General features: G+C 53.2%; 56 protein-coding genes, 3 tRNA genes and 1 other annotated feature (2 of these 60 only partly in view). Of the genes, 36 read left to right on the top strand and 23 right to left on the bottom strand.

Annotated elements, in window-relative coordinates; all coding sequences use genetic code 11:
• Both HVZ39_RS21460 and HVZ39_RS21455 read left to right on the top strand, forming a co-directional pair.
• A protein-coding gene (locus HVZ39_RS21460) for a zinc-binding alcohol dehydrogenase family protein (protein ID WP_019078308.1) crosses the window boundary here: on the top strand, positions 1-167 show its end. The gene continues 856 nt to the left of window position 1, outside the view; only the last 167 of its 1,023 coding nucleotides appear in the window; its start codon lies beyond the left edge, outside the window; its stop codon occupies positions 165-167.
• Between the two features lie 13 nt (positions 168-180).
• The gene (locus tag HVZ39_RS21455) at positions 181-1,626 is read left to right on the top strand and encodes a tagaturonate reductase (protein ID WP_181632939.1); all 1,446 of its coding nucleotides are present in this window, start codon (positions 181-183) and stop codon (positions 1,624-1,626) included.
• A 105-nt stretch (positions 1,627-1,731) separates the two neighbouring features.
• On the opposite strand, the gene opgB is transcribed toward HVZ39_RS21455, so the two are convergent.
• The 6 genes from opgB to HVZ39_RS21425 all read right to left on the bottom strand — a co-directional run bounded on the left by opgB (position 1,732) and on the right by HVZ39_RS21425 (position 7,459).
• Positions 1,732-4,023: a phosphatidylglycerol--membrane-oligosaccharide glycerophosphotransferase gene (gene opgB / locus HVZ39_RS21450; protein ID WP_016155622.1), complete on the bottom strand. Its 2,292-nt coding sequence runs from the start codon at positions 4,021-4,023 to the stop codon at positions 1,732-1,734.
• A gap of 230 nt (positions 4,024-4,253) precedes the next feature.
• Positions 4,254-4,745, bottom strand: coding sequence for a DUF2501 domain-containing protein (locus HVZ39_RS21445; RefSeq protein WP_016151586.1), 492 nt, complete (start codon positions 4,743-4,745; stop codon positions 4,254-4,256).
• Positions 4,746-4,815: 70 nt separating this feature from the next.
• Complete coding sequence (gene dnaC, locus HVZ39_RS21440; protein WP_016155623.1) at positions 4,816-5,553, bottom strand: DNA replication protein DnaC; 738 nt, start codon at positions 5,551-5,553, stop codon at positions 4,816-4,818.
• Between the two features lie 2 nt (positions 5,554-5,555).
• Positions 5,556-6,095: a primosomal protein DnaT gene (gene dnaT, locus HVZ39_RS21435; RefSeq protein WP_181632938.1), complete on the bottom strand. Its 540-nt coding sequence runs from the start codon at positions 6,093-6,095 to the stop codon at positions 5,556-5,558.
• A gap of 123 nt (positions 6,096-6,218) precedes the next feature.
• Positions 6,219-6,692, bottom strand: coding sequence for a threonine/serine exporter (locus HVZ39_RS21430; RefSeq protein WP_016151589.1), 474 nt, complete (start codon positions 6,690-6,692; stop codon positions 6,219-6,221).
• Entirely contained in the window at positions 6,683-7,459 is a 777-nt protein-coding gene (locus HVZ39_RS21425; RefSeq protein ID WP_016155624.1) for a threonine/serine exporter ThrE family protein, read from the bottom strand. The genes HVZ39_RS21430 and HVZ39_RS21425 overlap by 10 nt, the downstream gene beginning before the upstream one ends.
• 458 nt (positions 7,460-7,917) lie before the next feature.
• On the opposite strand from HVZ39_RS21425, the gene HVZ39_RS21420 reads away from it, so the two are divergent.
• Complete coding sequence (locus tag HVZ39_RS21420) at positions 7,918-8,643, top strand: response regulator transcription factor (protein ID WP_181632937.1); 726 nt, start codon at positions 7,918-7,920, stop codon at positions 8,641-8,643.
• Positions 8,604-9,281: a DNA-binding transcriptional activator BglJ gene (gene bglJ / locus HVZ39_RS21415; RefSeq protein ID WP_029139757.1), complete on the top strand. Its 678-nt coding sequence runs from the start codon at positions 8,604-8,606 to the stop codon at positions 9,279-9,281. The genes HVZ39_RS21420 and bglJ overlap by 40 nt, the downstream gene beginning before the upstream one ends.
• A 57-nt stretch (positions 9,282-9,338) precedes the next feature.
• Here the strand turns inward: bglJ and HVZ39_RS21410 are convergent, their stop codons facing one another.
• A complete protein-coding gene (locus HVZ39_RS21410; RefSeq protein WP_101700350.1) occupies positions 9,339-9,797 on the bottom strand; it encodes a YbaK/EbsC family protein in 459 nt (152 codons plus the stop codon).
• A 365-nt stretch (positions 9,798-10,162) separates the two neighbouring features.
• Here HVZ39_RS21410 and HVZ39_RS21405 point away from each other — a divergent pair, with 365 nt between their 5' ends.
• Positions 10,163-11,506: a PTS sugar transporter subunit IIC gene (locus HVZ39_RS21405; protein ID WP_080859402.1), complete on the top strand. Its 1,344-nt coding sequence runs from the start codon at positions 10,163-10,165 to the stop codon at positions 11,504-11,506.
• 29 nt (positions 11,507-11,535) lie between these two features.
• Here HVZ39_RS21405 and fhuF read toward each other — a convergent pair whose 3' ends face one another.
• Both fhuF and HVZ39_RS21395 read right to left on the bottom strand, forming a co-directional pair.
• Positions 11,536-12,324, bottom strand: a complete 789-nt coding sequence (fhuF, locus tag HVZ39_RS21400; RefSeq protein WP_047500102.1) for a siderophore-iron reductase FhuF — start codon at positions 12,322-12,324, stop codon at positions 11,536-11,538.
• Between the two features lie 108 nt (positions 12,325-12,432).
• Positions 12,433-13,509 (bottom strand): GGDEF domain-containing protein, encoded by a 1,077-nt coding sequence (locus HVZ39_RS21395; protein ID WP_049282559.1) that lies wholly within the window; start codon positions 13,507-13,509, stop codon positions 12,433-12,435.
• 216 nt (positions 13,510-13,725) lie between these two features.
• On the opposite strand from HVZ39_RS21395, the gene HVZ39_RS21390 reads away from it, so the two are divergent.
• Positions 13,726-13,998: a DUF1435 domain-containing protein gene (locus HVZ39_RS21390; protein WP_181632936.1), complete on the top strand. Its 273-nt coding sequence runs from the start codon at positions 13,726-13,728 to the stop codon at positions 13,996-13,998.
• A gap of 42 nt (positions 13,999-14,040) precedes the next feature.
• Here HVZ39_RS21390 and HVZ39_RS21385 read toward each other — a convergent pair.
• From HVZ39_RS21385 to rsmC, 4 genes are all read right to left on the bottom strand, one after another.
• Positions 14,041-14,126, bottom strand: a tRNA-Leu gene (locus HVZ39_RS21385).
• 31 nt (positions 14,127-14,157) lie between these two features.
• Positions 14,158-14,243: transfer RNA gene (locus tag HVZ39_RS21380), tRNA-Leu, on the bottom strand.
• Positions 14,244-14,271: 28 nt separating this feature from the next.
• Positions 14,272-14,358, bottom strand: a tRNA-Leu gene (locus HVZ39_RS21375).
• A 209-nt stretch (positions 14,359-14,567) separates the two neighbouring features.
• Positions 14,568-15,596 carry a 16S rRNA (guanine(1207)-N(2))-methyltransferase RsmC gene (gene rsmC, locus HVZ39_RS21370; protein ID WP_016151599.1) on the bottom strand — a complete coding sequence of 343 codons (1,029 nt, stop codon included), beginning with the start codon at positions 15,594-15,596 and terminating at the stop codon, positions 14,568-14,570.
• 103 nt (positions 15,597-15,699) lie between these two features.
• Here rsmC and holD point away from each other — a divergent pair, with 103 nt between their 5' ends.
• From holD to HVZ39_RS21330, 8 genes are all read left to right on the top strand, one after another.
• Positions 15,700-16,113: a DNA polymerase III subunit psi gene (holD, locus tag HVZ39_RS21365; RefSeq protein ID WP_003837254.1), complete on the top strand. Its 414-nt coding sequence runs from the start codon at positions 15,700-15,702 to the stop codon at positions 16,111-16,113.
• Positions 16,082-16,528, top strand: a complete 447-nt coding sequence (gene rimI, locus HVZ39_RS21360; protein WP_005123887.1) for a ribosomal protein S18-alanine N-acetyltransferase — start codon at positions 16,082-16,084, stop codon at positions 16,526-16,528. The genes holD and rimI overlap by 32 nt, the downstream gene beginning before the upstream one ends.
• Before the next feature lie 14 nt (positions 16,529-16,542).
• Positions 16,543-17,223 (top strand): pyrimidine 5'-nucleotidase, encoded by a 681-nt coding sequence (yjjG, locus tag HVZ39_RS21355; protein ID WP_016151600.1) that lies wholly within the window; start codon positions 16,543-16,545, stop codon positions 17,221-17,223.
• A gap of 92 nt (positions 17,224-17,315) precedes the next feature.
• Positions 17,316-18,905 (top strand): peptide chain release factor 3, encoded by a 1,590-nt coding sequence (gene prfC / locus HVZ39_RS21350; protein ID WP_016151601.1) that lies wholly within the window; start codon positions 17,316-17,318, stop codon positions 18,903-18,905.
• Between the two features lie 305 nt (positions 18,906-19,210).
• Positions 19,211-19,828: a molecular chaperone OsmY gene (osmY, locus tag HVZ39_RS21345; protein ID WP_016151602.1), complete on the top strand. Its 618-nt coding sequence runs from the start codon at positions 19,211-19,213 to the stop codon at positions 19,826-19,828.
• 127 nt (positions 19,829-19,955) lie between these two features.
• Positions 19,956-20,117, top strand: coding sequence for a DUF1328 family protein (locus tag HVZ39_RS21340; RefSeq protein ID WP_003019081.1), 162 nt, complete (start codon positions 19,956-19,958; stop codon positions 20,115-20,117).
• A 245-nt stretch (positions 20,118-20,362) separates the two neighbouring features.
• Entirely contained in the window at positions 20,363-21,436 is a 1,074-nt protein-coding gene (locus tag HVZ39_RS21335; RefSeq protein ID WP_016151604.1) for a patatin family protein, read from the top strand.
• Positions 21,433-22,209, top strand: coding sequence for a metal-dependent hydrolase (locus HVZ39_RS21330; RefSeq protein ID WP_101700351.1), 777 nt, complete (start codon positions 21,433-21,435; stop codon positions 22,207-22,209). Before HVZ39_RS21335 ends, HVZ39_RS21330 begins: the two co-directional genes overlap by 4 nt.
• A 32-nt stretch (positions 22,210-22,241) precedes the next feature.
• Here the strand turns inward: HVZ39_RS21330 and HVZ39_RS21325 are convergent, their stop codons facing one another.
• Together HVZ39_RS21325 and HVZ39_RS21320 are read right to left on the bottom strand one after the other, a co-directional pair.
• Positions 22,242-23,105, bottom strand: coding sequence for a YjjW family glycine radical enzyme activase (locus tag HVZ39_RS21325; protein ID WP_181632935.1), 864 nt, complete (start codon positions 23,103-23,105; stop codon positions 22,242-22,244).
• Positions 23,077-24,627: a YjjI family glycine radical enzyme gene (locus tag HVZ39_RS21320; RefSeq protein WP_181632934.1), complete on the bottom strand. Its 1,551-nt coding sequence runs from the start codon at positions 24,625-24,627 to the stop codon at positions 23,077-23,079. The genes HVZ39_RS21325 and HVZ39_RS21320 overlap by 29 nt, the downstream gene beginning before the upstream one ends.
• Positions 24,628-24,888: 261 nt before the next feature.
• Between HVZ39_RS21320 and deoC the strand changes: the two genes are divergently transcribed.
• From deoC to deoD, 4 genes are all read left to right on the top strand, one after another.
• Positions 24,889-25,668: a deoxyribose-phosphate aldolase gene (gene deoC / locus HVZ39_RS21315; protein WP_016155634.1), complete on the top strand. Its 780-nt coding sequence runs from the start codon at positions 24,889-24,891 to the stop codon at positions 25,666-25,668.
• Between the two features lie 179 nt (positions 25,669-25,847).
• On the top strand, positions 25,848-27,170 hold the full coding sequence (gene deoA / locus HVZ39_RS21310) for a thymidine phosphorylase (protein WP_016151609.1): 1,323 nt from the start codon (positions 25,848-25,850) through the stop codon (positions 27,168-27,170).
• A gap of 50 nt (positions 27,171-27,220) precedes the next feature.
• The gene (deoB, locus tag HVZ39_RS21305) at positions 27,221-28,444 is read left to right on the top strand and encodes a phosphopentomutase (RefSeq protein ID WP_016151610.1); all 1,224 of its coding nucleotides are present in this window, start codon (positions 27,221-27,223) and stop codon (positions 28,442-28,444) included.
• 199 nt (positions 28,445-28,643) lie between these two features.
• Positions 28,644-29,363, top strand: coding sequence for a purine-nucleoside phosphorylase (gene deoD / locus HVZ39_RS21300; protein WP_000224864.1), 720 nt, complete (start codon positions 28,644-28,646; stop codon positions 29,361-29,363).
• 85 nt (positions 29,364-29,448) lie between these two features.
• Here the strand turns inward: deoD and lplA are convergent, their stop codons facing one another.
• Together lplA and HVZ39_RS21290 are read right to left on the bottom strand one after the other, a co-directional pair.
• Entirely contained in the window at positions 29,449-30,465 is a 1,017-nt protein-coding gene (lplA, locus tag HVZ39_RS21295; RefSeq protein ID WP_016155635.1) for a lipoate--protein ligase LplA, read from the bottom strand.
• Positions 30,466-30,485: 20 nt separating this feature from the next.
• The gene (locus HVZ39_RS21290; RefSeq protein ID WP_016151612.1) at positions 30,486-31,127 is read right to left on the bottom strand and encodes a YtjB family periplasmic protein; all 642 of its coding nucleotides are present in this window, start codon (positions 31,125-31,127) and stop codon (positions 30,486-30,488) included.
• Positions 31,128-31,242: 115 nt separating this feature from the next.
• Here HVZ39_RS21290 and serB point away from each other — a divergent pair, with 115 nt between their 5' ends.
• From serB to nadR, 3 genes are all read left to right on the top strand, one after another.
• Complete coding sequence (serB, locus tag HVZ39_RS21285) at positions 31,243-32,211, top strand: phosphoserine phosphatase (RefSeq protein ID WP_046275501.1); 969 nt, start codon at positions 31,243-31,245, stop codon at positions 32,209-32,211.
• Positions 32,212-32,294: 83 nt separating this feature from the next.
• Positions 32,295-33,677 (top strand): DNA repair protein RadA, encoded by a 1,383-nt coding sequence (radA, locus tag HVZ39_RS21280; protein WP_016151613.1) that lies wholly within the window; start codon positions 32,295-32,297, stop codon positions 33,675-33,677.
• A gap of 65 nt (positions 33,678-33,742) precedes the next feature.
• Positions 33,743-34,972, top strand: a complete 1,230-nt coding sequence (gene nadR, locus HVZ39_RS21275; protein WP_016151614.1) for a multifunctional transcriptional regulator/nicotinamide-nucleotide adenylyltransferase/ribosylnicotinamide kinase NadR — start codon at positions 33,743-33,745, stop codon at positions 34,970-34,972.
• Between the two features lie 99 nt (positions 34,973-35,071).
• Here nadR and ettA read toward each other — a convergent pair whose 3' ends face one another.
• On the bottom strand, positions 35,072-36,739 hold the full coding sequence (gene ettA / locus HVZ39_RS21270; protein ID WP_003019019.1) for an energy-dependent translational throttle protein EttA: 1,668 nt from the start codon (positions 36,737-36,739) through the stop codon (positions 35,072-35,074).
• A gap of 408 nt (positions 36,740-37,147) precedes the next feature.
• On the opposite strand from ettA, the gene sltY reads away from it, so the two are divergent.
• Entirely contained in the window at positions 37,148-39,085 is a 1,938-nt protein-coding gene (gene sltY, locus HVZ39_RS21265) for a murein transglycosylase (protein WP_181632933.1), read from the top strand.
• Between the two features lie 89 nt (positions 39,086-39,174).
• Entirely contained in the window at positions 39,175-39,501 is a 327-nt protein-coding gene (gene trpR, locus HVZ39_RS21260) for a trp operon repressor (protein WP_019078321.1), read from the top strand.
• A gap of 75 nt (positions 39,502-39,576) precedes the next feature.
• On the opposite strand, the gene yjjX is transcribed toward trpR, so the two are convergent.
• Entirely contained in the window at positions 39,577-40,092 is a 516-nt protein-coding gene (yjjX, locus tag HVZ39_RS21255; RefSeq protein WP_016151618.1) for an inosine/xanthosine triphosphatase, read from the bottom strand.
• A gap of 52 nt (positions 40,093-40,144) precedes the next feature.
• Between yjjX and gpmB the strand changes: the two genes are divergently transcribed.
• Entirely contained in the window at positions 40,145-40,792 is a 648-nt protein-coding gene (gene gpmB / locus HVZ39_RS21250; RefSeq protein WP_016151619.1) for a 2,3-diphosphoglycerate-dependent phosphoglycerate mutase GpmB, read from the top strand.
• Here gpmB and robA read toward each other — a convergent pair.
• The gene (gene robA, locus HVZ39_RS21245) at positions 40,789-41,658 is read right to left on the bottom strand and encodes an MDR efflux pump AcrAB transcriptional activator RobA (protein WP_003837295.1); all 870 of its coding nucleotides are present in this window, start codon (positions 41,656-41,658) and stop codon (positions 40,789-40,791) included. The genes gpmB and robA overlap by 4 nt on opposite strands.
• A 211-nt stretch (positions 41,659-41,869) precedes the next feature.
• Between robA and creA the strand changes: the two genes are divergently transcribed.
• Genes creA through creD form a run of 4 tightly spaced genes read left to right on the top strand, consistent with a single transcriptional unit; the run spans position 41,870 to position 45,894 of the window.
• Entirely contained in the window at positions 41,870-42,343 is a 474-nt protein-coding gene (creA, locus tag HVZ39_RS21240) for a protein CreA (protein ID WP_016151621.1), read from the top strand.
• Between the two features lie 12 nt (positions 42,344-42,355).
• Positions 42,356-43,045 (top strand): two-component system response regulator CreB, encoded by a 690-nt coding sequence (gene creB / locus HVZ39_RS21235; protein WP_047500122.1) that lies wholly within the window; start codon positions 42,356-42,358, stop codon positions 43,043-43,045.
• Positions 43,045-44,469 carry a two-component system sensor histidine kinase CreC gene (creC, locus tag HVZ39_RS21230; protein WP_049268612.1) on the top strand — a complete coding sequence of 475 codons (1,425 nt, stop codon included), beginning with the start codon at positions 43,045-43,047 and terminating at the stop codon, positions 44,467-44,469. Before creB ends, creC begins: the two co-directional genes overlap by 1 nt.
• A 57-nt stretch (positions 44,470-44,526) precedes the next feature.
• The gene (gene creD / locus HVZ39_RS21225; RefSeq protein WP_181632932.1) at positions 44,527-45,894 is read left to right on the top strand and encodes a cell envelope integrity protein CreD; all 1,368 of its coding nucleotides are present in this window, start codon (positions 44,527-44,529) and stop codon (positions 45,892-45,894) included.
• Between the two features lie 60 nt (positions 45,895-45,954).
• On the opposite strand, the gene arcA is transcribed toward creD, so the two are convergent.
• Positions 45,955-46,671 (bottom strand): two-component system response regulator ArcA, encoded by a 717-nt coding sequence (gene arcA / locus HVZ39_RS21220; protein ID WP_001194359.1) that lies wholly within the window; start codon positions 46,669-46,671, stop codon positions 45,955-45,957.
• 95 nt (positions 46,672-46,766) lie between these two features.
• Between arcA and yjjY the strand changes: the two genes are divergently transcribed.
• The 6 genes from yjjY (at position 46,767) to thrC (ending at position 53,033) form a co-directional block, all read left to right on the top strand.
• Positions 46,767-46,907 carry a protein YjjY gene (gene yjjY / locus HVZ39_RS21215; RefSeq protein WP_042998021.1) on the top strand — a complete coding sequence of 47 codons (141 nt, stop codon included), beginning with the start codon at positions 46,767-46,769 and terminating at the stop codon, positions 46,905-46,907.
• Between the two features lie 399 nt (positions 46,908-47,306).
• The gene (locus tag HVZ39_RS21210; RefSeq protein WP_181632931.1) at positions 47,307-47,993 is read left to right on the top strand and encodes a tRNA/rRNA methyltransferase; all 687 of its coding nucleotides are present in this window, start codon (positions 47,307-47,309) and stop codon (positions 47,991-47,993) included.
• A 206-nt stretch (positions 47,994-48,199) separates the two neighbouring features.
• Positions 48,200-48,326: a sequence feature (Thr leader region), on the top strand.
• On the top strand, positions 48,205-48,270 hold the full coding sequence (gene thrL / locus HVZ39_RS21205) for a thr operon leader peptide (protein ID WP_032337689.1): 66 nt from the start codon (positions 48,205-48,207) through the stop codon (positions 48,268-48,270). It overlaps the preceding feature by 66 nt.
• A 23-nt stretch (positions 48,327-48,349) precedes the next feature.
• The gene (gene thrA / locus HVZ39_RS21200; protein WP_047414492.1) at positions 48,350-50,812 is read left to right on the top strand and encodes a bifunctional aspartate kinase/homoserine dehydrogenase I; all 2,463 of its coding nucleotides are present in this window, start codon (positions 48,350-48,352) and stop codon (positions 50,810-50,812) included.
• A gap of 1 nt (position 50,813) precedes the next feature.
• Positions 50,814-51,743 (top strand): homoserine kinase, encoded by a 930-nt coding sequence (thrB, locus tag HVZ39_RS21195; RefSeq protein WP_181632930.1) that lies wholly within the window; start codon positions 50,814-50,816, stop codon positions 51,741-51,743.
• Between the two features lie 3 nt (positions 51,744-51,746).
• Positions 51,747-53,033 (top strand): threonine synthase, encoded by a 1,287-nt coding sequence (thrC, locus tag HVZ39_RS21190; RefSeq protein ID WP_019078326.1) that lies wholly within the window; start codon positions 51,747-51,749, stop codon positions 53,031-53,033.
• An 84-nt stretch (positions 53,034-53,117) separates the two neighbouring features.
• Here the strand turns inward: thrC and yaaA are convergent, their stop codons facing one another.
• Positions 53,118-53,891, bottom strand: a complete 774-nt coding sequence (yaaA, locus tag HVZ39_RS21185) for a peroxide stress protein YaaA (RefSeq protein ID WP_016155647.1) — start codon at positions 53,889-53,891, stop codon at positions 53,118-53,120.
• A 77-nt stretch (positions 53,892-53,968) separates the two neighbouring features.
• The gene (locus tag HVZ39_RS21180) at positions 53,969-55,399 is read right to left on the bottom strand and encodes a sodium:alanine symporter family protein (protein WP_137379948.1); all 1,431 of its coding nucleotides are present in this window, start codon (positions 55,397-55,399) and stop codon (positions 53,969-53,971) included.
• 274 nt (positions 55,400-55,673) lie between these two features.
• Between HVZ39_RS21180 and tal the strand changes: the two genes are divergently transcribed.
• Positions 55,674-56,627 carry a transaldolase gene (gene tal / locus HVZ39_RS21175; protein ID WP_016151631.1) on the top strand — a complete coding sequence of 318 codons (954 nt, stop codon included), beginning with the start codon at positions 55,674-55,676 and terminating at the stop codon, positions 56,625-56,627.
• A gap of 110 nt (positions 56,628-56,737) precedes the next feature.
• Positions 56,738-57,085, top strand: the 5' portion of a protein-coding gene (gene mog, locus HVZ39_RS21170; protein WP_181632929.1) for a molybdopterin adenylyltransferase. The gene runs 240 nt beyond the window's last position; 348 of the gene's 588 nt are visible here — the first part of the coding sequence; its start codon is at positions 56,738-56,740; its stop codon lies off the right edge, out of view.

Here is a 57,085-nt window from a genome sequence, read left to right as displayed (position 1 = left end):
ACGCCACACCGGAAGATTTCGCCAAGGTGGGCCGCCTGATGTCGGAAGGCAAACTGACCGCCGACATGATGCTCACGCACCGTTACGCGTTTGCCACACTGGCAGAAATCTACGAACGGGATGTGATTAACAACCGTGAGCTGATTAAAGGCGTGATCACGTTCTGAGAGGGTAAATGCGATGAAGACATTGAATCGACGTGATTTTCCGGGGGCAAGCTACCCAACGCGCGTGATCCAGTTTGGTGAAGGGAATTTCCTGCGAGCGTTTGTCGACTGGCAACTGGATATCCTCAACGAGCAAACCTTTCTGAACGCTGGCGTGACCATCGTTCGCCCGATCAATACCGATTTTCCACCGTCGCTGAATACCCAGGATGGGTTGTACACCACGCTTATTCGCGGGCTAAACGCGCAGGGCGAAGCGGTGAGCGAGGCGCGGCTTATCCGTTCCGTGAATAACGAAATCAATCCGTATCAGGACTTCGCGGCGTATCTGGCGCTGGCCCACAATGCGGATATTCGCTTTGTGTTTTCAAATACCACCGAAGCCGGAATTAGCTATCACGCGGCAGACCGGGTCGATGATGCGCCGCCGGTAAGCTTTCCGGCTAAACTGACGCGTCTGCTGCTGGAACGTTTTAATCATTTTGAGGGCGCAGTGGATAAGGGCTGGGTCATTATCCCGTGCGAGCTTATCGACTATAACGGCGAGGCGCTCAAAACGCTGGTACTGCAGTATGCGCAGGAGTGGCAGCTTCCCCCGGCGTTTGCCGACTGGGTGGCGACGGCAAACACCTTCTGTTCCACGCTGGTCGACCGCATTGTCACCGGCTACCCGCGAGAAGAAGCCGCCGCGCTGGAGGCTACGCTTGGCTATCACGATGCGTTTCTCGATACCGCGGAGCATTTTTACCTGTTTGTGATTCAGGGGCCGCAGTGGCTGGCCGAGGAGCTGAAGCTGGCGCAGTGCCCGCTGAACATTCGGGTAGTGAGCGATATCAAACCGTACAAAGAGCGTAAGGTCGCCATTCTCAATGGCGCGCATACGGCGTTGGTGCCGGTGGCCTGGTTGTGTGGTCTGGAGACCGTCGGCGAAGCGATGCAGGATGCCGATGTCCGTCACTTTATCGAGCGGGCGATTAGCGAGGAAATTATACCGGTATTGGATCTCCCGGCGGATGAACTGCGTGAATTTGCCGACGCGGTGAGCGGGCGTTTTCAAAACCCCTACATTCGTCACCAGTTGCTTTCCATTGCGCTTAACGGGATGACCAAATTCCGTACCCGAATTTTGCCGCAACTGCTGGCGGGCCAGCAAAATGGGCGCTGGCCCGTGCGGTTAACGTTCGCCCTCGCGGCGCTGCTGGCGTTTTATCGCGCAGAGCGGGAGGGAGAACGCTATCCGATACAGGATGATGAGCAGTGGGTTAGACTGTATGCCAGTCTGTGGCCGCGAGTTGGCAAAGATTTAACGCTGCGTGAACTGGTGGATACTGTGCTCGGCGATGCGGCGCACTGGGGTAAAGATTTGACGTTGCTGCCCGGGCTTGCCGGGCAGGTGACGGCAAACCTGGAAATGATTCTGGTGCAGGGTATGCGCCAGGCAGTGAAAAGTCTGGAATAAAGTTGCCATGCAGCGCCCGGTGTGGTGTTGGGCGCTGTTTTTTTTCAGACAATAAATGCGGCTGGCTGTAAGGCTGATAAGCGAAGCGCCAGCAGCAATTTCATGTTACGAGCCCTGAGCGACCACTTTGATTTCAACCATCCCGATCCCCAGCTTACGCGGCGAGTGGCCGAGAATATTGCCCTCGTTAGTGGCGACCGGATCGGGTGGGACAATCACCAGCGTATCGGCATCCGCCGGGTTATCAAAATGCAAGGTAGTGGTGGTGACATCATGGCCTAACACCAGCGTCTGTTCCTCGTGGCCAACGCGCACGGGAATAGGGCGATTGGCGTTGTCGCCGAAGGCTTTCGCTGTAATGACCAGATCGAATTTCTTCGGCAGCGGGGCCTTGTACTCGATGGTCACCTCTTTGCTGAGCTGCGCATTGGACCAGCGCCCCCAGGATTCGGGGCGTGATATGCCGCTAAACTGTTTAACCTCTTCCGGCGCGCCTGCCACGTTGAAGACGAAGCTGTCGGCTTTGTAGCGAATGTCGTTATCGACAATTTTCAGCGTATCAACGTTACCTTTGTAGCGCTCCATGTCGATCACCGTGTCTTTAAACACGGTTTTACTTTTCCATTTGGCTTTGTCGACGTGCTGCACGATTTGCTGTCCGCCTAACTGGCCTTGCGATACGCACCAGTCGGTGGAGAGCGCCAACTCCGGGGCCCATAGCTGCGCCATTTTGTAGCAGCGATCAACCCAGACAAAGTTATCTCGCGGCGCGAAATCTGCCAGTTGGAAGCGCAGCGGGGCCGAGTATTCGCTTTCCGGCAGCGGCTCGACGCGTTTGTCCGATACGCGCAGCAACAACGGCAGGCGGAAATGGCTGCCGGAGAAAGAGATCATGTTTTTGTCCTGGTCGACGGTGAACTCTTTCATCTCTTTTGGGAAATTCCACAGGCGGATGATATCGGGCTTCCACGCCAGCATTTTTTCTTTGATGTTCAGGAACACTTCCGACACGGATTCGCTCGACAAACTGCTGCGGCCAAGACCGATAAAGTTATCGCCACCGAGAATATCCAGTACCGTTGCCCCGTTATCCATCGTGTTACGCTTCACCGCCAGCGTCTCCTGCTGTGGCTGGTCGCCGCGCAGCACGAAGAACAGGTTGTTGCGATCCTGCTTGTTCAGATACTTCCATGCGGTGTTGTTCATCGCCAGATGATCGGAAGAAACCACGATAACGGTATCTTTGAACCACGGTGAAGCTTTGATCTTATTGATAAATTCGGCAATGTTTTCCTGGCTGCAGCTGACCGCGCTGAAGGACTGGTTGGCCTTCCCGTCGATGTCATAACGTTTACGGTTGCAGCTACGTGAGATAAATCCATCTGGATGATGGGTATCCACAGTCAGCGTAAACAGTGAAAAGCGCTGGCCCGAACGTGAAAGCTCTTCGAATTTTTTCCACGCTTCATCCAGCACGGTATCGTCGTAGAAGCCCCAGTCGTTGCGATAGGCCGGGTCCGCAACCACGCTTTTTAACTCTTCCGCACCGTACAGATGATCAAAACCGTGAGATTTCAGGAACACGTCTTTGCCGGCAAAGCGCAGGTTGGCTCCCTGCACAAAGTAGTTTTGATAGCCGGAGTTTTTCAGGATATCGCCCAGACAGATATTGTTGGGGAAGAAGCTGGAGACCGACGCCGAGGCGTTGCCTTCAAACGGCGCAAACAGCGGAATACCGCACTGGGAGGCGACCATGCCAGCGATGGTGTAATCGGTACCCGGCAGTTGCATGGTATTGCTGAAATCCAGACCTTCGTTTTTCAACGCACCGAGTTCCGGGGTCAGATCCGGGAACGCGTCGTTGTTAAAATAGGTGCGCTCGAGGCTTTCGCCATAGATATAAACCAGATTCAGCTTCGGGTTGGGAATCGTTTTTGACGGCTCTTTATAATAGGTTGGGAAATCCGGATCGCCATCGCGCGACTGCGACTTTACCAGTTCGGTTATCTGGTGAAACGCCGGGCTGGCATCTACGGAGGCCAGCGCCAGCAGCAGGGCCAGCAGACTGTAACCCACATGATGCGGATGATGGCGACGGCGGCGCAGAATCCAGCCGAGAGCGACAAAAACGGTCGTCAGGACCAGCGCAATCCCGACACCAGGTAAGATATATTTTCCAATTCCCGCGCCGGTCAGGCTGTTGGTCAGCGTGTACAGAACCGCGTCATTGATACCGTCGCCGGTGAAATAGTCACTGGCATACAGCGTGATATTCAAGACAATAAAAATCCCCAGCACCGTTAACGTGGCAGCAAACCACCAGGTATTGCGACCCGCTTTCCAGGCGTAAATCAGCACTGAAGCGAGAAACAGAGTGATGGAGATGAGTTCTGACAACGATCGATCCTCAGTAAACCGGGCAAACGCCTGGCAGGCTAATGATTTGGGGAAAGCACAATGTAATAGCGATGTTGCATTGCTGCAATTGTAGTGACATTAAATTACGTTGTTATTCAGAATTGGTTTAGATATGCGTGTTTTTTGCGGGGGATTTACTGATTATTTGACGTGTGAATTTTATGGGGAGCAGGTTGATGCCGCGCAGGATATACGCGGCATGTCGTGCGTCAGGAAATGAAGTTCATACCCTGTTTTAACACCAGATCGCAGGCCTTGGTTTTTACCTGCTTCGCCAGCGAGCTGTTGCCAATTGTGTTCAGGTCCAGTTGTTGACCATCTTTGGCGTTGAGCAGCCCCTGAATGCCGTCCATATAGTTGGTGTCTTGTTTCTGCTCCGGAGCACTGAGACCCAGTTTATCCAGCACCTGGTTTTTGACGTTTTGCGTGTCGGTGACCGAGGCTAGTTTCTGTTTTGCGCAATATTCCAGGATCCCAGCGGCGTTATTCATGCTGCTGGAGGTCAGCGACTGATTGCTGCCATTCAGTAGACTGGTCAGGGAAGAGAGCGACGAGCCGCCCTGCGAGCCGGAGCTTTGTTTGCTCAGTTCGCTGGCCGCGCTGGAGAGCGAATCCTGCCAGGAGGCGGCGAAAACGCTGGTCGAGATGAGCGTGCTGGCGGCAAGCGCACAGCACAGCAGACGTTTGGTTGTTTTCATCATTATATGCAACTCGTGTTATGCCTTTTCAGCGCAGTATAGCGCCGGCAGTCTTAGGAGTGGTCCTAATACGTTAATACTCTTTACCGGTTACCCGACTACGGTAGCTTTCCCAGTTAAAAATCACCCACAGGCTGTTGCCAAGGCGCATACGGTCCATTACCCGCTCGCCCAGCAGTTTGTTCATTTCATCCATATTGCTGTTGGTCAACATACCGGTCGGGCGTTTTGAAGACGAGCGGCGATCGACGATCTGGTTGATGATCACCTTTTCATAGCGGGATTCGGTCTGCACGCCGATTTCGTCGATCACCAGCAAATCGACATTGCTGAGATCGTTGAGTAGCTGTTCTTCGCTGGTTTCACGGTTGCTGAAGGTATCTTTCATGGCTGACATAATGTCCGCAACGGTGATAATCAGCACCGACTTGCCGCGCAGCAGCAGTTCGTTGCAGATAGCAGCGGCCAGATGGTTTTTGCCGGTGCCGGGCTTGCCAGAGAAAATAAAGCTGGCGATGTTGCCGTCAAACTCTTCAACGTACTGGCGAGCTTTGCTCAGGGCGTTCATCTGACCTTCGCATTCCACCCGATAGTTATCGAACGAACAGTTCTGATGCAGTGGACGAATACCGGAACGGTTGAATGTGCGCTGCATTTTCATGGCTCGGTTTTCACGGGCCAGCGCTGCGGCGCGAATTTCACCTTGCTCTTTTTGCCATGCCAGCAGCTCCTCGCCCGTTTTAAAGGCTGGCTCGACATTAGCCGGCATCATTTTTTGCAGACGTTTCATCAGGTCGCCAACGTTTTTCATCGTTATCCTCTAAAACCCGGTGGAATATGGTTGTCAGGCTCGCTGACACTGTTCACATCGCGCTTCGGCATTCCGCCATTGCTGGCCCGGCCAATCTGGATGCTGCGTGCCAGTTTTTGCTGCCACTGAATATGGTGAAAGACTTTGCCTTCGGCCTGCCAGTAGGTGACAAATGAGGCCAGTTCCTCGGCGGTGACCGGTTCTCTTAACGCCACGCCCCACAGGGCGGCCTGGCGCTGAAAGTCGGCATCGGGCTGCCAGTCAGCGTACATCGCAAATTTCCCCATTGGCACGACAACAGGAGCGGTTTGCGGCTCTTCATAAAATTGTGCATCCAGCGTCACATCGCTTCCCGGGCGTGACATCTTCTCTTCAAGCGCCAACAACTCGGCCAGTCGTGCAGGCGTCACCGCGTAAAATGCTGGCGCGTTATTGGCGAATACGGCTACGGCGCCGCCCGCAGACCTGGCCAGCACCGTATGGTGATCGTGTAGTAAGGCGTCAATGCTCGTGACGTCCGGCGTCAAAATTTTGCTGGGCATAATGTTTCTCAATACTGAACAACAACCGAGAAGGGGGCTGCTTTTATAGTAACACAGAGAAGAAGGAGAGCAGCAGATGAGGGGGCGATTCCCCTCTCTGCGAGGAGCTAACAAAGCGTGCCGCTAAACGCGCGGGCGTTTGCGATACAGCCATAATCCCGGTACGGATAGCCCGATGGAGAGCGCTCCGACAATCGATGAGGCTTTCAGGAAATTGGTCAACAGCGTGATCATCAGCGCTTCGCTGTAACCAAAATGGCCGATTTTTACCGCCGAGATCATGGCGGTATAGGCAGAGATCCCAGGGAACATGGGGATAACTGCCGCAACGGTGAAGACTTTCGGATGCGCCAGATACCAGCGTGACCACTGGATCCCAATGCAGCCCACCAGTAGCGACGCCATAAAGGTTGACCATTCGATATTAAACCCTGCGCTCATCATCACCATTCGTGAACCATGGCCGAGAGCGCCGAGTAACGCGCACCAGGGGAGCGCCCGATGTGGTACGTTAAATACCATGGCAAAGCCAAGCGCCGGAATCGCCGACAGGATCATGTCCTGCATTAGCGCCAAAATGAAATCGATCACGCCCATCCACGCAGCCCCCATAAGGTCATCGACATGACTACGCCAATGCAGGTCGCCAGCGTCAGCAGACTGGCAATAGCCCAGCGAGCGAGCCCAGTATTAATGTGTCCCTTAAACATATCCGCGACGGAGTTGATCAACGGAAAACCCGGAACCAACAGCAGCACGCTGGCGGCCATGGCGATGGTTGGAGTGTGGTTAAACGTCGGCAACGTCAGCAGCAGACCAGAAATCGAGGTTGCCACAAACGCAGTAATGCAGAAGTTGATTTGCGGGTGCAAATGCCGGGACGCCAGAATCTGGCGAATATACATTGCCACCATACTGGCGAAAAAGGTGATCACCGCGCCATCCCATCCGCCATTATTGAGTTTACAAAAGCAGGCGCAGGACAAGCCGACCATAAAGGCGACCAACCATCTTGGATAGCGTAGCGGTTTAATCTGGCTAAAGCGTTTCTCAACGCCTTTAACATCCAGCAGTTTGTGTTCCGCCAGAATAACGATGTGCTGCACCTCCGTCACGACGTGCATGTTAATTCCGCGATCCTGATTTTTTCGCGTTGAAGTCAGGCACTGCCCGTCTTTAATGGTGGTCAGGACGATGGCGTTAGAGGAGATAGCGCTTTCTACGCTATCCATGCCAAGCGCCAGCCCGAGGCGGGTGGATAGCTCGTCAACCAGCGCACTTTCTGCCCCATGCTGAAGTAAAAAAAGGCCGCATTGAATACATAACCGTGTAACCGTTCGCTGTGACGACTGCTCTGTTTGCATGACTCGCTCTGACTGAAAAGGATCTCTTTGCGTGGCGGATGTCTTCTTTTTATCATGAAGCATGATCCTGTTGGCTCTGGCTAAGATCAATCTTTGCGTCGAAAAAAGATGCAGATCGTACGTCTGATGCGTTTGCACACCTCACTTGCTTATCAATAAAGACAGCGCTTATGAAAATGTAGTGTTATTTATCAGGATGGAAAATACGTAAGCAACGCTAACGATCTATTGTAGTTCTTTTAATTGTACAAAGAGTGTATTCATGAGTAATTATTGGCATGATGGTTCAATAGTTTGATGCTACTGGGATTGTAGCGGTATAACTTTTTTTATAAATAAAAGCCAAGGATAAACAATTCACCTCGTCTATTGTTTAGGGTTTCCTGTTAATTAATACTTTTAATTTATCAGGGGATTTTTAATAAGTGCGAATACGGACTGGTGAGTGTGGAGGAGATATGTTGCCAGGACGCTGCAAAAACGCAATTATTATTAGTAAATTACCGATCGTACAAACCGGACTTAAAGGTGTAATGCAGGGGCAGTTCGCTGATTATGAACTTACCTACTGCCGCTCCGTCGAAGAATTGACGTTGCTGCAGCTGCGTTGTGCCGATTTGGTGATTGCTGATTTATCCGGAGACTGTAATCATCCACGTTCAGTCTGCGAACAGTATTATTCTTTATTATCTCAATACCGCGATATTCACTGGGTATTTCTCGTTTCTCGTGTTTTTTATCCGCTGGCCATTGAATTGCTGATGTGCCCTGTCAGTTCGCTGTTATCTGATGCCGAGACGATTGAAAGTTTGGTGAATGTTATTCACGCAGGAAATAGCCGTGCCGAGAGAATTAGCCAGTCGCTGCTTTCTCCGCCCGTGATGCCAGAATTAGCAGACCATAGCGCCCGCTCAATTGTACTTACCCTCTCGGAGAGGAAAGTGCTGAGACTCCTGGGAAAAGGTTGGGGAATTAATCAGATTGCGACATTGCTGAAGAAAAGCAATAAAACAATCAGCGCCCAAAAGAACAGTGCTATGCGCCGCTTGTCGATACATAGCAATGCAGAAATGTACGCCTGGATAAACAGTTCTCAAGGATCGCGAGAATTGAATTTACCTTCAGTTTATGGAGAAACCACGGAATGGAAAGCCGAAGCATCAAAAGAAACGTTGCGCTGGTAGAGAAGTGCGCGATGAGTAGCGTCGGTATTAAGAGCCTGTTTAATACCATGCCGGATAATCAATACGAACTTCATATCTTTTCGAGCCAGCCTGCATTTAGTCAGGTTATGTTAAAAACGTCGTTTTCGGCGGTTATTTTCTCCCTCTCTGCAATCAGAACCGATCGCAGGGCCGGGTTAGCTTATCTGACGGAACTGGCTGTAAATTTTCCGCGTATTCGCCGGGTGGTGATTGCTGATGATGACGCTGAAGCGCGATTAATCGGCTCTTTGTCGCCGTTGCCGTTAGATGGCGTTGTGAGCAAATCTTCTTCATTAACGGTACTGCAGGACGCGTTATTTACGGTATTGAACGGCCCCAACCGGGGAACCGAAGGTTCTAAAAACCATTGGTATATCAATCAAAGCCGTATGCTCAGTCCAACAGAACGAGAAATACTGCGCTTTATGTCGAATGGCTATTCAATGCCGCAGATCGCCGCTCAGTTAGAGCGGAATATTAAAACCATTCGGGCACATAAATTTAATGTGATGTCCAAGCTGGGCGTGAGCTCAGATGCCGGACTGCTGGATGCTGCAGATATCCTGCTGTACCTGCGTGCAGGTGAACCTGCACCTTTTCTACAGGCGGCTTCTTAGCGAGTAATGTTAGATCGTTTCGTGCCGGGTTTCGTTATCGGCACGGAACGTGAATCATCACTGACACACATCAACCCAGGTGGCGGAAGTCAGCTCAGCCATCCTTTCTGGCGTGATACGAACGGCGCTGTGGATGGCGCCTGCGGCGGGAAGCACTTCAGCGTAATGCTTCAACGAAACGTCGCAGTATACCGAAATCGGCGTTTCCAGTCCGAAAGGGCAAACACCGCCAACGGGATGGCCCGTCGCGTTAACCACTTCATCGCTACTCAACATCCGGGCTTTGGCACCGAAAGTGCTCTTTAGCTTTTTGTTATCCAGTCGGGCATCACCTTTGGCGACGACCAGAATAATGTCGTTCTTGACCTTCAGCGAAAGCGTTTTCGCGATCTGGCCAGGTTCGACGTTATGGGCTTTCGCTGCCAGATCGACGGTAGCTGTGCTCTGATCTAATTCGATAATCTCAATATCTGGTGCATATTGCGCTAAAAATTGGCGTACTGATTGCAAACTCATTCTTCTCTCCAAATCGCCTACAGGCAGCTCCATCCAGCAGAAAACCGCATGGCGTAATTTGTCATAGGGGCAAGCTCGCTGTAAATATTTTAATGTAACAACATGGCAACATTGGCAGTTTTTCGATCGTCTTCACAATCAAAGAAACCGGTTACAGTAACCGGTTGCAGAATGCTCAAATGGCGATTAATACTGAAGTTGTCACTTCCTCTGTATTACATAATAAGAGCCATCTATGAAACTGAACTCAAAATGCAGTAGCGCTGGCGTTCCTCCCGGCACGGTTGCGAAAAGTAGTAATGGGCTTTACGTGGTGGTGTTGACACCAGCACGGTTGCAGGGTTTTGCACAACGGGAGAACGGCTATGTCTACTAATAATGCTGTGTTTAATGTGATTTTCCGCTTCGTTGAAAATTACGTCAGCCCTGTTGCCGGGCGCATCTCTTCACAACGTCATGTGATGGCTATCCGTGATGGGTTTATTTCGGCGATGCCCTTTATGATCGTAGGCTCGTTTCTGCTGGTTTTCGCCTATCCGCCTTTTTCTCCGGATACCACCTGGGGGTTTGCACGTGCGTGGCTGGATATGGCGAAACAGTTTGAAGGTCAAATCCTCACACCGTTTGATATGACGATGGGGATCATGTCAGTCTACATATGTGCGGCTATCGCTTATAACCTGGGCAAGCACTATGTGAAGTCGCATCAGCTAGATCCCTTCATGTGCGCGATGCTATCGATCATGGCTTTTTTGCTGATTGCTGCACCGAAAACCAAAGGCACTATGCCGGTTGATAGCCTTGGCGGTACGGGGATTTTCACTGCCATCCTGGTGGCTATTTACTGCGTTGAAATGATGCGCTTCCTGAAGGCGCACAACATCGGCATTCGTTTACCCGATCAGGTGCCGCCGATGATCAAAAACTCCTTCGATCTGCTGATCCCTGTGCTGGTGGTGGTGCTGACGCTGTACCCGCTGAGTCTGGTGATTCAGTCGCAGTTTGACATGCTGATCCCGCAGGCCATCATGGCCATCTTTAAACCACTGGTGTCTGCAGCGGATTCTCTGCCAGCGATACTGCTGGCGGTGCTGATCGGCCATCTGCTGTGGTTTGCGGGTATACATGGCGCGGCAATTGTGTCGGGAATGCTGCAAATGTTCTGGCTCACCAATCTCGGGATGAACCAGTCGGCGCTGGCGCAGGGCGCGCCTTTACCGCATATCTTTATGGAAGCGTTCTGGACGTTCTTTATTGTGGTTGGAGGTTCCGGCGCGACGATGGGGCTGGTGATTTGCTATCTGCGTAGCCGTTCGGCCCATCTACGATCGATCGGGCGTTTGAGCATTGTCCCGAGCATTTTTAATATTAACGAACCGGTGATTTTCGGTACGCCGATTGTCATGAACCCAGTGTTCTTTATTCCCTTCCTGCTGGCCCCGATGGTGAACGCAGTGCTGGCCTGGGCGGCGATGAAGCTGGATTTAATTGGGCGGGTGATTTCAGTGGTTCCCTGGACGGCCCCGGCACCGGTTGGCGCGGCATGGGCGTTAGGCTGGGATTATCGTGCGGCCATTCTGGTTGTCCTGCTGGCACTGGTGTCTGCCGTCATCTACTTCCCATTCTTTAAGGTTTACGAAAAGCAGCTATTAGCGCAGGAAAAAGAAGAAGCACAGCGTATAGAAGAAGAAAATCAGCAGGTTGCATAACTGACGGGCGAGGGGCTACGGCTCCTCGCTTACTTCAGCGTGCAGTCACCGCATTGCTGGACATCGGGCAGGCGATAGCGCTGGCAGCAGGTTCTGCGCACTAACAGTCCCTCGCGCGGAACAACGGTACGCCACAGGGGATTATCCTGACCGCAGGAGAGTTGCTTCTCAAAAAAACAGGTCTGGCGCAGTGTGGTCAGCAGTTCTTCACCTAATAACGGCTTCATTTCCGTTAAATACCAGTGAATTAAATATCCGGTGTTGCTCCAGATAAGCTTCGCATTGATCTCGCCTGTCGCTTCCAGCGCCTGCACAACCGGCGTCAGCGCCGAGAGAATCAGCGTTTCCATGCGTTGCTGAGGAGACTGGGCCGTGACCTGGTGATCCTGATGCACGTCGATCCAGAAGCAGGCAGCACGGCCTGTTTCGTGGAATTCTACGTGCATGTGTTCAGGAGAGACATCGATGGCCTCTTTTTGCGTCAGCAGGGCCACCATGAGCGGAGGCATCATCAGGCCGATATACCACTGCGCCCAGAGAGATATCAGCGGCTTATTTTCGCGTGGCAGCGTGGGCTGATTGCGATAAATATGGTCTGAATAGACAGCCAGCAATGAACTTAGCGTCGTTGATTGCGTCCATTCATGTAGCGTCATCGCACCTGGCACGGGCGTTTCGTCAAGACGAATGAAGTCCAGCAGGTGCTCACGGGTGTTGGCTATCGTTGCGCGTACGGCAGCAGCCAGCGAGGGTATCTTTGCAGGCAGAGGGCTACGCCAGATGACATCTTCAACGATCGGTGCGGAACGATAAGCCATGTCGATATAAGGATGTTAATCTTAATGATAATGATTTCTAATCCTATAATTGACATTGAGCGATGGCAAGATCTTTGTCGCCATCCCGGGCCACACCGCACAGATAGCTCAGGCAGAAGGGCAGTTTACCCGCAGGTCATCGCTGACCAGCGTACTGTTGCGCCCAAGGCTCTTGGCCTCATAAAGGGCTTTATCCGCTCGGGCAACAGCGGCATCAATATCCTGCTCGACCAGAGGCGCAATACCGATACTCACGGTTACGTTGGTTGCCACGCTCTCGTTAAACATGTGAGGAATTTTAAGGTCGTACACCTTCTGGCGAATACGTTCGGCGGCAGCCTGGGCCTGCTGGGGATCGACCGCGGTCAGCAAAACCATAAACTCTTCCCCACCAAAGCGCGCCACCACGTCCCGGGAGCGCACGGAGTCACGAATCGCGGCAGAGACGCGGATCAGCGCCTGATCTCCCATCATATGACCGTAGTGATCGTTATAGGCTTTGAAGTGGTCGATATCCAGCAGCAAGACGTAGTGCTTCGCGTTGCTCAAGGCTAACAGCGTATCGAGTCGGTGTTGCAGCCCCCGACGATTGTACAAACCGGTTAGCGGGTCGAGCATGCTGAGCCCGTTCAGGGTCTCCCGTTCTTCCAGCAGTTTGTACATTAGCTGCTGGGCGAAGCCATCGTAGCGTTTTTGTATCACATGCTGGATGGCGATCCCGGCCATGGGCAGCGCCATAAAATAGAAAATTCGCAAACCATGCTCGCTGCCATTCAGCCATAAACAGACGGCGACGGAAGGCAATGAGTGAAGCGTAAACGCGATGATATTATTGGCAAAAGCGATAGATCCAATAAACAGCACGCTGAGAAGCGCGATTAATAGAAAATAATAATCATTATGACCCAGTGCGTTATATTTCAGGAAAATATGTAATGCCCATAGCAAACCAAAAACGATTGAAATAAAAGGAAGATTAATTCTTTTATCCACATATTTCCTATGCCATGCCAGCAACAATGTACTCATCACGAGAATCAGCAATGCCGGTACTGACAACGCTTTGACGGCAAACAGGGGAAAAAAAAGCGTAAACAGCGCGGAGACTGCGTTGAGTAGCAGAAACAATCGTAAAGAGAGTTGGTATTTTTTGGTGCGCAGAGCTCGCCAGGATTGTACTGTCATAGGTAAATATTGTTAGTTATCTGCAATGTACGAAGGTGTGTTGGTAAATAAAACAAATAACGAACGGGGTATCATTCGCAGAGGTTTTTATTGTTTTTAGTTGAAAAGCTAACCGGCGAGCAATTTATCACCTTAAATTATTCATGTCATCAATCGTTAAGTAAAACTCATATAATTGATAGTGCCTCCCAGCTGACAAATGAGAAAATTTATCATATGATATTGGTTATCATTATCAATGTCATAGGTGGTACCATGTTGCAACGTACGCTGGGCAGTGGATGGGGGGTTCTGCTGCCGGGAATACTGATTGCCGGGATGGCATTTAGCGACCTGTCGGTCTACGTATGGAAGGCGATGATTGTATTAGGATTACTGTTGACTTCACTCATGCTGTACCACAAGCGTTTGCGGCATTTTGTCCTGTTGCCTTCATGTGCGGCGCTGATCGGCGGCATTGTTCTGGTGATGATGAACGGGAATCAGTGATGAACAAAACAGGGAAGAAAATCGAGAGGGAAATAAGATAATTGGTGCGAGGGGGGGGACTCGAACCCCCACATCCTAAGGACACTAACACCTGAAGCTAGCGCGTCTACCAATTCCGCCACCTTCGCACAGTCATCTTATTTTTTGATATCGCCTCGTTGGTGCGAGGGGGGGGACTCGAACCCCCACATCCTAAGGACACTAACACCTGAAGCTAGCGCGTCTACCAATTCCGCCACCTTCGCCCAGTGCGAGCAATATCAACGTGGATTATGGTGCGAGGGGGGGGACTTGAACCCCCACGTCCGAAAGGACACTAACACCTGAAGCTAGCGCGTCTACCAATTCCGCCACCTTCGCATACCATCGACACTCAAAAAAGTATCGTTACCACGGAGGCGCATTCTAGTGGTTTTCAACTTTTCGTCAATAGTTAATTGCCCAGGACGCGCTTAATTGATGTAAAAATGGGCGCTAAACGCAGGCCGTGTAAACGAAGTGCCACCCCGCATTTAGCAAACCCTGCCGGATGGCGGTGCAGGCACCTTATCCGGCATGGGATGGCCGTTCTACTTCTTCGCCTGACGCGTCATGATGGTGCGATAGACCTTGAAGCGACCGGTCTGCGCGATAACTTCGTGGAAGCCAAACACTTCATCCAGTACCTTCGGATAAGGCAGGAAGGCGTTCGCCACGATACGCAGTTCACCGCCGCTGTTGAGGTGGCGCACTGCACCGCGAATCAGCGTTTGCGCGGCATCGAGGCTGGTCTGCATCCCATCGTGGAAAGGTGGGTTGGAGATGATCATATCAAAGCGACCCGTCACGTCAGAAAAGACGTTACTGGCGATTACGTCTCCTTCAATACCGTTGGCAGCAAGCGTTGCGCGGCTGGCTTCAACGGCGGCGGCACTAACATCGCACAGGGTTAAGCGCACTTTTGGCGAGTGGCTGGCTAAGGCGACGGAGAGTACACCTGCACCGCAGCCGACATCCAGAACTTTGCCTTTGGTGTGCGGCGTCAGCGTGGAGAGCAGCAGTTGGCTGCCAACATCCAGGCCGTCACGGCTGAATACGCCCGGCAGCGTTTTGATGGTCAAATTTTCGGTCTGGTATTCATCCCAGTATTTTTCTGCATCAAAGACAGGCTGTTTTTCCAGACGACCATGGTACAGGCCACAGCGACGCGCGCTGTCGACTTTGTTCAGCGGCGCGTATTCGGCCAGCATCTGCTCTGCGCTACGAACGCCGCTGCGGTTCTCACCAACAACAAAAATATCGGTGCCCACCGGTAACAGCGACAGAATGTTCATCAACTGGAACTGGGCTTCCGGCTTATTCTTCGGCCAGTAGTAGATCAGCGTATCGCTATCGGCAACGTCATCGGCCTGCGCGACGAGGCTAAAGCGAACGTTGTCGCCCATCTGGCGGTTAAGCACCTGCCAGTGGTGAAGCTGCTGAGTGTGCGCACGGCTGGCGGCGCATTCAAAATGGGCAGGCAGGTCATCCTGCAAATCACCGGCAAACAGAATACGGCTTTGTTCGAAATCATCACTGTGGCGCAGCAAGACTTCACTTGCCGGGGTAAAAGCAGACATGGAGTGCTCCTTAAATTGTACAGCGGGGGATTATAGTTGTTTGATGGCACGGATTCGACAAATTTGCTATATTTGCGCCCCTGATAGACAGGAGTGTTTCGCTATGACATCCCGACGAGACTGGCAGTTACAGCAACTGGGCATTACGCAGTGGTCATTGCGTCGTCCCGGCGCACTGCAGGGCGAGATCGCGATTTCAATTCCTGCGCACGTCCGTTTGGTGATGGTTGCTGCACAATTACCCGCACTAACTGAACCGTTGATGAGCGATATTTTACGCGCATTAACCGTCAGCCCGGATCAGGTTTTACAACTGACGCCTGACCGCGTCGCCATGCTGCCGCAGGGCAGTCGCTGTAATAGCTGGCGGCTGGGAACCGAAGAGCCGCTGCTGCTGGAGGGCGCTCAGGTCGAGAGTCCTGCGTTTAATGAATTACGGGAAAACCCCGCGGCCCGCGCCGCGTTATGGCAACAAATCTGCGCATATGAACACGATTTCTTCCCTCGAACCGACTGATTTACCTGCAGCATTTCAGATTGAAAAACGCGCCCACGCTTTTCCGTGGAGTGAAAAAACATTTGCCAGCAACCAGGGCGATCGCTACCTCAATTTTCAGTTGAGGGTTGACGACGTAATGGCCGCCTTTGCGATTACACAGGTCGTGCTGGATGAAGCTACGCTGTTCAATATTGCCGTCGATCCTGACTTTCAGCGCCGGGGCCTGGGGCGTGAGCTACTGGAATACCTGATCGATGAGCTGGAAAAGCGTGGCATTTTGACACTGTGGCTTGAAGTGCGCGCCTCAAATGCTGCCGCTATCGCGCTGTACGAAAGCCTGGGCTTTAACGAGGCGACGATCCGGCGCAATTACTATCCGACGGCCGATGGTCATGAAGACGCCATTATAATGGCATTGCCAATCAGCATGTAAGACAAGGTGTAATGATGAAGAAGTGGGACTGGATTTTCTTTGATGCCGACGAAACGCTGTTTACGTTTGACTCGTTTACCGGCTTACAGCGGATGTTTCTCGACTATAGCATTACCTTTACCGCTGAAGATTTTCAGGACTACCAGGCCGTAAATAAACCGCTGTGGGTGGATTATCAAAACGGTGCGATAACCTCATTACAACTCCAGCACGCTCGTTTTCAGAGCTGGGCTGAACGCCTGAAGGTTGAACCAGGCCAGCTTAATGACGCCTTTATCAATGCGATGGCGGAGATCTGCTCGCCGTTGCCAGGGGCGGTTTCTCTGCTCAATGCGATTCGTGATAAAACAAAAATCGGTATTATTACTAACGGCTTTACGGCGTTGCAGCAAATCCGCCTTGAGCGGACGGGGCTGCGCGACTATTTCGACCTGCTGGTGATTTCTGAGCAGGTTGGCGTGGCAAAACCCGACCCCCGTATTTTTGACCATGCGCTGGAGCAGGCGGGCAATCCTGAGCGCTCTCGCGTACTGATGGTGGGCGACACCGCAGAGTCCGATATTCTTGGCGGCATTAACGCCGGGCTATCCACCTGCTGGCTAAATACGCACCACCGCGAGCAGCCAGCGGGCATTCAGCCGACCTGGACCGTGGCGTCATTAAGTGAACTGGAGCGGCTCCTGTGTAAACACTGATTGCCTCCCCCCCGTTGATGGGTAAAATAGCCGCAATTTTTCGTATTCAACTTGCACGGCCTGTTGCCGTGCTTACCTAAGAAGATTTGACTATGACGTTGTCTCCTTATTTGCAAGAGGTGGCCAAACGCCGCACTTTTGCCATTATTTCTCACCCGGATGCCGGTAAAACGACAATTACTGAAAAGGTACTGTTATTCGGACAGGCGATTCAGACCGCCGGTACGGTAAAAGGCCGTGGCTCCAGCCAGCATGCGAAATCTGACTGGATGGAAATGGAAAAACAGCGTGGTATCTCCATTACCACCTCTGTGATGCAGTTTCCATATCATGACTGCCTGGTAAACCTGCTGGACACCCCAGGGCACGAAGACTTCTCTGAAGATACATACCGTACTCTGACGGCGGTGGACTGCTGCCTGATGGTCATCGACGCCGCAAAAGGTGTTGAAGACCGGACCCGTAAGCTGATGGAAGTTACCCGTCTGCGTGATACCCCGATCCTGACCTTTATGAACAAACTCGACCGTGACATCCGCGATCCGATGGAGCTGCTGGATGAAGTCGAGAATGAACTGAAAATCGGCTGTGCGCCGATCACCTGGCCAATTGGCTGCGGTAAGTTGTTCAAAGGCGTCTATCACCTATATAAAGACGAAACTTACCTGTACCAGACGGGTAAAGGCCACACCATTCAGGAAGTGCGCATTGTTAAAGGTCTGAACAACCCGGAACTCGATGCCGCCGTGGGGGAAGACCTGGCGCAGCAGCTGCGCGACGAGCTGGAGCTGGTGCAGGGCGCGTCTAACGAGTTCGACCATGAGCTGTTCCTCGCGGGCGAAATCACCCCGGTATTCTTCGGTACCGCGCTCGGTAACTTCGGCGTTGATCATATGCTGGATGGCTTAGTGGAGTGGGCGCCTGCGCCGATGCCGCGTAAAACTGACACCCGTGTCGTTGAAGCCTCAGAAGAGAAGTTCACCGGCTTCGTGTTTAAAATTCAGGCCAACATGGACCCGAAACACCGTGACCGCGTGGCGTTTATGCGCGTGGTGTCCGGCAAGTACGAGAAAGGTATGAAAATGCGCCAGGTGCGCATTGGTAAAGACGTGGTTATCTCCGATGCGCTGACTTTTATGGCCGGTGACCGTTCTCACGTGGAAGAAGCGTATCCGGGCGATATTCTGGGTCTGCACAACCACGGCACTATCCAGATTGGCGATACCTTTACCCAAGGCGAAATGATGAAGTTCACCGGTATTCCGAACTTCGCGCCGGAGCTGTTCCGTCGTATTCGTCTGAAGGATCCGTTGAAGCAGAAACAGCTGCTGAAAGGGCTGGTTCAGCTGTCCGAAGAGGGCGCAGTGCAGGTTTTCCGTCCGATCGCTAATAACGATCTGATCGTGGGCGCTGTTGGTGTGCTGCAGTTCGACGTGGTGGTTTCACGACTGAAGAGCGAATACAACGTTGAAGCGATTTATGAGTCGGTCAACGTAGCGACAGCACGCTGGGTAGAGTGTTCTGACGTGAAGAAATTCGAAGAATTCAAGCGTAAAAACGAAATTCAGCTGGCGCTGGATGGCGGCGATAACCTCACCTATATCGCGCCGACCATGGTTAACCTGAATCTCACCCAGGAACGTTACCCTGACGTTCAGTTCCGCAAAACGCGCGAACACTAATCGACCTTCAGGGCACGGTATCCGCCGTGCCCTACAACTTTTCCTGTCTTTTAAATCCCTTGCGGAATGTTCTTAAAACCTCTCGTTTTTCTTTTGTTTGCACGTTTTTTAGTCAATCTGGACTGCGATCACGAAATCCTGAACTATATTTAACAATGTGATGACATAAATGTCGGCGTTAAATGCTTTTTAGGCTGCCTGTTGCAGCTTCTATTGCTGATATTTATTCCACTTACAAGATTAGTTGCTGGCTCAAGCCGTTTACGGCAGAGCGCAGCTTTTAGCAAACATACAGGAATACATCGATGACAATGACAGGACTTAAGATTTCTAAAACGCTGCTGGCCGTGATGCTGACCTCCGCTGTTGCAACGGGTTCTGCTTATGCAGAAAACTCCACGACGGATAAAACGCAATCCGGCGTCGAAAGTGCGGGGCAGAAAGTCGATAGCTCCATGAACAAAGTCGGTAATTTCATGGATGACAGCACCATCACTGCGAAAGTAAAAGCCGCGCTGGTGGATCACGATAGCATTAAGAGCACCGACATTTCCGTTAAAACCGACCAGAAGGTGGTGACGCTAAGCGGGTTTGTTGAAAGCCAGGCACAGGCCGAAGAGGCAGTTAAAGTCGCCAAAGGCGTTGAGGGTGTGACCTCCGTTAGCGACAAATTGCACGTACGTGATAGCAAAGACACTTCTGTAAAAGGCTATGCGGGCGATACGGCAATCACCAGTGAGGTAAAAGCCAAGCTGCTGGCCGATGATATTGTCCCTTCCCGCAAAGTGAAAGTTGAAACCACCGATGGCGTGGTACAGCTTTCAGGAACCGTTGAATCACAGGCTCAAAGCGATCGCGCTGAGAGCATCGCCAAAGCGATTGATGGCGTGAAAAGCGTCAAAAACGATCTTAAAACTCACTAATTAGACTTAATTCGTCCTCCCGACGTTTGTCGGGAGGCGTGTTGTGCACCACACTGAAAATATCGCCGATGGGCAGCCTGAGTGCTCATATCAAGCGGTGACATTAACTATGGTAAAGGAGAAGCGCATGTTTCGATGGGGCATCATATTTCTGGTTATCGCGTTAATTGCCGCTGCACTGGGTTTTGGTGGACTGGCGGGTACCGCTGCTGGCGCAGCGAAAATTGTTTTTGTGGTGGGGATCATTCTGTTTCTGGTCAGCCTGTTTACAGGTCGTAAACGGCCCTAGCGACATCCCCTTTATTCTTCAAGTTAAAGGTGCGTTGGCTACGTGTGCTCGGCCGTATCACTTACCAGAGTAAGCTGGTCGGGATTCACGCCCTTGCCGCCTTCTTGTGACTTGAATTATTTTGGGGATTAACCGTAAAGATAACTTGCTACTAAGCCAGTCCACCGGACTGGCTTTTACGGTTTTAGCATCAGGCAATTTGCGTTACTTTGTTGTTCTATTACAAAAACAACAGGAAGGCAGAGGTGGGGCAGAGAATACCCGTCACGCTCGGTAATATTGCGCCGTTATCGTTACGTCCGTTTCAACCAGGCAGTATGGCGCTGGTGTGTGAGGGCGGCGGACAAAGAGGCATCTTCACCGCTGGCGTACTGGATGAATTCATGCGCGCGCAGTTCAATCCTTTTGATCTCTTCTACGGGACCTCCGCTGGTGCGCAAAACCTTTCAGCCTATCTTTGTAACCAGCCGGGTTACGGTCGTAAAGTCATCATGCGTTACACTACCCGACGTGAATTTTTTGACCCGGTGCGCTTTGTGCGCGGGGGAAATTTAATCGATCTCGATTGGCTAGTGGATTCGACCGCGTCCCAGATGCCGCTGGCGATGGATAACGCCGAGCGCCTGTTTGCCGCAGGTAAATCGTTTTATATGTGCGCCTGTCGGGGCGATGACTACACGCCTGGCTATTTTTCGCCGAACCGGCAAAACTGGCTCGATCTTATTCGTGCCTCCAGCGCGATTCCCGGGTTCTACCGCGCAGGGGTTGCGCTGGATGGTGTGAATTATCTCGATGGGGGAGTCAGCGACGCCATTCCCGTGCAGGAAGCGGCGAAGCAGGGGGCAAAAACGCTAGTGGTTATCCGCACCGTGCCTTCGCAAATGTATTACACCCCGCAGTGGTTCAAGCGTATGGAACGCTGGCTGGGCGAAAGCAGCCTGCAACCGCTGCTGAATCTGGTCCAGCACCATGAAGCCAGCTATCGCGCGATTCAGAGTTTTATTGAGAAACCGCCGGGCAAGCTGCGTATCTTTGAGATCTACCCGCCCAAACCGCTCCATAGCATGGCATTAGGAAGCCGTATTCCGGCGCTGCGGGAAGATTACAAGACCGGACGCCTGTGTGGTCGTTACTTCCTGGCAACCGTCGGTAAGCTGCTGGCGAAAAATGCGCCGCTGCCTCGTCAGACGCCGAAGATTGTGGTGCCGGGACCGGTCGTGGTTCCTCCCGCGCCGGTGGCTAACGATGCTCACGCGCCGGTGGTGACCAATGCGCCTCAGGCTAACGACACGACGTTTAATAATGAGGATTTGGCGTGAGTTATCGTTTTATTGATACGCATTGTCACTTTGATTTTCCGCCGTTTACGGGCGATGAATCTGCCAGTATTCAGGGCGCGGCTGACGTCGGCGTGCAAAGCATTATCGTTCCGGCCACCCAGGCGGCAAATTTTTCCCGTGTACTGGCGTTAGCGGAAAATTACCCTCCATTGTTTGCCGCCCTGGGGCTGCACCCCATTGTTATTGAGCAACATAGCGATGACTGCCTGGAGCAGTTGCAGCAGGCGCTGGATAAGCGTCCGCAAAAGCTGGTGGCGGTAGGTGAGATTGGGCTGGATCTTTATCGGGACGATCCGCAATTCGATAAGCAAGAGCGGCTGCTGGAAGCGCAGCTTAAGCTGGCGAAGCGTTACGAACTGCCGGTGATCCTGCATTCGCGGCGCACTCATGACAAGCTGGCGATGCACCTGAAACGCCATGCTTTACCGCGAACCGGCGTGGTGCATGGATTTTCCGGGAGCGTGCAGCAGGCCGAACGTTTTGTGCAACTGGGCTACAAAATTGGCGTGGGCGGCACCATTACCTATCCGCGCGCTAGTAAAACCCGCGAGGTAATGGCGCAACTGCCGCTGGACTCACTGCTGCTGGAAACTGACGCGCCGGATATGCCGCTCAACGGCTTTCAGGGACAGCCGAATCGCCCGGAGCAGGTGGTCAGAGTCTTTGATGTCCTCTGCGAGCTGCGCTCGGAACCTGCGGATGTTATCGCTGATGCGCTGTATCGCAATACGACGGCGTTATTTGATTTTTAATTGCCGGACGACGGATGCGTCGCATCCGGCAATCACAGGTACAGCGCCGGGAAGATCAAATTATCCACTCCGCGCTCGCGCAATCCTTGCGCCAGTTGCTCCACATCCTCAGGCGTGGCGCTCGGCCAGTCCTTCGCTTCGCCGTACACCCCGTGCGCATGAAAGGCATTTAGCCGCACTGGTACATCACCTGAACGTTTGATAAACGCCGCCAGTGCATCGATATGCTGTAGATAATCCACGTGGTCAGGAATAACCAGCAGGCGCAGTTCCGCAAGTTTTCTCTGCCCGGACAAAAAGGTAATGCTTTGTTTAATCAGCGTGTTATCGCGGCCAGTCAACTGTCGATGACACGCGCTATCCCAGGCTTTTAAATCGAGCATTACGCCGTCGCATACCGGCAGCAGTTTTTGCCAGCCGGTTTCGCTCAGCATGCCGTTGCTGTCTACCATGCAGGTCAGGTGTTGCAGCTGCGGATCGGTTTTGATTGCGTTAAACAGCGCCACGATAAACGGCAACTGGGTGGTCGCTTCGCCGCCGCTGACCGTAATTCCTTCAATAAACAGCACCGCCTTGCGAATATGCTGCAGCACTTCATCAACGCTCAGGGTTTGCGCCATCGGCGTGGCCTGCTGTGGGCACATGTGCAGGCAGGTATCGCACTGCTGACATACGTCGGATTGCCATCTCACTTTCCCCGCACTCAGGCTCAGCGCTTCATGCGGGCAATGCAGGACACATTCCCCGCAGTCGTTGCAGCGTCCCATCGTCCACGGATTGTGGCAATTTTTACAGCGCAGGTTACATCCTTGCAGAAACAGAGCCAGGCGACTGCCCGGCCCGTCGACGCAGGAGAAAGGAATGATCTTACTTACTGAAGCGCATCTGCTGTTCATGGCTAATCACGCGAGGTTGTCGTTCCAGAATGCGCGTATTGCGCGCGGCTTCTTCGCCCAGCCAAGTGGTGTTGGTGCGTGAACCTTCGGCGCGATATTTTTCCAGATCCGACAGGCGTACCATATAGCCGGTGACGCGGACCAGATCGTTACCACTCACGTTGGCAGTAAACTCACGCATCCCAGCTTTAAACGCCCCGAGGCACAATTGCACCAGCGCCTGAGGATTGCGCTTGATGGTTTCATCCAGCGTGAGAATGTCGCTGATCCCAGCGTGATAATACGCATGATGCGGTGCGACGGTTTGCAGGTGAGTGATCGGATCCGGCTCATCGCCGTAGGGCAGACGCGCGCCCGGCGTGGTGCCGATGTCAGAACTGATCCCTGACTGTGCGTGCAGCATTGCGCGCTGCTTCCAGCCAAATTTCACCGGGCTACTTTCTACAAACTCCGCCAGTTGGGCGCTGATGCGATAGCCGAGCTGATTGGCGACCTCGTCTTTTCCGTAGCGAGCATTCTGCCCCGCCTTGTCGCACAGCAGATTCACCGCCTCCGCCAGGCCATACATGCCGAACATAGGGACAAAACGTTCGGGATCAATCAACCCTTCCTGCACCAGGAAGCTATTCTCAAAGAAATGTGATTTTTCATAGAGGAATTCACATCGTGAATCAATGATGGCGATTTGCTGCTGGCAATAGTGCGGTAGGGTGCGCGTAAAGAAGTCATCGACAGAGGTGCTGCGCTCTGCAATGGCTTTCAGATTGAGCCTGACCAGCGTGCTTCCACCCCCGGCGAGCGGCAACGAGTTGTAACAGCTGACGACGCCATACTGACCTTTTGTGAAAATTTTATCATTTTCGGGGCCGTTGGAAATGTGCGGCTTACTGCACTCGCAGATATTTTTCGCCACGTTGAGCAGCAGGTCGTCAGGTGTAATTTGCGGATCATAAATGAACGTTAGATTAGGCGAAACCTGCTTTAACTCTGCGTCTGCGCGTAAAATTGCACGGGTGACAGGCGTATCTGCGGGGCCGATATTGGCATGCATAAATGCGTCTGGCAGGGTTCTGTCGAGATAACGCCAGAAACGTTTTATTCGAATATCGATCTCATCTTGTGTTAGAATTCTAACATACGGTTGCAACAGAACGTCGAGCTGGCCGAGATAGACCGGCATCGAGGTGACTGACGGAACGTGGTGATACAGGATGGTGAGTAAGGATAACGCGTCATCAAGATCCCTGGCTCCTTCCAGTTCCAGCCATGAGGAACCGTTGGCCAGAAAACGCGCGTAGTCGGGTAAAACATAGCGCGGTTTGAACGGGGCATGACCTTCATACATATCGCAGATCACCCCGTCATCCAGCGCCTGGCGAGCCTCAGCAGGTAGTTGCGGGTAAGGCAGCGCGTTTTCAGCCTCCAGCGCCAGGAAGTGGCGTTTCTGCTCAGGGCTGAGCACCGAACTGGTCACGATTTGTTGGCAACGCTGTTGCAGCGCGAGTTCGCTTGAAGTGGGCATCGTTGATTCCTTTTTATCCCGAAGGTGTAACGCCATTGTAGAAAGCAACGCCGCCACAACCTTTGATCCGGATGCGCCTGATGCCACCGCATCCCTTCCTGAAAGGTGATTTATTTGAAGTAGATCTCATTAGAGTAATGCAAATCTGTATGTGGTTTTCATTAACTGTGATGTATATCGAAGTGTAATAGCGAGCGGATGTTAGAATACTAACAAACTCGCAAGGTGAAATTTTATACGGCGATGCCGTTGGAGAATGTTATGACCGATTTAACAGCAAGCAGCCTGCGTGCACTGAAACTGATGGACCTGACCACTCTGAATGACGACGACACCAATGAAAAAGTGATCGCGCTGTGTCATCAGGCGAAGACTCCGGTAGGCAACACTGCCGCTATTTGCATCTATCCGCGTTTCATCCCTATCGCGCGTAAGACGCTGAAAGAGCAAGGCACTCCGGACATCCGTATTGCAACCGTGACCAACTTCCCGCACGGCAACGACGACATCGAGATTGCGCTGGCTGAAACCCGCGCGGCGATTGCCTACGGCGCGGATGAAGTTGACGTGGTGTTCCCTTACCGTGCCCTGATCGCCGGTAACGAGCAGGTTGGTTTTGATCTGGTTAAAGCATGTAAAGATGCGTGTGCGGCGGCAAACGTGCTGCTGAAAGTGATCATCGAAACCGGTGAGCTGAAAGAAGAGAGTCTTATCCGTAAAGCGTCTGAAATCTCCATCAAAGCGGGTGCTGATTTCATCAAAACCTCTACCGGTAAAGTGCCGGTAAATGCGACGCCGGAAAGCGCACGCATCATGATGGAAGTGATCCGCGACATGGGCGTTTCTAAAACTGTAGGTTTCAAACCGGCAGGCGGCGTGCGTACCGCAGAAGATGCACAGCAGTTCCTGGCGATTGCCGACGAACTGTTTGGCGCTGACTGGGCCGATTCCCGTCACTATCGTTTTGGCGCATCCAGCCTGCTGGCGAGCCTGCTGAAAGCGCTGGGTCACGGCGATGGTAAGAGCGCAAGCAGCTACTAATTACTCGTCATACTGCAAGCCGCAGGTGCGTTAGCTGCACTCCCTCACCCCAGTCACTTACTGTAGTAAGCGCCTGGGGATGAGCTTCCTTGCCGCTTCCTGCGACTCGAATTGTTTAGAGTAATCATTCATTGCAGTGGGTTTTCCGCTGCATTTAACCTGATTTATCGGGGGTTACCATGTTTCTCGCACAAGAAATTATTCGTAAAAAACGTGATGGTCATGCGTTGAGCGATGAAGAGATTCGTTTCTTTATCAATGGGATTCGCGACAACACCATCTCTGAAGGGCAAATCGCCGCCCTGGCGATGACCATTTTCTTCCACGATATGACAATGCCTGAGCGTGTTTCGCTGACCATGGCAATGCGTGATTCAGGAACCGTGCTGGACTGGAAAAGCCTGCAGCTGAACGGCCCGATTGTGGATAAACACTCTACCGGCGGCGTGGGTGACGTAACGTCACTGATGTTAGGCCCGATGGTCGCTGCATGTGGCGGCTATATTCCGATGATCTCCGGACGTGGTCTGGGGCATACCGGCGGTACGCTCGATAAACTGGAAGCCATCCCAGGGTTTGACATCTTCCCGGACGATGCGCGTTTCCGTGAAATTATTAAAGACGTGGGTGTGGCGATTATTGGGCAAACCAGCTCGCTCGCACCGGCGGACAAACGTTTTTATGCCACCCGCGATATTACCGCGACGGTGGATTCCATCCCGCTGATTACCGGCTCTATCCTGGCGAAAAAGCTGGCGGAAGGGCTGGATGCGCTGGTGATGGATGTGAAAGTAGGCAGCGGCGCCTTTATGCCGACCTATGAGCTTTCTGAAGCGCTTGCCGAAGCGATTGTCGGCGTGGCGAACGGAGCGGGTGTACGTACCACCGCGCTGTTAACCGATATGAACCAGGTACTGGCATCCAGCGCAGGTAACGCGGTTGAAGTCCGCGAAGCGGTGCAGTTCCTGACAGGTGAATACCGCAATCCACGTCTGTTAGACGTAACGATGGCGCTGTGCGTGGAAATGCTGATCTCCGGCAATCTGGCGAAAGACGATGCCGAAGCCCGTGCGAAATTGCAGGCGGTGCTGGATAACGGCAAAGCGGCAGAGATTTTTGGTCGCATGGTTGCGGCGCAGAAAGGCCCGACCGATTTCGTCGAAAATTATGCGAAGTACCTGCCGACGGCAATGCTCAGCAAAGCGGTATATGCTGATACCGAAGGTTTTGTCAGCGCTATGGATACCCGTGCGCTGGGAATGGCGGTTGTTTCCATGGGCGGCGGTCGTCGTCAGGCTTCGGACACCATTGATTACAGCGTTGGCTTTAGCGACATGGCGCGTCTGGGCGACAGCGTAGACGGACAGCGTCCGCTGGCGGTGATCCACGCCAAAGACGAAGCCAGCTGGCAGGAAGCGGCGAAAGCGGTCAAAGCGGCAATTAGCCTTGACGATAAAGCGCCAGAAATTACACCGACAGTCTATCGTCGTATTACCGAATAACTGTATACTGATCTGATCGCTTTTTTGCGGCGCAGATGTTGGAGAACAAGATGAAACGTGCATTTATTATGGTGCTGGACTCCTTTGGTATTGGTGCGACTGAAGATGCGGATCGCTTTGGCGACGTAGGCTCAGACACTATGGGACACATTGCAGAAGCCTGTGCGAAAGGCGAAGCTGACAAGGGTCGCAAAGGTCCACTGAATCTGCCTAACCTGACCCGTCTGGGCCTGGTGAAAGCTCACGAAGGTTCTACCGGTAAAATTGCTGCTGGTATGGACGGTAACGCGGAAGTGATTGGTGCCTACGCCTGGGCGCATGAACTCTCTTCCGGGAAAGACACGCCGTCTGGCCACTGGGAAATCGCGGGTGTTCCGGTTCTGTTTGACTGGGGTTATTTCTCCGATCATGACAACAGCTTCCCGCAGGAACTGCTGGATAAACTGGTCAAACGTGCCAACCTGCCGGGCTACCTCGGCAACTGCCACTCTTCCGGTACCGTGATCCTGGATCAACTGGGTGAAGAGCATATGAAAACCGGCAAGCCGATTTTCTATACTTCTGCAGACTCCGTGTTCCAGATTGCCTGTCACGAAGAGACTTTTGGCCTGGATAAACTCTACGAACTGTGTGAAATCGCTCGTGAAGAACTGACCGAAGGTGGTTACAACATCGGTCGTGTTATCGCGCGTCCGTTTATCGGTGATAAAGCGGGTAATTTCCAGCGTACCGGTAACCGTCACGATCTGGCCGTTGAGCCGCCAGCACCGACTGTGCTGCAGAAACTGGTCGACGAGAAAGACGGTCACGTGGTTTCCGTCGGTAAAATCGCGGATATTTACGCTAACTGCGGCATCACCAAAAAAGTGAAAGCTACCGGCCTGGACGCGCTGTTCGACGCCACCATCAAAGAGATGAAAGAAGCGGGTGATAAGACCATCGTCTTCACTAACTTCGTTGATTTCGACTCTTCCTGGGGACATCGTCGCGATATCGCTGGTTACGCTGCAGGTCTGGAACTGTTCGACCGCCGTTTACCTGAACTGATGGAACTGGTGGGTGAAGATGACATTCTGATCCTGACCGCTGACCACGGCTGTGACCCGAGCTGGACCGGCACTGACCACACCCGTGAGCACATTCCGGTGCTGGTTTACGGCCCGAAAGTGAAACCAGGTTCTTTAGGCCACCGTGAAACTTTCGCGGATATTGGCCAGACGCTGGCGAGCTACTTTGGTACATCGCCGATGGACTACGGTAAAAACATGCTGTGATACCCGTTGTCTTTCGCGCTGTAGATGCGTTGACTTCATTCGCTCACCCCGGTCACATAGGTAATCTATGCTCCCGGGGGTACCGAATTCGTCGCCTTCCAATAACGCGAAATCCTTAGGGTATTTGAATTCGTTTTGTCGGTTGGGTAAGGTATTGCTACCCCCTCGACAAAAACAATAAATCAAAAGGGAACTGAAGATGGCAACTCCACATATTAATGCAGAAATGGGTGATTTCGCTGACGTCGTATTGATGCCGGGCGACCCGCTGCGCGCAAAGCATATTGCTGAAACTTTCCTTGAAGATGTTCGTGAAGTGAACAACGTTCGCGGCATGTTAGGTTTCACCGGTACTTACAAAGGCCGTAAGATCTCCGTTATGGGTCACGGGATGGGTATCCCGTCCTGCTCTATCTACACGAAAGAGCTGATCACCGATTTTGGCGTGAAGAAAATCATTCGCGTAGGCTCCTGCGGCGCTGTGCGTATGGACGTTAAACTGCGTGACGTGGTTATCGGTATGGGCGCCTGCACCGACTCCAAAGTAAACCGTATCCGTTTTAAAGATCATGACTTCGCAGCTATCGCTGACTTCGACATGGTGCGTAATGCAGTTGATGCGGCAAAAGCGCTGGGCGTAGACGCGCGCGTGGGCAACCTGTTCTCCGCTGACCTGTTCTACTCTCCGGACGGCGAAATGTTCGACGTAATGGAAAAATACGGCGTGCTGGGCGTGGAAATGGAAGCGGCGGGTATCTACGGCGTTGCGGCTGAGTTTGGTGCGAAAGCGCTGACCATCTGCACCGTGTCCGACCATATCCGTACTCACGAGCAGACCACTGCCGCTGAACGTCAGACGACCTTCAACGACATGATCAAAATCGCACTGGAATCCGTTCTGCTGGGCGATAAAGAGTAAGTGTTGTGATGCCCGGTAGCGCTGCGCTTACCGGGCATACAATCGATGTATGCCGGACCGCCATCCGGCATTTTCAGGCCAGCGTTTAGCTCACTGCACTGGCAATCCACGCTGACAGCTCGCGTAACTCTTTCTCCTGCCCTGGGAAATCAACCAGCAGCGCTTCGCACTCCTGTTGCAGCATATCTGCACGGTACAAACACCCCTGCAGACGACCCGCCAGCGCTTCTAACGGCGCGGGATTGAGGCTGTCGGTAAAGACCTGCGTACGGGTGATATGACCTTTTTCCACGTCGAAATGCAGCTCAACGCCGCCCCAGGTGAAACGCTCGTCCAGAAGATGCGAGAACGCAGGCGCCTGACCAAAATTCCACTCCCAACTGCTCTGACGGGCAAAGGTTTCGGCAAAGTTCGGCAGATCCGGGGTTTTGTCCGGCGAGATAATTTCCGCTTCGACACGTTCGCCGTAGTGGGCAAAAAAGGCTTCCGTGATGGCCTGACAGACCTGTTGATGGGTGATGCCCGGCAACAGCTCCGTTAGATTCGCTACGCGTGAGCGAACCGAGGTGATGCCTTTGGCGGCGAGTTTCTTTTTATCCGGATTGAGATAGTTTGCCAGGCGGCTGAGATCGGCGTTCAACAACAGCGTGCCGTGGTGGAATCCGCGGTCTTTCGTTTCCCGATAAGCAGAGCCGGAAACTTTGCGATCGCCGTCTGGCGTTTTCACGACCAGATCGTTACGCCCGGAGGCGTCGGCGTCTACGCCCAGCGCGTTCAGGGCATGGAGGACAATAGCGGTAGAGATGGTTTTGTCGTACTCCGGTTTACCGGCCATAAAGGTAAAGCAGGTATTGCCTAAGTCATGGAACACCGCGCCGCCGCCGCTGCTGCGACGGGCGAGCCGCACGTTGTCTTCTTCCATACGGCGGGTATTACACTCTTTCCACGGGTTTTGCGCCCGGCCAATCACCACCGTATCGGCGTTACGCCACAAGAACAGGACGCGCTGCGTGGCGGGCATCTGGCGAAAAATGCACTCTTCGACCGCGAGGTTAAACCACGGATCGTAAGAGTCTGAGATAAGCAGGCGTAGTGTCGTCATGGTCGATTTCCTTTCTGTTATTACTCTTTCTTCTCGTTATCTTCTTCCTGTACCGGTTTGTTGGCGGTCAGCAGGAAAGGGGATTGCTGCCAGCGGGTGCGCTTGCCTTGCAATAAGGTACGGGTGAGCACCACGCCAATTGCCAGTGACAGAAGCAGCATTAGGCGTAAGATGTTGGTGGTGTTATCCACCTGCTTGGCTTCGGTGGCGAGCGTGTGGGTATCCAGCGTCAGGCGTAGATAGCCCAGCGGACCATTTCTTCCCTGAATGGGCTCGACAATCTGCTGGTTAAAATAGCCCCCGGCTTTTTTGCCGTCCAACGCCAGTCGGTCTCGAACGTTGACGCTCTCACCGGTGCGTGTAATCAGGTCTCCCTGTTCATCGTAGACCCCCGCATCCAGAATACGGCTACTTTCCGTGAGCTGCGAGAGTACCGCTTTAATGCGCTTTTCATCCGGCGTTTCGGTACGCATCAGCGGGGCGACGTTCAAGGAGACCTGGCGAGCCAGCGTGCGCGCCAGCTCTTCGAGCTGCGGATTACGCTGCTGTTGGTGGCTTTGACTAAACCAGGACGCGCCCTGCATGAGAGCAACGAGCAGCGCAAGGCAGGACAATACAATCACTGCACGATGAAGTCGGAATTTCAGTTTTGTGCGAGCCATATTCCACCTGCTGAAAATTTGAGACTTAATGTTGCCAGAAGCGCTGGTTACAGGGTAGCCTCATGCGTTATTTTCCCCTGATGATTCCGACCCGAACGATTTTACAGGAGCTTTAATGCCTAACATTACCTGGTGCGATCTACCTGAAGATGTTTCTCTGTGGCCAGGTCTGCCTCTCTCTTTAAGCGGTGATGAAGTCATGCCGCTGGATTACCACGCGGGCCGCAGTGGCTGGCTGCTGTACGGTCGTGGGCTGGATAAACAACGGTTAACGCAATACCAGAGCAAACTGGGTGCAGCGATGGTGATCGTGGCGGCGTGGTGCGTTGAGGATTATCAGGTGATTCGTCTGGCGGGCTCGTTAACGCCGCGTGCGACAAAACTGGCGCATGATGCCAAACTGGATGTTGCGCCACTGGGTAAAATTCCGCATTTGCGCACGCCGGGTTTGCTGGTGATGGACATGGATTCAACGGCTATCCAGATCGAGTGTATTGATGAAATTGCCAAACTGGCTGGAACCGGCGAAATGGTTGCCGAAGTCACCGAACGCGCGATGCGCGGCGAGCTGGACTTTACCGCCAGCTTGCGCAGCCGCGTGGCGACGTTGAAGGGCGCTGATGCCAATATTTTGCACCAGGTGCGCGAAACGCTACCACTGATGCCTGGCCTGACTCAACTGGTGTTAAAACTGGAAACGCTCGGCTGGAAAGTGGCAATTGCCTCCGGCGGTTTTACCTTCTTTGCCGATTATCTGCGTAACAAACTACGTCTGACGGCGGCTGTGGCAAACGAGCTGGAGATCATGGACGGTAAATTCACCGGCAACGTGATCGGCGATATCGTCGATGCCCAGTACAAAGCAAACACCCTGACCCGCCTGGCGCAGGAGTATGAGATCCCGATGGCGCAGACGGTGGCGATCGGCGATGGCGCCAACGATCTGCCGATGATCAAAACGGCTGGACTGGGTATAGCGTATCATGCCAAACCCAAAGTGAATGAAAAGACGGAGATTACGATCCGTCACGCTGACCTGATGGGCGTGTTCTGCATTCTCTCTGGCAGCATGAACCAGAAATGATTTAATTGCCTGATGGCAAAGTGACCGTAGGCCGGATAAGCGCCCACGCTGTCCGGTAAACGCGCTAACGAAAGAGGTAAAACGTGGCCAAAGCTCCAAAACGCGCCTTTGTTTGTAACGAATGCGGGGCCGATTACCCGCGCTGGCAAGGGCAATGCAGCGCCTGTCAGGCCTGGAACACCATTACCGAGGTACGCCTTGCCGCGTCACCAACGGTGGCGCGTAACGAGCGGCTCAGCGGCTATGCCGGGAATGCGGGCATCGCAAAAGTGCAGAAGCTGTCTGATATCAGCCTTGAAGAGTTGCCGCGTTTTTCCACCGGATTTAAAGAGTTTGACCGCGTGCTGGGCGGCGGTGTGGTGCCCGGCAGCGCCATCCTGATTGGCGGTAACCCCGGCGCAGGGAAATCAACGCTGCTGCTGCAAACGCTGTGCAAGCTCGCTGAGCAGATGAAAACCCTGTACGTCACCGGCGAAGAGTCTTTGCAACAGGTGGCGATGCGCGCGCATCGACTCGGTCTGCCGACGGCGAATCTGAACATGCTGTCGGAAACCAGTATCGAACAAATTTGCCTGATTGCCGAAGAAGAACAGCCGAGGCTGATGGTTATCGACTCCATTCAGGTGATGCACATGGCGGATATTCAGTCTTCGCCGGGCAGCGTGGCACAGGTGCGCGAAACCGCGGCTTACCTGACCCGCTTTGCCAAAACGCGCGGCGTGGCGATTGTCATGGTCGGCCACGTCACCAAAGACGGCTCGCTGGCCGGTCCAAAGGTGCTGGAGCACTGTATTGACTGCTCGGTGCTGCTCGACGGCGACGCCGATTCTCGTTTCCGTACTCTGCGTAGCCATAAAAACCGCTTTGGCGCGGTGAATGAACTGGGCGTCTTTGCCATGACCGAACAGGGGCTGCGTGAAGTTAGCAACCCTTCCGCTATCTTCTTAAGCCGTGGCGATGAAGTCACCTCCGGCAGTTCGGTGATGGTGGTCTGGGAAGGCACGCGCCCGTTGCTGGTGGAGATTCAGGCGCTGGTCGACCATTCGATGATGGCGAATCCGCGTCGTGTGGCGGTCGGTCTGGAGCAGAACCGTCTGGCGATTCTGCTGGCCGTGCTGCATCGTCACGGCGGCTTGCAGATGGCGGATCAGGACGTGTTCGTCAACGTGGTTGGCGGCGTGAAGGTTACCGAAACCAGCGCCGATCTGGCACTGCTACTGGCAATGGTTTCCAGCCTGCGCGACCGACCGCTGCCGCAGGACTTAGTGGTCTTTGGCGAAGTGGGACTGGCGGGCGAAATCCGTCCGGTACCCAGCGGCCAGGAGCGTATTTCGGAAGCGGCGAAGCACGGCTTTCGTCGGGCGATTGTTCCTGCCGCCAACGTGCCGAAAAAAGTGCCGGAAGGGATGCAGGTCTTTGGCGTTAAGAAGCTTACGGATGCTTTAAGCGTGTTTGACGACCTATAATAAAATACCCGCCGTCTTTCCGGCGGTATTGGGTATTACGTTTATTTTTACAGCAGGAGGCTCTTGTGTCATTTGATTATCTGAAAACTGCCATTAAGCAAAAGGGCTGTACCCTGCAACAGGTGGCAGATGCCAGTGGCATGACCAAGGGATATTTAAGTCAACTGCTGAATGCCAAAATTAAAAGTCCCAGCGCGCAAAAGCTGGAGGCGTTGCACCGGTTTCTCGGGCTGGAGTTTCCGCGCCAGCAGAAGAATATCGGTGTGGTATTCGGTAAGTTTTATCCGCTGCATACCGGCCATATCTATCTTATCCAGCGCGCGTGTAGTCAGGTCGATGAACTGCATATCATCATGGGGTATGACGACACGCGCGATCGCAGCCTGTTTGAAGACAGCGCTATGTCGCAACAGCCCACGGTGCCCGATCGTCTACGCTGGCTGCTGCAAACCTTTAAGTATCAGAAAAATATCCGTATTCACGCCTTCAACGAAGAAGGTATGGAGCCGTATCCACACGGTTGGGATGTGTGGAGCAACGGGATCAAAACGTTTATGCAGGAGAAAGGGATCCAGCCTAACTGGATTTACACCTCTGAAGAGTCAGATGCCCCGCAGTATCTGGAACATCTGGGGATCGAAACCGTGCTGGTGGATCCCAAACGAACGTTTATGAACATCAGCGGCGGGCAAATCCGTGAGAACCCGTTTCGCTACTGGGAGTATATTCCTACAGAAGTGAAGCCGTTTTTCGTGCGCACCGTGGCGATCCTCGGCGGAGAGTCGAGCGGAAAATCAACGCTGGTGAACAAGCTCGCCAATATCTTTAACACTACCAGTGCGTGGGAATATGGGCGTGATTACGTCTTCTCCCATTTGGGCGGTGATGAGATGGCGTTGCAGTATTCCGACTACGATAAAATCGCCCTGGGACAAGCCCAATACATTGATTTTGCTGTCAAGTATGCCAATAAAGTGGCGTTTATCGACACCGATTTCGTTACCACTCAGGCCTTCTGCAAAAAGTATGAAGGGCGTGAACACCCGTTTGTGCAGGCCCTGATTGACGAGTATCGCTTTGACCTGGTGATCCTGCTGGAGAACAACACTCCATGGGTGGCGGATGGCTTACGCAGTCTCGGCAGTTCGGTTGACAGAAAAGCGTTTCAGTCGCTGCTGGTCGAGATGCTGCAGGAAAACAATATCAATTTTGTGCACGTTCAGGAACCCGACTATGACGGTCGATTTCTGCGCTGCGTGGAGTTGGTGAAAGAGTTGATGGGCGAGCAGAGATAGCGTAAATGCCGGATGGTGTTGCGCTTATCCGGCCTACAAGTCGCACTCACCCCGTAGGCCGGATGAGGCGTAACGCCGCCATCCGGCGCTTAACGGTAATTACTTCGAAATACGCTTGTACTTAATACGCTTCGGCTCCAGCGCATCTGCGCCCAGCGTGCGTTTCTTGTACTCTTCGTATTCGGTAAAGTTACCTTCGAAGAACTCAACCTTACCTTCATCCTGGTAATCCAGGATGTGGGTCGCGATACGGTCGAGGAACCAACGGTCGTGCGAGATGACCATCGCGCAGCCCGGGAACTCCAGCAGGGCGTTTTCCAGCGCGCGCAGGGTTTCGATATCCAGGTCGTTGGTTGGTTCATCAAGCAGCAGCATGTTGCCGCCAACCTGCAGCAGCTTCGCCAGGTGCAGACGACCGCGCTCACCGCCGGAGAGTTCGCCTACGCGTTTACCCTGATCAACACCTTTAAAGTTGAAGCGGCCTACGTAGGCGCGGCTTGGCATCTCGGTGTTGCCGATCTTCATGATATCCAGCCCGCCGGAAACTTCTTCCCACACGGTTTTGCTGTTGTCCATGGCGTCACGGAACTGGTCAACGGAAGCTAGCTTGACGGTTTCACCCAGCGTGATGGTGCCGCTGTCTGGCTGTTCCTGACCGGACATCATACGGAACAGGGTAGATTTACCCGCGCCGTTCGGACCGATGATGCCGACGATGGCGCCTTTCGGTACGGAGAAGCTCAGGTCGTCAATCAGAACGCGATCGCCGTAGGATTTACGCAGATTGGTGACTTCAACGACTTTATCACCCAGACGTGCTCCAGGTGGGATAAACAGTTCGTTGGTTTCGTTACGCTTCTGGTATTCGGTGTTGTTCAGCTCTTCAAAACGTGCCAGACGGGCTTTACCCTTAGACTGACGGCCTTTAGCGCCCTGACGCACCCACTCCAGCTCTTTCTCAATGGATTTACGGCGAGCCGCTTCCTGAGACGCTTCCTGCGCCAGACGCTGATCTTTCTGCTCCAGCCAGGAGGAGTAGTTGCCTTCCCATGGAATACCTTCGCCGCGGTCAAGCTCCAGAATCCAGCCCGCAACGTTGTCGAGGAAGTAACGGTCGTGGGTAATCGCCACCACGGTGCCTTCGAAGTCGTGCAGGAAGCGTTCCAGCCACGCAACGGATTCGGCGTCCAGGTGGTTAGTCGGTTCGTCGAGCAGCAGCATGTCTGGTTTTTCCAGCAGCAGGCGGCACAGCGCGACGCGGCGGCGTTCACCACCGGAGAGATTCTCAATTTTAGCGTCCCAGTCCGGCAGACGCAGGGCGTCAGCGGCACGCTCAAGCTGCACGTTCAGGTTATGACCGTCGTGCGCCTGAATGATCTCTTCAAACTTGCCCTGTTGCGCAGCGAGTTTATCGAAGTCGGCGTCCGGCTCGGCGTACTTTGCGTACACTTCATCCAGACCTTTCAGCGCGTTAACCACTTCGGCAACCGCTTCTTCCACGGATTCACGAACGGTATGTTCCGGGTTTAGTTTCGGTTCCTGCGGCAGGTAACCGATTTTAATGCCAGGCTGTGGGCGAGCTTCACCTTCGATATCGGTATCAATGCCGGCCATGATGCGCAGCAGGGTCGATTTACCCGCGCCGTTCAGACCAAGTACACCGATTTTGGCGCCAGGGAAGAAGCTCAGTGAGATGTTTTTAAGAATATGACGTTTCGGCGGAACGACTTTGCCGACACGATGCATGGTATAAACAAATTGGGCCACGTTGGACTCGCCTCTTTATTTATCCCGTCATACTTCAAGCTACAGATGCGTTGGCTGTGAGTTACTCGGCTCATCCATGAGCCTCGCCCTTGCGGGCCGCTGCTCCGCAGCGTTCAAATCTGTTCCTGACAGATTTGTTGTTCCCCCCAGTCACGCACTTTGTACGCTCAGGGGATTTACTCCCTCGCCGCCTTGCTGCAACTTGAATTATTTAGGGCTAATTATTGGTAAATAGTTATCAAAGGCGAAGTGTAGCCTTTTTCATTGCCCAATCCCAGCCAGCAGATCTCACTCGCAACAAAAGTAAAAAAGTGTCCGTGACGTGGCGCATTCTGCAATGTCTGGTTAGCATGAACTAATTAAGCGGCATGATGCTGCACAGACGTAACATGAGAAGAGGAAGAGCTTGTGGACAAAGCCAATCAATTTACCTGGCGCCTGCTGGCGGCCAGCGTATGTCTGCTGACGGTCAGTCAAGTGGCGCGAGCCGATTCCCTGGATGAGCAGCGCAGTCGCTATGCGCAAATTAAACAGGCCTGGGATAACCGACAGATGGATGTCGTAGAGCAGATGATGCCCGGCCTGAAGAATTATCCTCTGTATCCTTATCTGGAATATCGTCAGATTACTGACGATCTGATGAATCAGCCCACCATTACCGTTACCAATTTTGTGCGCGCCAACCCGACGCTGCCCCCCGCGCGTACTCTGCAATCACGTTTCGTGAATGAACTGGCGCGACGGGAGGACTGGCGTGGACTACTGGCGTTCAGCCCAGAAAAACCGGGTACCACGGAAGCGCAATGCAACTATTACTTTGCGAAATGGAGTACCGGGCAAACCGAAGAGGCCTGGCAGGGCGCGAAAGAACTGTGGTTGAGCGGGAAAAGCCAGCCCAACGCCTGTGACAAATTATTCGGCGTATGGCGCGCCTCAGGAACTCAGGATCCGCTGGCGTATCTGGAGCGTATTCGTCTGGCGATGAAAGCCGGGAATACCGGTCTGGTCACGGCGTTGGCTGGACAAATGCCCGCGCAATACCAAACTATCGCTTCGGCGATCATCGCGCTGGCCAACGATCCGAATTCGGTGATGACCTTTGCACGCACCACTGGCGCGACGGATTTCACCCGACAGATGGCGGCGGTGGCTTTTTCCAGCGTGGCGCGTCAGGATGCGGAAAACGCCCGCCTGATGATCCCGTCTCTGGCGCAGGCGCAACAGCTGAATGACGAGCAAACCCAGGAGCTGCGCGACATCGTCGCCTGGCGTCTGATGGGTAATGACGTTACCGATGAGCAGGCCAAATGGCGCGATGACGCCATTATGCGCTCGAATTCCACCTCGCTTGTGGAGCGCCGTGTGCGCATGGCGCTGGGAACCGGCGATCGTCGTGGTCTGAATACCTGGCTGGCGCGTCTGCCAATGGAAGCAAAAGAGAAAGATGAGTGGCGTTACTGGCAGGCGGATCTGCTGCTTGAGCGCGGGCGTGAGGCGGAAGCCAAAGAGATCCTGCACCAGCTCATGCAGCAGCGCGGTTTCTATCCGATGGTGGCGGCACAGCGTCTGGGTGAAGAGTACGAGCTGAAAGTGGATAAAGCCCCGGCAAACGTTGACTCTGCGCTGACTCAGGGACCGGAAATGGCACGTGTGCGCGAGCTAATGTACTGGAATCTGGACAATACCGCGCGCAGTGAATGGGCGAATCTGGTCACCAGTCGCACGAAGTCTGAGCAGGCTCAGCTGGCGCGTTACGCGTTCAACAATCACTGGTGGGATCTGAGCGTACAAGCGACGATCGCCGGTAAGCTGTGGGATCATCTGGAAGAGCGTTTCCCACTGGCCTACAAGGATCTGTTTACACGCTACACCAGCGGCAAGGATATTCCGCCAAGCTATGCGATGGCGATAGCGCGTCAGGAAAGCGCCTGGAACCCGAAAGTGAAATCGCCGGTTGGCGCCAGCGGGCTGATGCAGATTATGCCGGGCACGGCGACGCATACGGTGAAAATGTTCTCGATTCCAGGTTACAGCAGCCCGAGCCAACTATTGGATCCTGATACCAACATCAACATTGGTACCAGCTATTTACAGTATGTCTATCAGCAATTCGGCAATAACCGCATTTTTGCGTCGGCGGCCTATAACGCTGGACCGGGGCGCGTTCGCACCTGGCTTGGCAATAGCGCGGGTCGTATCGATGCTGTCGCGTTTGTCGAAAGCATTCCATTCTCTGAGACGCGTGGCTACGTGAAGAACGTGCTGGCTTACGATGCGTACTATCGCTATTTCCTTGGTGATAAGCCGGAGTTGATGAGCGACTCAGAATGGCAACGTCGTTACTGATCGTGTCGGTTGTGTTATGCTATCGTACTCGTTAAAGAGTACAAAAGGGGGAGGCAAGCACGCTTCCCCCGCAACGATGGCGATAACTTATGACTCAGCAATCACCCTATTCGGCAGAGATGGCAGAACAGCGTCACCAGGAGTGGTTACGTTTTGTCGATCTACTTAAACACGCCTATGAACAAGACTTACACCTGCCCCTGCTCAATTTGATGTTAACGCCGGATGAGCGCGAAGCGCTGGGCACGCGCGTGCGTATCATTGAAGAGCTGCTTCGCGGCGAGATGAGTCAGCGCGAGCTTAAAAACGAGCTCGGGGCGGGGATCGCCACCATTACACGGGGGTCGAACAGCCTCAAATCTGCACCGGTGGATCTGCGTCATTGGCTGGAGCAGGTGCTGCTAAAAAATGCCTGATGGCGCTTCGCTTTCAGGCCTAAGGATGTGGCGCGGTTGTGGCCGGATAAGGCGAAGCCGCCATCCGGCACAACGCTATAAATACACTGCGTTATGAAATGGGCTGAGCGCCAGAATCACCGCCTGGTGGTATACGCTTGAGCGCGTCAGCTTGCCCGCGGTAAAGACGCCGATTGCGCCTTCTTTACGGCCAATCTCATCAATACCAGTGTAGTCCGACATCACCGGACCGAGCGCTTCGCCTTGACGGACTCTGTCGAGAATGACAGCTGGCAATGGCAGCGTGGCTGAACGGGCTTCGCCGCGCTGGACGCCATTATCAATCACCACCCAACTGAAGGTCGCATCGTCGTCAATTCCCGCTTCAATAGCGACCCAGAAATCAGCCTGCGGGTGCAGACGGCGCGCATTATCAACGCGATTTCGTGCGCCAGTGCGCGTTTCCTGGTTTCCGAAAGGTTGTTCCGGCACGCCACTCTCGACGGCGACGGGTTCAATATGGCAGGATCCTTCCCCGAAAATCTCTTCAAATGCCCGCAGAATTGCCTGAATTTTGGCAGGATTGGTGGTCGCAGAGATAACCTTGTGCATAATTAAGCTCAGTTTGAAAATTCATCGCATCGCAGTATAACGGAAAAAAAGCATGTTACAGGTATACCTTGTTCGCCATGGCGAAACGCAGTGGAACGCCGAGCGACGTATTCAAGGCCAGTCAGACAGCCCACTGACCGCTAAAGGTGAACAGCAAGCCATGCAGGTGGGCGAACGCGCCCGCACGTTTGGTATTACGCATGTCATCAGTAGCGATTTAGGTCGTACACGACGCACCGCAGAAATCATCGCCCAGGCCTGTGGCTGTGATATCACCTATGACTCACGTTTGCGCGAGCTGAATATGGGCGTGCTGGAGCAACGCCATATCGATACGCTGACGTCGGAAGAAGAGGGCTGGCGTCGCCAGTTGGTGAACGGTACGGTGGAGGGGCGTATTCCTGAAGGGGAATCGATGCAGGAACTGAGCGATCGCGTCCACGCGGCGCTGGCATCCTGTCTGGAACTGCCGCCGGGGAGTCGTCCGCTGCTGGTCAGTCACGGTATTGCACTGGGTTGTCTGGTGAGTACGATTCTGGGATTACCGGCATGGGCTGAACGTCGCCTGCGTCTGCGCAACTGTTCTATTTCTCGCGTCGATTACCAGGAAAGTTTGTGGCTTGCGCCGGGATGGGTAGTTGAAACGGCAGGGGACATCTCACATCTGGACGCCCCTGCGTTAGACGAACTGCAGCGCTAGCGGCGAATCGGAATCAGGAATTCGCAGCGCAGGTTGATCGGGCGATCTCCCGCTTTGGCATCTTCTGCCGGGTAGTATCGCTCGATATCCTGCCCTTTACGGCGCGTCAGGTTCAGCATTGGCATGCATGTGCCGTAAACCGTCAGGATAAACTCCTGTACACCGGTCCCCAGCCCTTCATAGGTAAACATCACATACTCGCCGCCTTGTAGCAGGATAGGCTGTGCCGACGGCACATAACCATTGGCCTGTTCCGGCGTCAGTGCTGTGGTGTAAAACACTTCCTGCTCGTCATCTTTTTCAATGCTCGGACGCGTTTCGTTCAGCCCGTACAGCACCGGTGGGATCGCAGGAGCCTGGCTAAGGAAGTCGCGCCAGAACTGAATTCGCATTTCATGACGGAAATCTGAAATCTGCTCCAGCGAGCAGGAATAGCTTTGCGTGGTGCCAAGCAGTTGCGTATCTTCCAGCGTGACAAACTCGTGCGCAGGCATGGCAAATTCACCCAGTCGCATAGGCGGGCGAATACCAAACGCGCTCCATTCCGGCGAACGGCGATACAGCGCAGGCGTCTGGGAAAACTGTTTCTTGAACGCGCGGGTAAAGGTTTGTTGAGAGTCAAAGCGATATTGCAGCGCAATATCCAGAATTGGGCGTGCAGTCAGGCGCAGCGCCACTGCGGATTTCGATAAACGACGGGCGCGGATATAGGCGCCAATAGCATGGCCCGTCACGTCCTTAAACATTCTCTGCAGGTGCCACTTGGAATAGCCTGCTTTTGCCGCCACATTGTCAAGCGACAAAGGCTGATCCAGATGACCTTCCAGCCAGATTAATAGGTCGCGAATAATGCCAGCCTGATCCATAAAATATCCTCATCCTTTCAACAACGAGTACCTGACGTCAGGTATGAGGATAATAGCATTTTTTGCTGTTTTAGCATTCAGTGTTTTTTTTGCTCATAAATGCTTTTTTCGATCATTCGAAAGCGTGATTATTGTAATCCTGTGATCTGTATACGTTTTATCTTAGAATGTCGAATAATTACACAGAGTAACTTTTAAAAATGGTAACAATATGAAATATAAGAGCTTAATCATTTCCTCAATTCTGCTGATGTTAGCGCAGGTCGCCCATGCGGAGCAGATTGGATCTGTCGATACAGTGTTCAAAATGTTTGGGCCGGATCATAAAATTGTGGTCGAAGCGTTTGACGATCCTGATGTTACCAACGTGACCTGCTACGTGAGCCGGGCGAAGACCGGCGGCATCAAAGGTGGGCTGGGGCTGGCGGAAGATACCTCCGATGCCGCCATTTCCTGTCAGCAGGTGGGGCCGGTAGAACTGAGCGACAGAATCAAGAACGGCAAAGCGCAGGGCGAAGTGGTATTTAAAAAACGTACCTCGCTGGTGTTTAAATCCTTACAGGTCGTGCGTTTTTACGACGCGAAACGTAATGCACTGGCCTATCTGGCCTATTCAGATAAAGTGGTCGATGGATCGCCCAAAAATGCCATCAGCGCGGTGCCCATCATGCCGTGGCGGGAATAACAAGGAAGCAAAATGCAACAACCGTTGATCTGGTTGGTTGAGGATGAGCAGGGCATTGCCGATACGCTCATCTACATGCTGCAGCAGGAAGGTTTTAGCGTGGAAGCGTTTGAACGCGGGTTACCTGCGCTGGAGAAATCTCGCCAGCGTTGTCCTGATGCAATCGTTCTGGATGTCGGACTACCGGATATCAGCGGTTTTGAACTGTGTCGACGCCTGCTGGAGCGGCATCCAGCGTTGCCGATCCTGTTTCTGACCGCGCGTAGCGATGAGGTGGATCGCCTACTGGGGCTGGAAATTGGTGCGGATGACTATGTTGCCAAGCCTTTCTCACCGCGCGAGGTGTGCGCCCGCGTGCGTACGCTGCTGCGGCGGGTGCAGAAATTCTCTGCTCCTTCATCGACGACGCGTTGCGGCGATTTTGAGCTTAATGAGCTGGCCGCGCAGATTACCTGGTTCGGCAAGCCGTTAAACCTGACGCGCTATGAATTTCTGTTGCTGAAAACGCTGCTGTTGTCGCCGGGGCGCATTTACTCACGCCAGCAGTTGATGGATTTAGTCTGGGCCGATGCACAGGACACCTTTGACAGAACGGTCGATACCCACATTAAAACGCTGCGCGCTAAGCTGCGGGCTATCAACCCTGAGCTTTCCCCCATCAATACGCATCGCGGTATGGGATATAGCCTGAGGAGCGTCTGATGCGCATTGGCATGCGTTTGTTGCTCGGCTATTTTCTGATTGTTGCCGTCGCCGCCTGGTTCGTTTTGTCGATCTTTGTACAGGAAATTAAACCAGGCGTCCGCCGGGCAACCGAAGGCACTTTGATTGATACCGCCACGCTGCTGGCTGCGCTGGCGCGCGATGACTTGCTCTCTGACTCTCCCGCCAACGGCAAGCTGGCGCAGGCATTTTCGCAACTGCATAACCGCCCATTCAGCGCCAATATCAGCGGCATTAACAAAGTCCGTAATGAATACCATGTCTACATGACGGACGCCCAGGGTAAGGTGTTGTTTGATTCCGCAAACCAGGCTGTCGGTCAGGACTATTCTCGCTGGAACGACGTGTGGTTAACCCTGCGTGGGCAATATGGCGCCCGCAGTACGCCGCAAAACCCGAACGATCCGGAAAGTTCAGTGATGTACGTAGCCGCGCCGATCGTAGACGGCGGACGTATTATCGGAGTGCTTAGCGTCGGTAAACCGAACGCGGCGATGGCGCCGGTGATTAAACGCAGTGAACGGCGGATGCTGTGGGCCAGCGCCGTATTGCTGGGCATTGCCTTAGTGATTGGCATCGGGATGGTATGGTGGATAAACCGCTCCATCGCCCGGCTGGCGCGCTATGCCGACTCCGTTACCGAGAATCGCCCCGTCCCACTGCCTGATTTAGGCAGCAGCGAGCTACGTAAACTGGCGCAGGCGCTGGAAAGTATGCGACTGAAGCTGGAGGGCAAAAACTACATTGAGCAGTATGTTTACGCGTTAACGCATGAACTGAAAAGTCCGCTGGCGGCCATTCGCGGCGCGGCTGAGATTTTGCGCGAAGGTCCGCCGCCGAACGTGGTTGCGCGCTTTACCGATAATATCCTGACGCAAAATGCGCGCATGCAGGCGCTGGTCGAAACCCTGTTACGCCAGGCGCGGCTGGAGAATCGACAGGACATTACGTTGACGCCAGTGGCGGTAGATGCGCTGTTTGCTCAGCTCAAAGAGGCACGCAGCGTGCAACTGGCGGCAAAAAACATCACGCTTACCATTATGCCTTCATCGCTTAGCGTCGCCGCCGATCCTGCGTTACTGGAGCAGGCAGTGGGGAATTTGCTCGACAACGCTATCGACTTCACGCCACAGGACGGGACGATTACGCTGAGCGCGCATCAGCAGGATGAACTGGTCACGTTGCAGATAATCGACAGCGGCAGTGGGATCCCCGACTTCGCGTTGCCGCGTATTTTTGAGCGTTTCTATTCGCTGCCCCGTGAAAATGGGCATAAGAGCAGCGGTTTAGGGCTGGCGTTTGTCAGTGAGGTTGCGCGACTGCACGAGGGGACGGTGACATTGTGCAACCGACCACAAGGCGGCGCACAGGCCTCGTTTACGCTTCACGGTCACTTCACATAACTTCAAATTCTCCGCACATAGCTGTTCTACCTTGCTGATATTGCAAAGGAGAACGCTATGTTTAAATCACCCCTGTTTTGGAAAATAGTCACCTTAGGTGGCGCAATACTGCTGCTGTTAATTCCGCTGACGATGGTCAGGCAGATCATCGTGGAGCGATCGGATTACCGTGATGAAGTCGAAGATGCTATCCGACAGAGCACCAGCGGGCCGCAAAAGATGGTAGGACCGTTGATAGCCATTCCGGTAATGGAAATTTACACCTCACTGGAGGATGGCAAAGAAATCCAGCGTAAGCGTAGCTATATCCATTTCTGGCTGCCGGAATCGTTGGTAGTTGAGGGGAATCAGAACGTTGAAGTACGTAAAATCGGTATTTATGAGGGCCAGGTCTGGCACAATGATGTTTCGGTGAAGGCTGAGTTTAACGCCGAACGGTTGAGTGATTTAAATCATCCAAATATCAGCATCGGCAAACCGTTTATTGTGGTTGGCGTGGGGGACGCGCGTGGGATTGGCGTGGTAAAAGCGCCGCAGGTCAATGGAACGTCGCTGGCCGTTGAGCCTGGGACGGGGCTGGATGGACGTGCGCAGGGGATCCACATTCCGCTACCCGATGCGAGCTGGGCTGAGCAAAATCTGAGCATGGCGTTGTCGCTTAATTTGAGCGGAACCGGCGATTTCTCCGTCGTTCCGGTTGGACGTAACAGTGAAATGACCTTAACCAGCAACTGGCCGCATCCCAACTTTCTTGGGGACTTTCTCCCGGCTAAGCGCGAAATTAGCGAATCAGGATTCAAGGCTCAGTGGCAAAGCAGCTGGTTTGCGAACAACCTCGGCGAGCGCTTTAACGACGAAAAGATTGGTTGGCAGGGCATGCCAGCGTTTAGCGTCGCCGTCGCCACGCCTGCAGATCAGTATCAGTTAACGGACAGGGCAACAAAGTATGCCATCCTGCTGATTGTGCTGACCTTTATGTCTTTCTTCGTCCTTGAAAGTATGACCAATCTGCGCCTGCACCCGATGCAGTATCTGCTGGTGGGGCTATCGCTGGTAATGTTTTATCTGCTGCTGCTGGCACTGTCGGAACACATTGGTTTTACGGCTGCGTGGATAACGGCAAGTCTGGTGGGGGCGTTGATGAACGGTGTGTATCTGCAGGCGATATTGCAGGGCTGGCGGAACAGTATTTTGTTCACCGTGGCGCTGCTGGGGCTGGATGGTGTGATGTGGGTGCTGCTACGTTCACAGGATAGCTCTTTACTGCTGGGAACCGGCGTGCTGTTGTTCGCGCTGTGTGGGGTAATGTTCCTGACGCGTCATCTTGACTGGCACTCACTGGCACAGCCAAAAGCAAAGCCAAAATCTACAGAACTTCCAGAGCTTCAGCCTGCGCAGAGTGACGAATTTCGCTTGTGGAAATAGAGCGGTAGGGAAATGAAAAACGGCGCATAAAGCGCCGTTTTTATACCAGTGAGGATTGAATTAATCCTGCAGGTCGCCGCAGAAACGGTAGCCTTCACCGTGAATGGTGGCGATGATTTCTGGCGTATCCGGCGTTGATTCGAAATGCTTACGAATGCGGCGGATCGTCACGTCAACGGTACGGTCATGCGGCTTCAGTTCGCGACCGGTCATTTTTTTCAACAGTTCTGCGCGAGACTGGATTTTGCCCGGATTCTCACAGAAGTGAAGCATGGCGCGGAATTCGCTGCGTGGCAGTTTATACTGCTCACCGTCAGGACCAATCAGAGAGCGGCTGTTGATGTCCAGCTCCCAGCCATTGAACTTGTAGCTTTCGACGCTACGGCGTTCTTCGCTGACAGTACCCAGGTTCATGGTACGGGACAGCAGGTTACGAGCACGGATAGTCAGTTCGCGCGGGTTAAACGGCTTGGTGATGTAATCGTCTGCGCCGATTTCGAGGCCGAGAATTTTATCGACTTCGTTATCACGGCCCGTCAGGAACATCAGCGCAACGTTAGCTTGTTCGCGAAGTTCGCGCGCTAACAGCAGGCCATTTTTCCCAGGCAGATTGATATCCATAATCACAAGGTTGATATCATATTCAGAGAGAATCTGATGCATTTCCGCGCCATCTGTCGCTTCGAATACATCATAGCCTTCTGCTTCGAAAATGCTTTTCAACGTGTTGCGTGTTACTAACTCGTCTTCAACGATAAGAATGTGCGGGGTCTGCATGTTTGCTACCTAAATTGCCAACTAAATCGAAACAGGAAGTACAAAAGTCCCTGACCTGCCTGATGCATGCCGTAAATTAACATGATCGGCGTAACATGACTAAAGTACGTAATTGCGTTCTTGATGCACTTTCCATCAACGTCAACAACATCATTAGCTTGGTCGTGGGTAGTTTCCCTCTGGACCCGACAGTGTCAAAAACGGCTGTCATCCTAACCATTTTAACAGCAACATAACAGGCTAAGACATGCCGGACACCCAATAAAACTACGCTTCGTTGACATATATCAAGTTCAATTGTAGCACGTTAACAGTTTGATGAAATCAACGTATCCAAATGTTTGCTTTCATCACAAAATTGCAATATTACAACTAGTTGCACGAGCAAATTAATAAATGTAATGAATCCAACCAGTGCGATCCATTTTAAATTAAATTATCATGGATAAACAGAGGGATATGCAACTTTTGTTAACATAAAAAGCAATAGTACACCCGGGAAATAGTTTAGCATTTTTTAATGGATGCGAAATGCTTTTTCAGTGATTTCTGTTAAAAATATGTAAATTCGCACTGCGTAATATGTTGAAGCACGTCACATTTTTCCTTGCAGACTGGCCAAAAAGAGTATCGAAATGCGTTTAACAATTATTCTGGTTGCCCCCGCCAGAGCGGAAAATATTGGTGCGGCTGCCCGCGCTATGAAGACCATGGGGTTCACCCAATTACGCATCGTTGACAGCGAAGCCCACCTGGAACCCGCCACGCGATGGGTCGCGCATGGTTCTGGCGATATTATTGATAATATTAGCGTTTTTTCAACGTTGGCGGAGGCGCTGTACGACGTAGATTTTACCGTCGCGACCACTGCGCGTAGTCGGGCGAAGTTCCATTACTACGCTACGCCGGTCGAACTGGTTCCTCTGCTGCAGGAAAAATCAACGTGGATGGAGCACGCCGCGCTGGTTTTTGGTCGTGAAGATTCAGGGCTGACCAACGAAGAATTGGCCCTGGCGGATGTACTCACCGGTGTACCTATGGTGGCTGACTATCCTTCACTCAATTTGGGGCAGGCGGTGATGGTGTATTGCTATCAATTAGCAGGTTTAATACAACAACCCGTCAAAAACATTGAGGTGACGGATGAGCTTCAGCTACAGGCATTGCGCGCGCGCGTTTTGCGTTTATTAGCCACGCTGAACGTTTCTGACGACATCAAGTTGACGGACTGGCTGCAACAGCGAATGGGTCTGTTAGGGCAGAGAGATACGGCAATGTTGCACCGTTTTTTACATGATATAGAAAAAAGCATCACGAAATAAAATATCGACATGCATTTGTTGTGTGGTGTTTTGCTCTGGATTCAAGTGGGGGTGACATACTGTATTGGTCGAAACTAAAAGGGCAAGCAGTCGCTCGTGAACAAGTTTCGGAATGTGACCAATTTAAAAATTTATTGACTTAGGTCAGCAGATACTTTAACCCTAAAAGAATACAGGACAGATAATAAATAATTACAGAGCACACAACATCATGAAACGCATCAGCATCACTATTACCACAACCATCACCATTACCACAGGTAACGGTGCGGGCTGACGCGTACAGGAAACACAAGAAAAAGCCCGCACCTAAACAGTGCGGGCTTTTTTTTCGACCAAAGGCAATGAGGTAAACCATGCGAGTGTTGAAGTTCGGCGGTACATCAGTGGCAAATGCAGAGCGCTTTCTGCGGGTTGCCGATATTCTGGAAAGCAATGCCAGACAGGGGCAGGTCGCGACCGTTCTTTCTGCCCCCGCAAAAATTACCAACCATCTGGTGGCGATGATTGAGAAGACCATCGGTGGTCAGGATGCTTTAGCCAATATCAGCGACGCCGAACGCATTTTCTCTGAGCTGTTGGTGGGGCTTGCCGCCGCGCAACCGGGTTTCCCGCAGGCTCCGCTCAAAGCCTTTGTTGAACAAGAGTTTGCACAGATTAAGCACGTCCTGCACGGTATCAGCCTGCTGGGTCAGTGCCCGGACAGCATCAATGCCGCGCTTATTTGCCGTGGTGAAAAAATGTCGATCGCCATCATGGCTGGCCTGCTGGAAGCGCGCGGGCACAACGTGACGGTCATCGACCCGGTAGAGAAATTGCTGGCGGTAGGCCATTACCTCGAATCTACCGTTGATATCGCCGAATCTACGCGCCGCATTGCCGCCAGCCGTATTCCTGCGGACCATATGATTCTGATGGCAGGATTTACCGCCGGGAATGAGAAAGGTGAGTTAGTGGTGCTGGGGCGTAATGGCTCTGACTACTCTGCCGCCGTACTGGCCGCCTGTTTGCGCGCCGATTGTTGTGAGATCTGGACCGATGTCGATGGCGTATATACCTGCGATCCGCGCCAGGTACCCGACGCCCGACTGCTGAAGTCGATGTCTTATCAGGAAGCGATGGAGCTTTCTTACTTCGGCGCTAAAGTGCTGCACCCGCGCACCATTACCCCTATTGCCCAGTTCCAGATCCCGTGCCTGATTAAAAATACCGGCAATCCACAAGCGCCCGGCACGCTTATCGGTGCCAGCAGTGATGATGACGATTTGCCGGTAAAAGGGATTTCTAACCTCAATAACATGGCGATGTTTAGCGTCTCCGGCCCTGGGATGAAAGGCATGGTGGGGATGGCGGCGCGTGTTTTTGCCGTGATGTCGCGCGCAGGCATCTCAGTGGTGCTGATCACCCAATCCTCTTCTGAATACAGCATCAGCTTCTGCGTCCCGCAGGGCGACTGCGCGCGTGCGCAACGCGCCATGCAGGATGAATTCTATCTCGAACTGAAAGAAGGCTTGCTGGAGCCGCTGGCGGTGACTGAGCGTCTGGCGATCATCTCGGTCGTTGGCGATGGTATGCGCACGTTGCGTGGCATCTCGGCGAAATTTTTTGCCGCGCTGGCTCGCGCGAACATTAATATCGTGGCAATCGCCCAGGGCTCGTCTGAGCGTTCCATTTCGGTAGTGGTGAATAACGACGACGCGACCACTGGCGTGCGTGTGACCCATCAGATGCTGTTCAACACCGATCAGGTGATTGAAGTATTTGTCATTGGCGTTGGCGGCGTGGGCGGTGCGCTGCTGGAGCAGCTTAAACGTCAGCAAACCTGGCTTAAAAAGAAGCATATCGATCTGCGTGTGTGCGGTGTGGCGAACTCGAAGGCCCTGCTGACCAACGTCCATGGTCTGAATCTGGAAAACTGGCAGTCGGAGCTGGAAAGCGCGAAAGAGCCTTTCAACCTGGGGCGCTTAATTCGTCTGGTGAAAGAATATCATCTGCTCAATCCGGTGATTGTCGACTGTACGTCAAGTCAGGCGGTCGCGGATCAGTATGCGGATTTCCTGCGCGAAGGCTTCCATGTGGTCACGCCGAACAAAAAGGCCAACACGTCGTCGATGGATTACTACCATCAGCTGCGTTTTGCTGCGGCGAAGTCTCGTCGTAAATTCCTGTACGACACCAACGTAGGCGCGGGCTTGCCGGTAATTGAGAACTTGCAAAATCTGCTCAGCGCGGGCGATGAACTGCAACGTTTCTCCGGTATTCTTTCTGGTTCGCTGTCGTTTATTTTCGGCAAGCTGGATGAAGGAATGAGCTTCTCCGAGGCCACCACCATGGCGCGTGAGCTGGGCTATACCGAACCCGATCCACGTGACGATCTATCCGGTACGGACGTGGCGCGTAAGCTGCTGATCCTGGCCCGTGAAACCGGTCGTGAGCTGGAGCTTTCTGACATTGTCATTGAGCCGGTCCTGCCAAAAGAGTTTGATGATTCCGGTGATGTTTCCGCATTTATGGCGAAATTGTCGCAGCTGGATGACGCCTTTGCCGCGCGTGTGGCGAAAGCCCGTGATGAGGGGAAAGTATTACGCTATGTTGGCAATATTGAAGAGGATGGCGTCTGTCGCGTGAAAATAGAAGCAGTAGACGGCAACGATCCGCTGTTCAAAGTGAAAAACGGTGAAAACGCGTTGGCGTTTTACAGCCATTACTATCAGCCGCTACCGTTGGTTCTGCGCGGATACGGCGCGGGTAACGATGTGACGGCGGCGGGCGTATTTGCCGACCTGCTACGTACCCTTTCATGGAAGTTAGGAGTCTGACATGGTGAGAGTTTATGCCCCGGCTTCCAGCGCCAATATGAGCGTCGGGTTTGATGTGCTCGGAGCAGCGGTAACTCCGGTGGACGGTTCGCTGTTAGGCGATGTGGTATCCGTTGAGGCGGCTGACCATTTCAGCCTTAACAACCTTGGTCGCTTTGCCAATAAGCTGCCGCCTGAGCCGCGAGAAAATATTGTCTACCAGTGCTGGGAGCGATTCTGTCAGGAGCTGGGTAAAAGCGTTCCGGTGGCGATGACGCTGGAAAAAAATATGCCGATTGGCTCCGGGTTAGGCTCCAGCGCTTGTTCCGTTGTGGCGGCGCTGGTCGCCATGAACGAGCATTGCGGTAAACCGCTCAACGATACGCGCCTGTTGGCGATAATGGGTGAGCTGGAAGGGCGTATCTCCGGCAGTATTCATTACGATAACGTCGCCCCGTGCTTTTTGGGCGGTATGCAGTTAATGATCGAAGAAAACGGCATTATCAGCCAGCAGGTGCCAGGCTTTGATGAGTGGATGTGGGTCCTCGCGTATCCGGGAATTAAAGTGTCGACGGCAGAAGCGCGGGCGATTTTACCTGCGCAGTATCGCCGTCAGGACTGTATCGCCCACGGGCGGCATCTGGCTGGGTTTATCCATGCCTGCTATTCCCGTCAGCCGGGGCTTGCCGCGAAGCTGATGAAAGATGTTATTGCTGAGCCGTACCGTACCCGCCTGCTGCCAGGCTTTAGCCAGGCGCGTCAGGCGGTAGCGGAAATCGGGGCGCTGGCCAGCGGCATCTCCGGTTCGGGACCGACGCTGTTCGCTTTGTGCGACAAGCCGGATACGGCGCAGCGTGTGGCAGACTGGCTGGGTAAAAATTATCTGCAAAATCAGGAAGGCTTTGTTCATATTTGCCGGTTGGACACGGCGGGCGCACGGGTACTGGGATAATCAATGAAACTGTATAATCTGAAAGATCATAACGAACAGGTCAGCTTTGCACAGGCCGTCACGCAAGGGCTTGGCAAGAATCAGGGATTGTTTTTTCCGCACGATTTGCCGGAATTCAATCTGTCAGAAGTCGATGAGATGTTGAACCAGGATTTCGTTAGCCGCAGCGCGAAGATCCTTTCCGCATTTATCGGTGATGAAATCCCACAGGAGATTCTCGAACAGCGCGTGCGTGCGGCGTTTGCCTTCCCGGCGCCGGTTGCTCAGGTTGCCGCGGATATCGGCTGTCTGGAGCTGTTCCACGGCCCAACGCTTGCATTTAAAGACTTTGGCGGGCGCTTTATGGCGCAGATGCTGACGCATATCAGCGGTGACAAACCGGTTACCATTCTGACGGCGACCTCTGGAGACACTGGTGCGGCAGTCGCACATGCCTTTTATGGCCTGAAAAATGTGCGCGTGGTGATCCTTTATCCGAACGGCAAGATTAGCCCATTACAGGAAAAACTGTTCTGTACACTGGGTGGCAATATTGAAACCGTGGCGATTGATGGCGATTTTGATGCCTGTCAGGCGCTGGTGAAACAGGCGTTTGATGACGAAGAGCTGAAGGTAGCTTTGGGGCTGAATTCGGCTAACTCAATCAACATCAGCCGTCTGCTGGCGCAAATCTGTTACTACTTTGAGGCCGTGGCTCAACTGCCGCAAGAGGCGCGTAATCAACTGGTTATTTCCGTTCCCAGCGGCAACTTTGGCGATCTGACTGCCGGGCTGCTGGCAAAATCACTGGGCTTGCCGGTGAAGCGTTTTATCGCGGCGACCAACGTCAACGATACGGTTCCACGCTTTCTTGCACAAGGTGAGTGGGCGCCGAAAGCGACTCAGGCGACGTTGTCGAATGCGATGGATGTCAGCCAGCCAAATAACTGGCCGCGGGTGGAAGAACTTTTCCGCCGTAAAATCTGGCGTCTGAATGAGCTGGGTTATGCCGCTGTTGACGATGCCACTACTCAGGACACGATGCGTGAGCTGCATGAGATGGGGTACACCTCAGAACCGCATGCGGCGGTGGCTTACCGTGCGCTGCGTGACCAACTGAACCCTGGCGAGTACGGCCTGTTCCTCGGTACTGCGCATCCGGCCAAGTTTAAAGAAAGCGTTGAAGAGATTCTTGACCTGACGCTGGCTCTGCCAAAAGCGCTGGCGGAACGCGCGGACCTGCCGCTGCTTTCTCATCACCTGCCTGCTGATTTTGCTGAACTGCGCAAGCTGATGATGACCCGCGGTTAACGGTTGTGCCCGCTGGCGCTTTGCTTAGCGGGCCTACAAAACCTGTCGGCCGGATCGGGCGTTCGCCGCCATCCGGCCTTTTTACTACTGCTCCTGGCGCTTAAACACCAGTTCGCCATTTCCTGACGCTTCTTCATCAAAGAAATAGCCTTCGCTGTTAAAGGCGGTCAGCTGTTCTGGCTGCGTTAAGCGGTTCTCAATAATGTAGCGACTCATCAGGCCGCGCGCTTTTTTGGCATAGAAGCTGATGACTTTGAACTTACCGTTCTTCTCGTCGAGGAAGACCGGTTTGATAAGCTCCGCATTGAGCTTTTTCGGCTTCACGGATTTAAAATACTCATCCGAGGCGAGGTTAATCACTACGCTGTCGCCTTGCGCTTCCAGCGCTTCGTTAAGTTTATCGGTGATGGTATCTCCCCAGAACTGGTAGAGATCTTTACCTTTCGCATTGGCCAGACGAATACCCATCTCCAGACGGTAAGGCTGCATCAAATCCAGCGGACGCAAAACGCCGTACAGCCCGGACAACATCCGTAAGTGTTGCTGAGCGAAGTCGAAATCCGCTTCGCTGAAGGTTTCAGCCTGCAGTCCGGTATACACGTCGCCTTTAAATGCCAGAATGGCCTGGCGTGCGTTTTCCGGCGTGAAGTCAGGCTGCCAGTCATGGAAACGCGTGGCGTTTAGATCCGCCAGCTTGTCGCTAATTCCCATCAGCTTGCCAATTTGCGGAGCAGAGAGTTGGCGCGCCACGTGAATAAGCTGCTGAGAGTGATCCAGCAGTTCGGGCAATGTATGACGTGTCGTTGCCAGCGGACTTTGGTAGTCGAGCGTTTTTGCAGGTGAAATCAGAATCAGCATATCCAGTCCTTGCAGGAAATTTACTGCGACTTTAGCAAAAAAAACGACAGAATTGATCGATGGTTGCGATTGCCGCGCTATCCGCGCGGCGGCTCATCCCAGCTTTCGGGCGCAAGTTGTTGTCTGATATCAGGATAACGGCGCGGATCGAATTCTGGGCGCACCCCGAGTTTGCGTTGGCGTAGATAGTCGCAGGCGATAGTCTGCACAACCGGTGAAAGCAGCAGAATCGCCGTCAGGTTAGTGATGGCCATACACGCCATAATGATGTCCGCCAACTGCCAGATCAGCGGAACGCTGACTAACGTTCCGCCGATAACGGTGCTAACGGTGGCGATCCGTAATAGCCAGATGACGCGGATATTGTCCAGCTTCAGGAAAACGAGGTTGTTTTCCGCATAGATGTAGTTGGCCACGATAGAGCTAAAGGCAAACAGAATCACAATTAACGCCACGAATCCGGCACCCCATTCTCCCGTCACTGAAACCATCGCTTTCTGAAGTAACTGGATGCCTTCCATCGGTACATAGCTGGCGTCATTACCCGCCAACAGAACAATCATCGCGCTGGCCGTACAGAGAATCAGCGTATCAACTAATACTCCGATCATTTGCACAATGCCTTGTGCCGCAGGATGCGGAGGCCAGGATGCTGCTGACGCGGCCGCGTTCGGAGTTGATCCCATTCCGGCCTCATTAGAAAACATACCGCGTTGAAAGCCGCTGGCAATGGCCTGGCTTAGTGTATACCCGGCGGCACCGGCTGCGGCTTCCTGCCAGCCAAAGGCACTTTTTATAATGGTCATGATAATGCCGGGGAGCTGTCCGAAATGCCACAGACAGATGACGATGCTGCAACCGACCCACAACAGCGCCATCATCGGAACGAACCATTGCATCAGGCGGGCAACGCCTTTAATGCCGCCAATGATTGCCAATAATGACACTATTGCCAGTGCGATACCGGTAAAGAGGGGAGGGATATCAAAAGCAAAGGTCAGTGCATGAGAGACCGAATTTGCCTGAACGCTGTTAAAAATCAGACCATAAGCAATGAGTAAAAAGATGGCAAAAAGAACGCCCATCCAGCGCATGCCCAGCCCACGCTCCATATACCACGCAGGACCGCCGCGAAACTGTCCCTTGCTGTCGCGCTCTTTATACAGTTGGGCAAGAGAGCTCTCGGCAAATGACGTCGCCATACCAATGATCGCCGAGACCCACATCCAGAACACGGCTCCCGCGCCGCCGGCGGCAATCGCCAACGCCACGCCCGCCAGATTTCCGCTACCGATACGTGCGGCAAGACTGGTGCATAAAGCCTGAAAGGAAGTTAAACCGCCCGGCTGCGGGCTGATGCTGTTTTTAAGACTTTTGCCAAACTGGCGAATATAGCGAAACTGAATAAACCCTGTACGCCAGGTGAACCAACATCCTGCGCCAAGCAGGAGGTAGATCATCACCGATCCCCAGAGTATTTCATTAATAAATGAGAAAAAATCAGGCATTAACATCCCTCTTGTTGATGCCGGTAAGCGCGAATATTCCCGTGTAAGCGCTACCAATAATCGACCAGTATATACCTTATAAGGTGATTGATTACGGGAGTTTATCATAACAATCGTTATATCCCTTAATTGCGCATCACAGGCTTGGCGATGCGTAATCAGGGCTGAGCGGCTGGTCGGACAATCCAGGCGGTTGCGCTGAGGGTGCGTCGTGCTATCATCAGGGAAGATCGGTTACATCCCCCTAACAAGCTGTTTAAAGAGAATCGCTATCATGACGGACAAATTGACCTCCCTTCGTCAGTTCACCACAGTAGTGGCCGACACCGGAGACATCGCGGCAATGAAGCTGTATCAGCCTCAGGATGCCACAACTAACCCTTCTCTCATTCTTAACGCAGCGCAGATCCCGGAATACCGCAAGCTGATTGATGACGCTGTAGCCTGGGCTAAGCAGCAGAGCAACGACCGTGCGCAGCAGGTCGTCGACGCGACCGACAAGCTGGCAGTAAATATCGGTCTGGAGATCCTGAAACTGGTCCCAGGTCGTATCTCCACTGAAGTTGACGCTCGTCTGTCCTACGACACCGACGCGTCCATCGCTAAAGCAAAACGCCTGATCAAAATGTACAACGATGCTGGCATCAGCAACGATCGCATCCTGATTAAACTGGCTTCAACCTGGCAGGGCATCCGTGCCGCTGAGCAGCTGGAAAAAGAAGGCATCAACTGTAACCTGACTCTGCTGTTCTCCTTCGCGCAGGCACGTGCATGTGCAGAAGCTGGCGTATATCTGATTTCTCCGTTCGTTGGCCGTATTCTTGACTGGTACAAAGCCAATACCGACAAGAAAGAGTATGCACCGGCAGAAGATCCGGGTGTGGTTTCCGTAACGGAAATCTACGAGTACTACAAACAGCACGGTTACGAAACCGTAGTTATGGGTGCGAGCTTCCGTAACATCGGCGAAATCATTGAGCTGGCAGGCTGCGATCGTCTGACGATTGCTCCGGCACTGCTGAAAGAACTGGCGGAAAGCGAAGGTGCTATCGAACGTAAACTGTCTTTCTCCGGCGAAGTGAAAGCGCGCCCTGCACGCATCACCGAAGCTGAGTTCCTGTGGCAGCACAACCAGGATCCAATGGCTGTAGACAAACTGGCGGACGGTATCCGTAAGTTTGCTGTAGACCAGGGTAAACTGGAAAAAATGATCGGCGATCTGCTGTAATCATTAGTGCGTGGCCCTGATATGGGTCACGCTACCTCTTCTGAAACCTGTCTGTCCTTCCCTTCGCAGTGTATCATTCTGTTTAACGAGACTGTTTAAACGGAATAATCATGAATACTTTACGCATTGGCCTGGTTTCCATTTCTGACCGTGCTTCCAGCGGCGTTTACCAGGATAAAGGTATCCCGGCCCTTGAAGAGTGGCTGGCGTCTGCCCTTACCACCCCTTTTGAGCTGCAAACGCGGTTGATCCCGGATGAACAGGCGATCATCGAACAGACCTTATGCGAGCTGGTAGACGAAATGAGTTGTCATCTGGTGCTGACTACCGGCGGAACGGGTCCGGCCCGTCGTGACGTAACGCCTGATGCGACGCTTGCCGTAGCCGACCGTCAGATGCCGGGCTTTGGTGAGCAGATGCGCCAGATAAGCCTGCACTTTGTGCCAACGGCGATTCTT

Origin of the sequence: Citrobacter sp. RHB35-C21, assembly GCF_013816515.1 — a bacterium.
GTDB classification, from domain to species: domain Bacteria; phylum Pseudomonadota; class Gammaproteobacteria; order Enterobacterales; family Enterobacteriaceae; genus Citrobacter; species Citrobacter braakii.
This window is presented reverse-complemented; position numbering and strand designations above follow the sequence as displayed.

Coding starts and splice junctions, on each gene's coding strand:
- yaaA (WP_016155647.1), bottom strand. CDS start 53,891: ATGCTGATTCTGATTTCACCTGCAAAAACGCTCGACTACCAAAGTCCG.
- serB (WP_046275501.1), top strand. CDS start 31,243: ATGCCTAACATTACCTGGTGCGATCTACCTGAAGATGTTTCTCTGTGG.
- gpmB (WP_016151619.1), top strand. CDS start 40,145: ATGTTACAGGTATACCTTGTTCGCCATGGCGAAACGCAGTGGAACGCC.
- HVZ39_RS21180 (WP_137379948.1), bottom strand. CDS start 55,399: ATGCCTGATTTTTTCTCATTTATTAATGAAATACTCTGGGGATCGGTG.
- HVZ39_RS21420 (WP_181632937.1), top strand. CDS start 7,918: ATGTTGCCAGGACGCTGCAAAAACGCAATTATTATTAGTAAATTACCG.
- yjjY (WP_042998021.1), top strand. CDS start 46,767: ATGACTAAAGTACGTAATTGCGTTCTTGATGCACTTTCCATCAACGTC.
- fhuF (WP_047500102.1), bottom strand. CDS start 12,324: ATGGCTTATCGTTCCGCACCGATCGTTGAAGATGTCATCTGGCGTAGC.
- thrB (WP_181632930.1), top strand. CDS start 50,814: ATGGTGAGAGTTTATGCCCCGGCTTCCAGCGCCAATATGAGCGTCGGG.
- HVZ39_RS21425 (WP_016155624.1), bottom strand. CDS start 7,459: ATGCAAACAGAGCAGTCGTCACAGCGAACGGTTACACGGTTATGTATT.
- deoA (WP_016151609.1), top strand. CDS start 25,848: ATGTTTCTCGCACAAGAAATTATTCGTAAAAAACGTGATGGTCATGCG.
- HVZ39_RS21395 (WP_049282559.1), bottom strand. CDS start 13,509: ATGACAGTACAATCCTGGCGAGCTCTGCGCACCAAAAAATACCAACTC.
- HVZ39_RS21320 (WP_181632934.1), bottom strand. CDS start 24,627: ATGCCCACTTCAAGCGAACTCGCGCTGCAACAGCGTTGCCAACAAATC.
- arcA (WP_001194359.1), bottom strand. CDS start 46,671: ATGCAGACCCCGCACATTCTTATCGTTGAAGACGAGTTAGTAACACGC.
- dnaC (WP_016155623.1), bottom strand. CDS start 5,553: ATGAAAAACGTTGGCGACCTGATGAAACGTCTGCAAAAAATGATGCCG.
- dnaT (WP_181632938.1), bottom strand. CDS start 6,095: ATGCCCAGCAAAATTTTGACGCCGGACGTCACGAGCATTGACGCCTTA.
- HVZ39_RS21325 (WP_181632935.1), bottom strand. CDS start 23,105: ATGAACAGCAGATGCGCTTCAGTAAGTAAGATCATTCCTTTCTCCTGC.
- yjjG (WP_016151600.1), top strand. CDS start 16,543: ATGAAGAAGTGGGACTGGATTTTCTTTGATGCCGACGAAACGCTGTTT.
- osmY (WP_016151602.1), top strand. CDS start 19,211: ATGACAATGACAGGACTTAAGATTTCTAAAACGCTGCTGGCCGTGATG.
- yjjX (WP_016151618.1), bottom strand. CDS start 40,092: ATGCACAAGGTTATCTCTGCGACCACCAATCCTGCCAAAATTCAGGCA.
- HVZ39_RS21455 (WP_181632939.1), top strand. CDS start 181: ATGAAGACATTGAATCGACGTGATTTTCCGGGGGCAAGCTACCCAACG.
- HVZ39_RS21405 (WP_080859402.1), top strand. CDS start 10,163: ATGTCTACTAATAATGCTGTGTTTAATGTGATTTTCCGCTTCGTTGAA.
- thrA (WP_047414492.1), top strand. CDS start 48,350: ATGCGAGTGTTGAAGTTCGGCGGTACATCAGTGGCAAATGCAGAGCGC.
- rsmC (WP_016151599.1), bottom strand. CDS start 15,596: ATGTCTGCTTTTACCCCGGCAAGTGAAGTCTTGCTGCGCCACAGTGAT.
- creC (WP_049268612.1), top strand. CDS start 43,045: ATGCGCATTGGCATGCGTTTGTTGCTCGGCTATTTTCTGATTGTTGCC.
- HVZ39_RS21410 (WP_101700350.1), bottom strand. CDS start 9,797: ATGAGTTTGCAATCAGTACGCCAATTTTTAGCGCAATATGCACCAGAT.
- creA (WP_016151621.1), top strand. CDS start 41,870: ATGAAATATAAGAGCTTAATCATTTCCTCAATTCTGCTGATGTTAGCG.
- deoD (WP_000224864.1), top strand. CDS start 28,644: ATGGCAACTCCACATATTAATGCAGAAATGGGTGATTTCGCTGACGTC.
- thrC (WP_019078326.1), top strand. CDS start 51,747: ATGAAACTGTATAATCTGAAAGATCATAACGAACAGGTCAGCTTTGCA.
- prfC (WP_016151601.1), top strand. CDS start 17,316: ATGACGTTGTCTCCTTATTTGCAAGAGGTGGCCAAACGCCGCACTTTT.
- holD (WP_003837254.1), top strand. CDS start 15,700: ATGACATCCCGACGAGACTGGCAGTTACAGCAACTGGGCATTACGCAG.
- creD (WP_181632932.1), top strand. CDS start 44,527: ATGTTTAAATCACCCCTGTTTTGGAAAATAGTCACCTTAGGTGGCGCA.
- HVZ39_RS21445 (WP_016151586.1), bottom strand. CDS start 4,745: ATGATGAAAACAACCAAACGTCTGCTGTGCTGTGCGCTTGCCGCCAGC.
- lplA (WP_016155635.1), bottom strand. CDS start 30,465: ATGACGACACTACGCCTGCTTATCTCAGACTCTTACGATCCGTGGTTT.
- rimI (WP_005123887.1), top strand. CDS start 16,082: ATGAACACGATTTCTTCCCTCGAACCGACTGATTTACCTGCAGCATTT.
- tal (WP_016151631.1), top strand. CDS start 55,674: ATGACGGACAAATTGACCTCCCTTCGTCAGTTCACCACAGTAGTGGCC.
- bglJ (WP_029139757.1), top strand. CDS start 8,604: ATGGAAAGCCGAAGCATCAAAAGAAACGTTGCGCTGGTAGAGAAGTGC.
- deoB (WP_016151610.1), top strand. CDS start 27,221: ATGAAACGTGCATTTATTATGGTGCTGGACTCCTTTGGTATTGGTGCG.
- HVZ39_RS21340 (WP_003019081.1), top strand. CDS start 19,956: ATGTTTCGATGGGGCATCATATTTCTGGTTATCGCGTTAATTGCCGCT.
- trpR (WP_019078321.1), top strand. CDS start 39,175: ATGACTCAGCAATCACCCTATTCGGCAGAGATGGCAGAACAGCGTCAC.
- deoC (WP_016155634.1), top strand. CDS start 24,889: ATGACCGATTTAACAGCAAGCAGCCTGCGTGCACTGAAACTGATGGAC.
- robA (WP_003837295.1), bottom strand. CDS start 41,658: ATGGATCAGGCTGGCATTATTCGCGACCTATTAATCTGGCTGGAAGGT.
- HVZ39_RS21290 (WP_016151612.1), bottom strand. CDS start 31,127: ATGGCTCGCACAAAACTGAAATTCCGACTTCATCGTGCAGTGATTGTA.
- HVZ39_RS21390 (WP_181632936.1), top strand. CDS start 13,726: ATGATATTGGTTATCATTATCAATGTCATAGGTGGTACCATGTTGCAA.
- HVZ39_RS21210 (WP_181632931.1), top strand. CDS start 47,307: ATGCGTTTAACAATTATTCTGGTTGCCCCCGCCAGAGCGGAAAATATT.
- creB (WP_047500122.1), top strand. CDS start 42,356: ATGCAACAACCGTTGATCTGGTTGGTTGAGGATGAGCAGGGCATTGCC.
- HVZ39_RS21430 (WP_016151589.1), bottom strand. CDS start 6,692: ATGGGCGTGATCGATTTCATTTTGGCGCTAATGCAGGACATGATCCTG.